The organism is Lactobacillus sp. UMNPBX16 (assembly GCF_002553775.1).
In the GTDB taxonomy this organism is placed as follows: Bacteria; Bacillota; Bacilli; order Lactobacillales; family Lactobacillaceae; genus Lactobacillus; species Lactobacillus crispatus.
The window spans coordinates 1-53967 of record NZ_PCYU01000012.1 but is presented as its reverse complement, the minus strand read 5'-3'; the positions used below and the strand labels follow the sequence as shown (position 1 = coordinate 53967).

General features: G+C 37.7%; 46 protein-coding genes, 2 tRNA genes, 2 pseudogenes and 2 riboswitches. Of the genes and pseudogenes, 38 read left to right on the top strand and 12 right to left on the bottom strand.

The genetic code is table 11. The features are described 5' to 3' along the window. Positions 1-403: 403 nt before the first annotated feature. The 11 genes from CP367_RS03330 to CP367_RS03280 all read left to right on the top strand — a co-directional run bounded on the left by CP367_RS03330 (position 404) and on the right by CP367_RS03280 (position 12050). Entirely contained in the window at positions 404-760 is a 357-nt protein-coding gene (locus CP367_RS03330; protein ID WP_013085742.1) for a hypothetical protein, read from the top strand. A gap of 117 nt (positions 761-877) precedes the next feature. After that, positions 878-950 (top strand) — tRNA-Thr (locus CP367_RS03325). 34 nt (positions 951-984) lie between these two features. After that, entirely contained in the window at positions 985-2298 is a 1314-nt protein-coding gene (locus tag CP367_RS03320) for a C1 family peptidase (protein WP_089145709.1), read from the top strand. Then, entirely contained in the window at positions 2298-2951 is a 654-nt protein-coding gene (locus CP367_RS03315; protein ID WP_013085744.1) for an HD domain-containing protein, read from the top strand. The genes CP367_RS03320 and CP367_RS03315 overlap by 1 nt, the downstream gene beginning before the upstream one ends. Positions 2952-3119: 168 nt before the next feature. Further along, complete coding sequence (locus tag CP367_RS03310) at positions 3120-4739, top strand: peptide ABC transporter substrate-binding protein (RefSeq protein ID WP_089145708.1); 1620 nt, start codon at positions 3120-3122, stop codon at positions 4737-4739. Between the two features lie 190 nt (positions 4740-4929). Continuing rightward, a complete protein-coding gene (locus tag CP367_RS03305; protein ID WP_089145707.1) occupies positions 4930-6558 on the top strand; it encodes a peptide ABC transporter substrate-binding protein in 1629 nt (542 codons plus the stop codon). Positions 6559-6730: 172 nt separating this feature from the next. Beyond that, positions 6731-7873, top strand: coding sequence for an IMP dehydrogenase (locus CP367_RS03300; protein ID WP_005725391.1), 1143 nt, complete (start codon positions 6731-6733; stop codon positions 7871-7873). Between the two features lie 168 nt (positions 7874-8041). Further along, positions 8042-8971, top strand: coding sequence for an oligopeptide ABC transporter permease (gene opp3b, locus CP367_RS03295; protein ID WP_005718454.1), 930 nt, complete (start codon positions 8042-8044; stop codon positions 8969-8971). Positions 8972-8979: 8 nt separating this feature from the next. Beyond that, positions 8980-10011 (top strand): ABC transporter permease, encoded by a 1032-nt coding sequence (locus tag CP367_RS03290; protein WP_005729325.1) that lies wholly within the window; start codon positions 8980-8982, stop codon positions 10009-10011. A 15-nt stretch (positions 10012-10026) separates the two neighbouring features. Beyond that, entirely contained in the window at positions 10027-11085 is a 1059-nt protein-coding gene (locus tag CP367_RS03285) for an ABC transporter ATP-binding protein (RefSeq protein WP_089145706.1), read from the top strand. Between the two features lie 20 nt (positions 11086-11105). Beyond that, positions 11106-12050, top strand: a complete 945-nt coding sequence (locus CP367_RS03280) for an ABC transporter ATP-binding protein (protein WP_005718459.1) — start codon at positions 11106-11108, stop codon at positions 12048-12050. A gap of 95 nt (positions 12051-12145) precedes the next feature. Here CP367_RS03280 and CP367_RS03275 read toward each other — a convergent pair whose 3' ends face one another. Continuing rightward, a complete protein-coding gene (locus tag CP367_RS03275; protein ID WP_005724073.1) occupies positions 12146-13462 on the bottom strand; it encodes a C1 family peptidase in 1317 nt (438 codons plus the stop codon). Between the two features lie 142 nt (positions 13463-13604). After that, positions 13605-14030, bottom strand: coding sequence for an Hsp20/alpha crystallin family protein (locus CP367_RS03270; RefSeq protein WP_089143458.1), 426 nt, complete (start codon positions 14028-14030; stop codon positions 13605-13607). A gap of 241 nt (positions 14031-14271) precedes the next feature. Between CP367_RS03270 and greA the strand changes: the two genes are divergently transcribed. Beyond that, on the top strand, positions 14272-14733 hold the full coding sequence (greA, locus tag CP367_RS03265) for a transcription elongation factor GreA (protein WP_005724077.1): 462 nt from the start codon (positions 14272-14274) through the stop codon (positions 14731-14733). A 79-nt stretch (positions 14734-14812) separates the two neighbouring features. Beyond that, on the top strand, positions 14813-15475 hold the full coding sequence (locus tag CP367_RS03260) for a CPBP family intramembrane glutamic endopeptidase (RefSeq protein WP_005725384.1): 663 nt from the start codon (positions 14813-14815) through the stop codon (positions 15473-15475). A gap of 47 nt (positions 15476-15522) precedes the next feature. Here CP367_RS03260 and CP367_RS03255 read toward each other — a convergent pair. Next, positions 15523-15593 (bottom strand) — tRNA-Gly (locus CP367_RS03255). A 9-nt stretch (positions 15594-15602) separates the two neighbouring features. Then, complete coding sequence (locus CP367_RS03250; RefSeq protein WP_005718467.1) at positions 15603-16196, bottom strand: SOS response-associated peptidase; 594 nt, start codon at positions 16194-16196, stop codon at positions 15603-15605. Between the two features lie 117 nt (positions 16197-16313). On the opposite strand from CP367_RS03250, the gene trpS reads away from it, so the two are divergent. The 18 genes from trpS (at position 16314) to CP367_RS03160 (ending at position 37338) form a co-directional block, all read left to right on the top strand. Further along, the gene (gene trpS, locus CP367_RS03245; protein ID WP_005718468.1) at positions 16314-17336 is read left to right on the top strand and encodes a tryptophan--tRNA ligase; all 1023 of its coding nucleotides are present in this window, start codon (positions 16314-16316) and stop codon (positions 17334-17336) included. A gap of 15 nt (positions 17337-17351) precedes the next feature. Further along, positions 17352-17831 (top strand): deaminase, encoded by a 480-nt coding sequence (locus tag CP367_RS03240; protein ID WP_013085750.1) that lies wholly within the window; start codon positions 17352-17354, stop codon positions 17829-17831. Positions 17832-17844: 13 nt separating this feature from the next. Next, entirely contained in the window at positions 17845-18429 is a 585-nt protein-coding gene (locus tag CP367_RS03235) for a TPM domain-containing protein (RefSeq protein ID WP_023488465.1), read from the top strand. A 51-nt stretch (positions 18430-18480) separates the two neighbouring features. After that, positions 18481-18644: riboswitch (M-box (ykoK) riboswitch) on the top strand. 83 nt (positions 18645-18727) lie between these two features. Then, positions 18728-21394: a magnesium-translocating P-type ATPase gene (gene mgtA / locus CP367_RS03230; RefSeq protein ID WP_089145704.1), complete on the top strand. Its 2667-nt coding sequence runs from the start codon at positions 18728-18730 to the stop codon at positions 21392-21394. Positions 21395-21722: 328 nt separating this feature from the next. Continuing rightward, positions 21723-23312: an ABC transporter ATP-binding protein gene (locus CP367_RS03225; RefSeq protein ID WP_065989853.1), complete on the top strand. Its 1590-nt coding sequence runs from the start codon at positions 21723-21725 to the stop codon at positions 23310-23312. 18 nt (positions 23313-23330) lie between these two features. Next, positions 23331-23726, top strand: a complete 396-nt coding sequence (locus CP367_RS03220) for a hypothetical protein (RefSeq protein ID WP_065989851.1) — start codon at positions 23331-23333, stop codon at positions 23724-23726. Further along, complete coding sequence (locus tag CP367_RS03215; RefSeq protein WP_065989846.1) at positions 23714-25303, top strand: ABC transporter ATP-binding protein; 1590 nt, start codon at positions 23714-23716, stop codon at positions 25301-25303. The genes CP367_RS03220 and CP367_RS03215 overlap by 13 nt, the downstream gene beginning before the upstream one ends. 109 nt (positions 25304-25412) lie before the next feature. After that, on the top strand, positions 25413-27389 hold the full coding sequence (gene metG / locus CP367_RS03210) for a methionine--tRNA ligase (protein ID WP_089145703.1): 1977 nt from the start codon (positions 25413-25415) through the stop codon (positions 27387-27389). Continuing rightward, entirely contained in the window at positions 27389-28156 is a 768-nt protein-coding gene (locus CP367_RS03205) for a TatD family hydrolase (protein WP_089145702.1), read from the top strand. Before metG ends, CP367_RS03205 begins: the two co-directional genes overlap by 1 nt. Then, the gene (gene rnmV / locus CP367_RS03200) at positions 28143-28709 is read left to right on the top strand and encodes a ribonuclease M5 (RefSeq protein ID WP_005718476.1); all 567 of its coding nucleotides are present in this window, start codon (positions 28143-28145) and stop codon (positions 28707-28709) included. The genes CP367_RS03205 and rnmV overlap by 14 nt, the downstream gene beginning before the upstream one ends. Then, positions 28699-29583, top strand: a complete 885-nt coding sequence (gene rsmA, locus CP367_RS03195) for a 16S rRNA (adenine(1518)-N(6)/adenine(1519)-N(6))-dimethyltransferase RsmA (RefSeq protein WP_089145701.1) — start codon at positions 28699-28701, stop codon at positions 29581-29583. The genes rnmV and rsmA overlap by 11 nt, the downstream gene beginning before the upstream one ends. Positions 29584-29644: 61 nt before the next feature. Beyond that, positions 29645-29902: a Veg family protein gene (locus CP367_RS03190; RefSeq protein ID WP_013085757.1), complete on the top strand. Its 258-nt coding sequence runs from the start codon at positions 29645-29647 to the stop codon at positions 29900-29902. A gap of 108 nt (positions 29903-30010) precedes the next feature. Then, positions 30011-30841: a pur operon repressor gene (purR, locus tag CP367_RS03185; RefSeq protein WP_013085758.1), complete on the top strand. Its 831-nt coding sequence runs from the start codon at positions 30011-30013 to the stop codon at positions 30839-30841. A gap of 46 nt (positions 30842-30887) precedes the next feature. Further along, positions 30888-32273 carry a bifunctional UDP-N-acetylglucosamine diphosphorylase/glucosamine-1-phosphate N-acetyltransferase GlmU gene (gene glmU / locus CP367_RS03180; RefSeq protein WP_013085759.1) on the top strand — a complete coding sequence of 462 codons (1386 nt, stop codon included), beginning with the start codon at positions 30888-30890 and terminating at the stop codon, positions 32271-32273. A gap of 128 nt (positions 32274-32401) precedes the next feature. Beyond that, positions 32402-33154 (top strand): SLAP domain-containing protein, encoded by a 753-nt coding sequence (locus CP367_RS03175; protein ID WP_005718484.1) that lies wholly within the window; start codon positions 32402-32404, stop codon positions 33152-33154. Positions 33155-33284: 130 nt separating this feature from the next. Then, positions 33285-35054, top strand: coding sequence for an SLAP domain-containing protein (locus CP367_RS03170; protein WP_089145700.1), 1770 nt, complete (start codon positions 33285-33287; stop codon positions 35052-35054). Positions 35055-35281: 227 nt separating this feature from the next. Beyond that, positions 35282-36256: a ribose-phosphate diphosphokinase gene (locus CP367_RS03165; RefSeq protein ID WP_005724087.1), complete on the top strand. Its 975-nt coding sequence runs from the start codon at positions 35282-35284 to the stop codon at positions 36254-36256. 161 nt (positions 36257-36417) lie between these two features. Beyond that, positions 36418-37338 carry an ROK family protein gene (locus CP367_RS03160; RefSeq protein ID WP_089145699.1) on the top strand — a complete coding sequence of 307 codons (921 nt, stop codon included), beginning with the start codon at positions 36418-36420 and terminating at the stop codon, positions 37336-37338. A gap of 68 nt (positions 37339-37406) precedes the next feature. Here the strand turns inward: CP367_RS03160 and CP367_RS03155 are convergent, their stop codons facing one another. Further along, a complete protein-coding gene (locus CP367_RS03155; protein ID WP_089145427.1) occupies positions 37407-37679 on the bottom strand; it encodes a hypothetical protein in 273 nt (90 codons plus the stop codon). A 34-nt stretch (positions 37680-37713) separates the two neighbouring features. Then, the gene (locus tag CP367_RS03150) at positions 37714-39087 is read right to left on the bottom strand and encodes an HD domain-containing protein (protein WP_089145698.1); all 1374 of its coding nucleotides are present in this window, start codon (positions 39085-39087) and stop codon (positions 37714-37716) included. A 114-nt stretch (positions 39088-39201) separates the two neighbouring features. On the opposite strand from CP367_RS03150, the gene CP367_RS03145 reads away from it, so the two are divergent. The 5 genes from CP367_RS03145 to CP367_RS03125 all read left to right on the top strand — a co-directional run bounded on the left by CP367_RS03145 (position 39202) and on the right by CP367_RS03125 (position 43963). Further along, a complete protein-coding gene (locus CP367_RS03145; RefSeq protein ID WP_089145697.1) occupies positions 39202-39606 on the top strand; it encodes a DUF1934 domain-containing protein in 405 nt (134 codons plus the stop codon). Positions 39607-39652: 46 nt separating this feature from the next. Next, positions 39653-40207, top strand: a complete 555-nt coding sequence (rpoE, locus tag CP367_RS03140; RefSeq protein WP_089143451.1) for a DNA-directed RNA polymerase subunit delta — start codon at positions 39653-39655, stop codon at positions 40205-40207. A 116-nt stretch (positions 40208-40323) separates the two neighbouring features. After that, positions 40324-41943 carry a CTP synthase gene (locus tag CP367_RS03135; protein ID WP_065989821.1) on the top strand — a complete coding sequence of 540 codons (1620 nt, stop codon included), beginning with the start codon at positions 40324-40326 and terminating at the stop codon, positions 41941-41943. Between the two features lie 131 nt (positions 41944-42074). Next, positions 42075-43370, top strand: coding sequence for a UDP-N-acetylglucosamine 1-carboxyvinyltransferase (locus CP367_RS03130; protein ID WP_005725365.1), 1296 nt, complete (start codon positions 42075-42077; stop codon positions 43368-43370). Between the two features lie 68 nt (positions 43371-43438). Further along, positions 43439-43963: a GNAT family N-acetyltransferase gene (locus tag CP367_RS03125; protein WP_089145710.1), complete on the top strand. Its 525-nt coding sequence runs from the start codon at positions 43439-43441 to the stop codon at positions 43961-43963. Between the two features lie 54 nt (positions 43964-44017). On the opposite strand, the gene CP367_RS03120 is transcribed toward CP367_RS03125, so the two are convergent. The 6 genes and pseudogenes from CP367_RS03120 to CP367_RS10675 all read right to left on the bottom strand — a co-directional run. Beyond that, positions 44018-45442, bottom strand: a complete 1425-nt coding sequence (locus tag CP367_RS03120) for a C69 family dipeptidase (RefSeq protein ID WP_098043530.1) — start codon at positions 45440-45442, stop codon at positions 44018-44020. A gap of 86 nt (positions 45443-45528) precedes the next feature. Further along, positions 45529-46341 carry a helix-turn-helix domain-containing protein gene (locus CP367_RS03115; protein WP_098043529.1) on the bottom strand — a complete coding sequence of 271 codons (813 nt, stop codon included), beginning with the start codon at positions 46339-46341 and terminating at the stop codon, positions 45529-45531. Positions 46342-46490: 149 nt separating this feature from the next. Continuing rightward, positions 46491-47777, bottom strand: coding sequence for a nucleobase:cation symporter-2 family protein (locus CP367_RS03110; protein ID WP_089150298.1), 1287 nt, complete (start codon positions 47775-47777; stop codon positions 46491-46493). 5 nt (positions 47778-47782) lie between these two features. Beyond that, positions 47783-48361: a xanthine phosphoribosyltransferase gene (locus tag CP367_RS03105; protein ID WP_054832677.1), complete on the bottom strand. Its 579-nt coding sequence runs from the start codon at positions 48359-48361 to the stop codon at positions 47783-47785. 71 nt (positions 48362-48432) lie between these two features. Then, positions 48433-48530: riboswitch (purine riboswitch) on the bottom strand. 64 nt (positions 48531-48594) lie between these two features. Beyond that, positions 48595-48777: pseudogene (locus CP367_RS10940) on the bottom strand (XRE family transcriptional regulator); the annotation flags it as partial. A 96-nt stretch (positions 48778-48873) separates the two neighbouring features. Continuing rightward, positions 48874-48972, bottom strand: a pseudogene (locus CP367_RS10675) (XRE family transcriptional regulator); the annotation flags it as partial. A 219-nt stretch (positions 48973-49191) separates the two neighbouring features. On the opposite strand from CP367_RS10675, the gene guaA reads away from it, so the two are divergent. Both guaA and CP367_RS03090 read left to right on the top strand, forming a co-directional pair. Then, positions 49192-50745, top strand: a complete 1554-nt coding sequence (gene guaA / locus CP367_RS03095) for a glutamine-hydrolyzing GMP synthase (protein ID WP_199160534.1) — start codon at positions 49192-49194, stop codon at positions 50743-50745. Between the two features lie 912 nt (positions 50746-51657). Further along, a partial coding sequence (locus tag CP367_RS03090) for a YSIRK-type signal peptide-containing protein (RefSeq protein ID WP_143469217.1) occupies positions 51658-53967 on the top strand: 2310 nt, incomplete at its 3' end.

The following is a 53967-nucleotide window of genomic DNA, read 5'->3' as shown; positions in this document are numbered from 1 at the left end:
AAGATTTGACAGTTTCAAATAGAGGGATTTTTTCCTCTATTTTTTTAGCTAATAATCGGAGATATTTACTACCAACTAATATTTGTAAAAGATAATGATTTGTGTAAAATAATATTTTACTTCTTAAATTGTTATTTTATTTTCTAAAATCAATTGCTACAATCTATTTATTAAGTTATTCACAAATTCACATTATTACTATACGATTTACTGCTTCAAGTGCAATACCAACATAAAATAGCTGCGTATACCTTTTGCAAATGCTGATGCAAAGCACTTGATTAAAAAAACTGACTTTTAATAAAAATATGTGAAAAGCACCACTATCTACTTTACTTATAATCAAACAGTGTTATAGTAATAGTGTAAAGAGAAAGTAAGTAAATAGAAAGAGGTTATTAAAATGCTAGAATCTAAAAAAGCTATTAAGATTATTTCAAGTTTGGTAATCGGTTTGAGTTTAGGCTGTGTTCTTACTCCTATTGCTCAAGCTACTTCATTTACTGCTCCTAAATTGGGTACTGCAACACAAGCTCCAACCAATCCTGCTATTAAAAAGGGTGATAAGATCTTTGTTGTTATTAAAGACACCAAAAATCAAAAAGTAGCTGTTTACAATAAAAATGCTGAAAAAACTAGCAAAAAAGTTGCAATGGGTTCTACTTATACTGTAAAAGACGTTAAGAAAGTTAATAAAAAGAAGATTGTCAGAATCAACAAGAGTCAATGGTTGAATATTAAAGACGTCGTTAAGAACTAAATAAAAGCAAATTTAATAACCGTTTTGAATACTTATTTTCTAAAAATACTTGGAGAGAATAAATAAGGACGAGGATGTTCAAATGAATGTCTTCGCCTTTTTTGATACAATATAGACGCCGCTTTAGCTCAATAGGTAGAGCACCGCCGTGGTAAGGAGGAGGTCCCCAGTTCAAACCTGGGAAGCGGCTTAGTTGTTGTTTTTGGCAAGAAAGGAAAAATTTTATGAAGCATGAACTTACAATGAATGAAATTGCTAAATTTCAAAAAGAATATGAGCAAAAACCACAAAATCGGGTTGCGGAATTGGCTGTTGTTAATAATGGTGTGGCTAAGGCTAGTTTGGATTCAGAAAAGGTTAGGAAATTGAACCGCACTTTTTCAATTGAAATCCCAACTGATAATGTTACTGATCAAAAGCAATCGGGTCGCTGCTGGCTATTTGCGGCCTTGAATACATTGCGTCATGGTTTTGCTAAGAAGTATAATGCTAAAAACTTTACTTTTTCACAAAATTATTTATTCTTCTGGGATCGAATTGAACGAGCAAATATTTTCTTTGATAATATTTTGAATACCGCAGATCGTCCACTTAGTGACAGAACAGTGCATACTTATATGCAGGGACCTGATACTGATGGTGGCCAATGGGCTATGGCTGTTTCTTTGATTAGGAAGTACGGCTTAGTGCCAACCTATGCTCAAGATGAAAGTTTCACTGCCAACAATACTGCTTTCTTCAATCGTATTTTGAATAATAAGTTGCGAGAAGATGGACTTGTGTTGCGTAAGTTAGCTCAAGCAGGTAAAAATGATGAAATTGAAGTTAAACGTCAAGAATTTTTGAGTGAGGTTTACCGTATGGCAGTAATTGCTTTCGGTCAACCAGTACAAAAATTTGACCTTGAGTTTAAGGATGATGAAGGTAAGTATCATTTTGATGGTGATCTTACTCCACTTGATTTCTTTCACGACTACTTTACTGATGACTTGGATGACTATATTGTTTTGTTCAATGCACCAGATCATGAATTTGATAAGCTGTATGCTTTGCCATTTGAAGACAATGTAGAGGGCGGAAGTCCAGTTCATTTCTTAAACACTAAAATTGAAAATCTTAAAGAAGCTGCGATTAAGCAACTTGAAGCAGGCGAAACTTTTTGGTTTGGTTGTGATGTAGGTAAAGATAGCGATCGTCAAAAGGGAATTTTAGCTCATAACCTCTATCAAACTGATACTATTTTTAATATTGAAACTAAGTTAAGCAAAAAAGAGAGACTGGAAACTGGTGCTTCGGGTTCAACTCATGCCATGACGATGGTTGGTGTGGATGTTGTTAATGGAAAGCCACGTCAATGGAAAATTGAAAACTCATGGGGAAGCAAGGTCGGTGAAAAAGGCTACTTTGTGATGGATGATAACTGGTTTGATGAATATCTCTTCAAAGTAGTTGTTAAAAAACAATATGTACCGGAAAAACTGGTTAAGATTTGGGAAGGCAAAGCAACGCCGGTAGAAGCATGGGACTCAATGGCATAATGGAAATTAAACAAGTTATCGATTTTACTCAAACACACTTAAAGAATGAAAAAACGGGTCATGATTTTTATCATGGCGAACGGGTAGCTAATTTGGCTAGTCAAATGTATTTAGCAGATCATGCTGATGCTCATGAAGATAGCCGGGTAGTTGCTATTATTAAAACAGCAGGTTATTTGCATGACACGATTGATGAAAAAATCTGTGCTGACCCACAAAAGGTGATTGATGAAATTGAAGAGTTATTGCCGCAAGTAGGGTTTAATGAACTAGAGGCATGGGATATTTTATTCACCATTCAACACATGTCATTTTCAGCTAATATTGAGCATCACTATCATTTGCCTTTATCTGGACAATATGTGCAAGATGCTGATCGTCTAGAAAGTTTGGGTGCGATTGGAATTGCCCGTGCCTTTACGTATGGTGGTAAACATGGCAATAAGATTTACGATCCAGAGATTAAGCCAGCCGTTTTAACTAGTCATGATCAATATCGTAACCATGTCGAAACCACAATCAACCACTTTTATGAGAAACTTTTTCATTTAGAAGATTTAATGAATACTCCTGCTGCTAAAAAAGAAGCGGAAAGACGAACTGCATACATGCGCGACTTTGTACGTGAATTTATGCAAGAATGGAATGTTTAGAATAATTTAATTTTGAATAAACCTTGATACATCAGCATTGAGGCTTATTTTTTAAATAAATTAAAAATAATATTAAAAAAAACTTGCAAAGCAAAAAATATTTAGCTATACTTATAAACAACTTAAAGAGTTCTATTATTTTTCTCATAAATGAGAGGAGCAATGTGTATGAAGTTTACCAAATTATTTGCTGCAGGAGCAACCGTTTTAATTGCCGGTTCAACGCTGGCAGCATGTGGTAGTAATTCTAATTCGTCAAGTTCATCAGCTAAGAAAACAATTAATTGGATGGATTCGGCTGAAATTCCAACGATGGACATTTCTAAGGCAACAGACGCTACCAGTTTTAACCAATTGGGTAACGTTGAAGAAGGTTTATACCGTTTAGGTAAGAATTCTAAAGTTGAGAATGCTTTGGCAACAGATACCAAGGTTTCAAAAGATGGTAAGACCTGGACTTTCACCTTGCGTGATTCTAAGTGGTCTAATGGTGATAAGTTAACGGCTAAAGACTTTGTTTACTCATGGCGCAGAACCGTTAATCCAAAGACGGCTTCACAATATGCTTACCTCTTCGAAGGAATTCATAATGCCACTCAGATTTCTGCAGGTAAGGCACCAGTTAATAGTTTGGGAGTAAAAGCCGAAGGCGATAATAAATTAGTTGTTACTTTGGACAAACGAATTCCATACTTTAAATTATTGATGGGATTTCCATTGTTCTTCCCACAAAACCAAAAGGTAGTTGAAGCTAATGGCTCTAAGTATGGTACTTCATCTAAGACTACAGCCTTCAACGGACCTTTTGTACAAAAGGGCTGGACTGGTTCTAACCTTTCTTGGAAGCTTGTGAAAAACAAGAATTACTGGGACAAGAAGAATGTTAAGCTTGATGCCATTAATTACAGCGTGCAAAAGACACCATCAACAGCTTACAACTTGTACCAGTCAAATAAGCTTGATGCTACTATTTTAGATTCACAACAAACTAAGAACTTAAAACATCAAAAGGGTTACACTTTGCGTGATACTGCAGCAACCTTCTATTTGCAATTTAACCAAAAGAAGAAGATTTTCCAAAATGCTGACTTGCGTAGAGCAATCTCAATGTCAATCAATAGAAAGGCACTGGGAAGTGCTTTAGGTGGTGCTAATACCCCAGCAACCAGTTTAACTTCAAAGGGTGTAGTTAACCACGATGGCAAGGACTGGTCAGAAGTTGTTGGTGATAAGAAGAACGCCGCATATAACCCAACTGAAGCTAAGAAACTTTACAAGAAGGCTTTGAAGGAATTAGGCGTTAAGAACGTTTCATTTACAATCTTGTCTGATGATACTGATTCAGGTCAAAAGACGACTGAAACACTTCAAAGTCAATTAGAAGAAAACTTGAAGGGCATGAAGGTTTCAGTAGCTAACGTACCATTCAAGACTCGTTTGAACCGTTCAACTAGTGGTAACTTCGATGTTGTTGTTTCAGGTTGGTCAGCTGACTTTGCCGATCCAATTTCATTCGTTGACTTGTTTACTAGCAAGAATGCACAAAATAACGGTAAGTGGAGTAACTCCCAATACGACAAGTTGATCGCTGATTCTAAGACTACAGCAGATACAACTAAGCGTTGGGATGACCTTGAAAAAGCAGAAAAGATCTTGCTTAGCGATGAAGGAATCGCCCCACTTTACTACAAGACTGAAGCTTGGTTAGTTCGTCCAGACATTAAGGGCATTGTCTACAATGGCGCTGGCTTAAACTACAACTTCAAGAATACTTATGTAGCAAATTAATTAAAAAATCAGGAGGACATAGTAATGATTATTATTTCAGCAATTATTATTTTACAAACAAGACATAAAAATAATCTCTCTTCACTTGTAATTGCGTAATAATAGTCTAGCTATGATTTGATGAATAGATAGAAGGAGCAACCATGTGAAGGTTGCTCCTTTTTTGTAATAAAAAAGAATGAGGATCAAAATGAAAAAGTGGAAAAAGTATTTTAGTGCAAGTTTATTAACCGTCGTATCAGCTGCAACTTTGGCAGCCTGTTCAAATAAAAGTTCGTCATCTGGTACCAAGCAAACCTTGAATTGGATGACTAAATCAGAATTACAAACTTTAGATTTGTCCAAGGTGACTGATGCAACTAGTTTAGATCAAATTAATAATTCGATGGAAGGACTCTATCGTTTAGGTAAAAATTCTAAGGTGGAAAATGCTTTAGCAACCAAGACTGAAGTTTCAAAAGATGGTAAAGTGTGGCATTTTACTTTGAGAAAGAATGCCAAATGGTCTAACGGTGATCCAGTTACTGCTAAAGATTTCGTCTATTCATGGCGTAGGACTGTTGATCCAAATACTGCCTCACAATATGCTTATCTTTTCTCAGGAGTAAAGAATGCAGATGATGTTGTGGCAGGAAAGAAGAAGGTTGAAACACTCGGTGTTAAAGCAGATGATAACCAACATTTAACCGTTACTTTGGATAAAAGAATTCCATACTTTAAGTTATTGATGGGCTTCGGAGTTTTCTTCCCACAAAATGAACATGCTGTTGAAAAATATGGCAAAAACTATGGTACCTCATCTAAAACAATGGTTTATAACGGACCATTTGTCTCAAAAGGCTGGACCGGTTCAAACTTGTCTTGGAAGCTAGTTAAGAATAAGGACTACTGGGACAAGAGCAAGGTAAAACTAAGCAAGATTAATTACAGCGTGCAAAAGACACCATCAACCGACTACAACTTGTATCAATCTGGAAAATTAGATGTAGCATTATTGGCACCACAAGCTACAAAACAATTGAAGAACCAGAGTGGTTATACAATTAGACCAGCTTCTTCAACACAATATTTACAATTAAACGAAAAGAACAAGCTTTTCCAAAATACTGACTTCCGCCGTGCACTTTCATTATCAGTTAATCGTAAAGCATTAGCTTCAGCTGTAGGTGGTGCTAACAAGCCAGTCACTACCTTTTCGCCAAATAGTATGACTGAAGTAAATGGCAAAGATTATACTGAATTAGTCAAAACTGCTGAAACTGATAAGTTAATGACATATAACCCTACTTTAGCTAAAAGTTATTGGAAGAAAGCACAAAAGGCTTTAGGACAGAGCAAAGTTAACTTCACTTTGCTAACCTATGACGATGATGATGCCAAAAAAGCAGGTGAATACTTGCAAAGTACTATTGAGTCAAACTTGAAAGGCGTTAATGTCAGAGTAAATAGTTTACCTAAAAAGACTGCCTTAGTTCGTAGCCAAAATGGCAACTTTGATGCTTTATTGATGGGTTGGCAAGCTGACTTTACTGATCCAATCTCATTCCTTGACTTGAACACCTCAAATGCTTCATACAACTGGGGTAAGTGGGCTAATAAGGAATATGATAAGTATGTAGCAGCTTCTAAAACTACTGGAAACGAAAATACTCGTTTTGAAGATTTAGCTAAGGCTGAACGTGTATTGTTAACTGAGCAAGGCGTAGTACCACTTTACCAGCCAGCAGAAGCTTGGATGGTTCGTCCAACTGTCAAGGGCGTTGTATATAATGGTGCTGGAGCTAACTATAACTTCAAATATGCTTATGTTGAAAAGTAGACTAAAATCCTAAATATCTAAATAATAGAACTTATAACAATAAACAACTCCTCTATGTAATCAAAAAGTAGACCGAAAAAATCGGTCTGCTTTTTGATTTTCGCTTGAAAAAAGCAAGTTAGGCTAGTAAAGTAAAACTAATAATTTTTTGAATGAGAAAAGGAGAGCTTAAATGTCAAATTGGGATACAAAATTCGCTAAAAAAGGTTTAACGTTTGATGATGTTTTATTAATTCCAGCAGAAAGTCATGTTTTGCCAAACGAAGTTGATTTGAGTACGACTTTGGCGGATAACATTAAATTAAATATTCCATTGATCAGTGCAGGGATGGATACTGTAACTGAAGGTGCAATGGCAATTGCAATGGCTCTCCAAGGTGGGCTAGGCGTTGTGCACAAGAATATGTCAATTCAAGCGCAAGCTGGTGAAGTAGCCAACGTAAAGAGCGTAGTTGTGCCAACTAGTGCTGCAAAGGCCGCAACTGATGATCAAAATCATCTGCTCTGTGCTGCAGCAGTTGGTGTAACCAGTGATACTTTTGAAAGAGCAGAAGCATTGCTTGAAGCTGGTGCTGATGCGATCGTTATCGATACTGCTCATGGTCACTCAGCTGGGGTATTGCGCAAGATCAAAGAAATCCGCGATCATTTTCCAGAAGCAACTTTGATTGCTGGTAATGTTGCGACTGGGGATGCAACTAGAGCACTGTTTGATGCTGGTGTTGATGTCGTCAAAGTTGGTATTGGCCCTGGATCAATTTGTACTACTAGAGTTGTTGCTGGTGTTGGTGTGCCACAAATCACGGCTATTTATGATGCTGCTACAGCTGCACGTGAATATCACAAGCCAATCATTGCAGATGGTGGAATTAAATATTCAGGTGATGTTGTTAAAGCTTTAGCAGCGGGTGGCAATGCTGTCATGCTTGGCTCAATGCTATCAGGTACTACTGAAGCACCTGGCGAAATTTTTGAAGATAATGGCAAGAAGTATAAGCGCTATCGCGGAATGGGGTCTGTTGGTGCGATGGCCCAAGCACACGGTTCAAGTGACCGTTACTTCCAAGGTGGCGTAAACGAAGCTAATAAACTAGTTCCAGAGGGTGTTGAAGCCCGAGTAGAATACAAGGGCGATGTTTCTGATGTAGTCTTTCAAATTGATGGCGGATTACGTTCAGGTATGGGATATTGTGGTGCTGCAAATATTCCGGAATTAATTGATAAAGCTCAATTTGTTCAAATTACTAATGCAGGTTTACGTGAGTCACATCCACATGATGTTCAAATGACCAAAGCTGCTCCAAACTATAAGTAAAGCAAAATAGATATAATAAAAGTTAAAAATAAGAGAGAAAGCAAAATCTCTCTCTTATTTTTTTAATTTTTTGGAAATTTTCACTAGATATATTTATTTCTTTTGGTATAATTAAAACAACATTAAAAAGTAAATGAAAGCATAAAATAAAATGAGGGAGCAATTAATATGGCTAGATACCTATTAAAACGTATATTTTATATGATCCTCACTTTGCTTATCGTGGCTACGGTAACTTTTTTCTTAATGAAATTGATGCCGGGTTCACCTTATGCTAATGAAGCAAAGATGACGCTAACTCAGCGGCAAATTATGGATCAACAGTATGGTTTAAATAAACCTATCTGGCAACAATATTTGATTTATATTGCGGGGATGCTTCATGGTGATTTTGGGACATCCTTCCAATATAGTAACCAACCGGTAGCTTCATTAATTGGGGCGCGTTTGGGTGCGTCAGTACAATTAGGTTTACAAGCATTAATTTTGGGAGTTGTCCTTGGCGTAATCGCTGGGGCAATTGCTGCTATGAGACAGGGTACTTGGGTTGACTCAACTGCTACTGTAATTTCTATTTTGGGTAAATCAGTTCCTAACTTTGTTTTAGCAGTTTTGCTTCAATACTACATCGGTTTAAAGCTAGGTTGGTTCCCAATTGCTGGTTGGGGGCAATTTTCTCAAACGATTATGCCAACGATTGCTTTGGCAGTTGGACCATTTGCGGAAACAGCTCGGTTTATCCGAACCAGTATGGTTGATACCTTAAGTAGTGACTATATTGAGTTAGGTAAGGCCAAGGGATTGAGCAGAATGGAAGTTATTAGAAAACACGCAATGCGTAATTCAATGATTCCATTAGTAACTCTGATTGGTCCTTATGCTGTAGCCTTGATGACTGGTTCAATGGTTATTGAAAATATCTTTAACGTTCCTGGGATTGGTGAACAATTTGTTAAGTCGATTTTGACTAACGACTATCCAACAATCATGGGAATTACGATGGTTTACTGTATTGGATTAGTAGTAATTCTGTTGATTACTGATATTGTTTATGGATTAATTGATCCAAGAATTAGATTAGATGAAAGCGAGGCCTAGAAGACAATATGACTGAAGAAAAATTAAACCTTCCTGCAGATGCCTTTGAACCCTTACCAAAAGATGAAGCACAGGATAACGAAAACATTGCAGGTCCATCTTTATCGTTTGCACAAAATGTTTGGCTTCGCTTCAAGCAGAGAAAAGCAGCTATTATTTCTGCAATTATTGTTATTTTGATGATTGTAGTAGCTTTTGGTTCAACCCCATTCATCAATAAATCTACTTTAGTTAAATCGCACCCACAATATGCCAATTTGCCTGCTAAAGTGCCAGGAATGAGCGCAATTAACGGGTTGAACGGTAAGATTAAGCAAAATGGCAAGTGGGTTGATGCTTATGCTCAAAATGGTGTGCCTAAAGATAAGTACTTCATCGCAGGTACCGATTATTTAGGCAGATCTTTGGGGCAGAGAATTATCTATGGTACAAAGATTTCATTGATCGTCGCTTTAGTTGCAGCTTTCTTTGATTTAACTATCGGAGTCGCGTACGGAATAGTGTCCGGCTGGAAAGGCGGGGGAGTCGATAACGTGATGCAGCGGATTATTGAAATTATCTCTTCCGTGCCTAATTTAATCATTGTAGTTTTGATGTTGGTGGTATTAAAACCAGGTATTAAGTCAATTATCTTGGCAATTGCTATTTCAAGTTGGACGACAATGGCACGGCAAGTTAGAGCAGAAACTCTGAGTTTGAAAAATGAAGAATATGTTTTGGCAGCTAGATCATTAGGTGAATCACCTTGGAAAATTGCTTGGAAACACTTAGTGCCAAACCTTTCAAGCATCATCATTATTCAAACAATGTACACTATTCCAACTGCCATCTTCTTCGAAGCCTTCTTAAGTTTCATCGGAATCGGTATTTCAGCCCCAGAAACTTCACTAGGTGTACTTTTGAACGAAGGACAAAAGAATTTTCAATTCTTGCCATATCAGATGTGGTATCCAGCAATCGTATTGTGTGTGTTGATGATTGCCTTTAACTTATTAGGTGATGGTTTGCGTGATGCCTTCGATCCACGGGGACAAAGATAGAAAGGATTAACCTAAATGCCAGAAGAAAGAGTTTTAGATGTTAAAAATTTAAAAATTGATTTCCACACTTATGCTGGTGAGGTTAAAGCTATTCGTAACGTTTCCTTTCACCTAAATAAGGGAGAGACGCTCGCAATTGTAGGAGAATCAGGTTCAGGTAAGTCGGTTACTACCAGAAGTATTATCGGTCTGTTAGCACGAAATGCTCAGATTGAAGACGGCGAGATTGATTTTCACGGTAAAAATCTGCTTGACTTATCAGAAAAAGAAATGCAGAAAATTCGTGGTAACGAAATTTCGATGATTTTCCAGGATCCAATGACTTCGCTTGACCCAACTATGAAGATTGGGCAGCAAATTGCGGAGCCATTAATCAAACATAAGGGTGCCTCTAAGAAAGAAGCTTGGGCTAAAGCCTTGGAAATGATGAAGGCCGTGGGAATCCCAAATGCAGAAGAACGAATTAATCAATATCCTCACCAGTTTTCAGGTGGGATGAGACAAAGAATCGTGATTGCGATTGCTTTAATTTGTGAGCCAGAGATTTTGCTGGCTGATGAACCAACTACAGCTCTAGACGTGACTGTCCAAGCTGAAATCTTGGACTTGATGAAAGACTTGCAAAAGCGGGTTAAGACCTCAATTATTTTCATTACGCACGACTTGGGCGTGGTGGCCGGTATGGCAGATAGAGTAGCTGTAATGTACGCTGGTGAATTCTTAGAATTCGGTGGTGTTGATGAAATTTTTTATGATCCACAGCATCCATATACTTGGGGCTTAATCAATTCAATGCCTACTTTAAACAGTGATACTTTGGAGTCGATTCCAGGTACGCCTCCTAACTTGCTTGATCCGCCCAAGGGTGATCCTTTTGCACCAAGAAATAAGTATGCCATGAAGATTGATGTGGAAAGAAAGCCACCATTTTTCAAGGTAACTGATACTCACTATGCTGCAACCTGGCTTTTAGCACCAGGTGCACCTAAAGTGGAACCACCAGCTGAAATTACACGTCGCTGGAAAAAATATAACTTGATGAAACAAGAAGATAAACTGCCAGAGGTTAACTAGTCGCGGTAAAGGAGATTTTTATGCCAGAAAAAAAGAAAATTTTGGAAGTAAAACATCTAAAACAATACTTTAAAAATGGTCGTAATGTCACCAAGGCTGTTGACGATGTAAGCTTTAATATCTATGAAGGTGAAACTTTCGGCTTGGTAGGTGAATCTGGTTCTGGTAAGACAACTACTGGGCGCTCAATTTTGCAATTGTATAAGCCAACTAGTGGCGAAGTGATTTTTGAAGGCAAAAATGTAGCAGATTTAAAAAGTCGTGCAGACAAACTAGCTTTTACACGGGATGCACAAATGATCTTTCAAGATCCTTATGCTTCACTTAATCCTAGAATGACTGTTGAGGACATTATTGCTGAAGGATTAGATATTCACCATTTGGTTAAAAATAAAGATGAACGAACTGAGAGAGTAGAGGAATTATTGGAAACTGTTGGCTTAAATGCAAGTCATGCTAGCCGTTTTCCACATGAATTCTCAGGTGGTCAGCGTCAAAGAATCGGGATTGCTCGCGCCTTAGCCGTAGAGCCAAAATTTATTGTTGCAGACGAACCTATTTCAGCTCTAGACGTATCAATTCAAGCTCAAGTAGTTAACTTGATGATTGAATTACAGAAAAAGCGTGGTTTAACTTACTTGTTCATTGCCCACGATTTATCAATGGTTAAGTTTATTTCTGACCGAATTGGTGTAATGCACTACGGTAAACTACTGGAAGTAGGTCCAGCCGATGACGTCTATGATCGACCACTTCATGATTACACGAAGAGTTTGATTTCTGCAGTGCCAATTCCTGATCCAGAAGTTGAGCGGAGCCGGACAAGGATTCCTTATGACGCTCAAAAAGAAGAAATGGACGGAAAACAACGCTCAATGCATGAAATTCGTCCAGGACACTTCGTACGCTGCTCTGACGATGAAGTCAAGCATTACGAAGAAGTAGCGGCAAGCTACGAAAATTAGATACCAAATCTAATGCAACTCTCTCTATATTAATATTATATTTATGCTAAAAAGGCGATCCGATATGGATCGCCTTTTTATATGATCATTGCTCGTTAAGCTAATGAATCCCATGCTGGTAGGTCAGTGATTGGACCTTCAGCGAGCTTCTTTTGGTTTTCAGTTAAGTACTTCTTGTGGACTACAACTTCGTAAACATAGTCCTTAAACCATTCATTATTCATGACGTAGAAGCCTTTAACACCAGATTTATCGCCCCATGAGTTCTCAACTTTCCATTGACGAACTTCGCCGTTGTCTTCATCAACACCAACTAAAGTCATGGCATGTGACACTTGACCGACGCCGGTCTTTAATCTGTCTGCTTTAGACATTTTAAGGTCAACGCCGAATAAGTCATCTAACTTGTATAAATTAGTGTCAAGGTAACCAGTCTTACGGTCCATTTGACGTAAAACATCGTTACCAAACCAAACAGCTTCGCCGTCTTTTAATTGAGCGATAGCAGCGCTGGACAAGTATTCCATTGGTACATTCAAAAGCTTAATTCTCAGTGAACCTTCAATGTTGTCTTCAGCTGGTAGACCATAAAGCTTGTTATAGTCATGGTCTGGAGCATTGGTTAAAACAACATAATCATCAAAATCGACATCGCCCATGTACTTATGCAAGAATTCAAGTGGAGTAAGGTTCTTTTCTAAATGATATTTCTTATCATCATCACGATATTCAAGATCGAAAGTCTTAGGTGGTTCACCTACTGCGATAGCAGTCATTTGGTAAACTTCGCTTAAAAATTTTTCGCGAACCTTTTTAATTTCATCATCTTTGCCGTATTGCTTCAAGTGGCGCAATACTAAAGCATCCTTCTTTAACTTATCGCCTAAAGCAGTCGCAAAACCAGTAGTATCATTGGTGTTAAAAGTTTCTGGCATTGCATATGAAGGAACAACACCATATTTTTCAACTAAAGCGGCAGCCATTTGGAATTGTCCACCATCACTACCAGCAAAGTCTAAGTCAGCCTTAACTTGACGTGAATCAAGTGGCATATCAGCACTGTCTAAGATTCTGTTGTAGAACATGTTGGCACGTTCAATCTTGTCCCAGAAAAAGTTGTAAGCTTGTGAGAAAGTGAAATCTTTAGCCTTGTATTTTTTACCAAAAGCATGACGTAAAACGTTCAAAGTTGCGAACAACCAGCAACGACCTGAATGCTTTTGATTAGTAACGTTGTTGGTGTCAAGTTCGGTTGAGAATACTCTGGTTAATTGTCCTTGAACACGGTCGTTATAAGATGCTTCAAGCACACCACTGCGTTGAGCTGCACGAGCAACGACTTTATTTTCAGGTTTTTTATTAAATTCGGCAGAGAACTTTTCTAGTTCTTGCACAGTTAATTCATGAGCCATAAAAAATCTCCTTTTTAATTTTATAATTTTTTTCTAAACTAACTCTATTTTAAAGCAAAATACAAGCGGGTTCAATTAGAACTCGCTTGTAGAGAATTATTAATCCGTTAACTTATTAGACCTCTTGCATAAACCTAATAAATTAATCAATTTTTATAGAATTGCCATCATCGCCGGCAGTTTCCTTTGGCAAAGTGATGGTCAATACACCATTATCATACTTTGCATGAATCTCACTTGCAACTACATTTGGCAATCTGTAGCTTCTAGAAATACTGCCCTCACTTCTTTCCTTATGAATGATATTTCTATTTTTATCGCTAGTGTCCTTAAATGATTTTCTTGTGCCGCTGACATTTAACGTACCGTCATTATAGTTAACGTTGATATCCTGCTTATCCATGCCAGGCATGTCAATCTTAACTAGATAGTCCTTATCAGTTTCTGCAACATCAGATTGCATAATGTTTTCAATTTCATTATCGTCAAAGAAGTTTCTTGGAAAACCAAACCAATCATTCATTGCATCCATCATGTCGTTGCGCCGATTCATCATATCGTTTGCCATAAATAAAACTTCCTTTCATTTTTGTATTTGCTTAATTAGAATATAAGGAAAAGATCAACTCATTTCTTGATCTCTTTTCTCCTTACACTGTTTATTGTAGTCGCTTTTTATAGAAATGACACAAATTAGCACTCAAAAATGCATAGTGCTAATTTTAGACTGATAACGCTGCTACAATAACATTCTGAGATTGTAGATAATTATTACGTATAGAAAAATAAAGAAAGTTTGTGAAATAGAAATGGTATATTTTCAGAAAATGACTCCAGAAGGCTATCAACAAATTGAGGATGAAATTGCTCGATTAAAAAAAGATCGGCCACGTAGAATTAAAATTTTGCAGGCTGCACGAGCTTTAGGTGATCTTTCGGAAAATACTGAATATACTGAAGCAAAACGTGATCTAGGTCACTTACAAAGTCGTCTGCGTTACCTAGGCAAACAATTAAAGTATGCCGAAATTGTTAAAGCTGAAGATGATGGTAAGGTTGATCTAGGAAAGACCGTTGTGCTTAAGTTTGATGACGATGATGAAACAGAAGAATACAAAGTAGTTGGGCGAATGGAAGCGGATCTTGCTGCTGGCAAGGTTTCTTTTGATTCTCCATTGGGTCAAGCAATCATGAAAAAGGAGGCTGGTACAACAGCAACGGTGGCTGCACCAGCAGGTGAATATCAAGTAACGATTGTGGAAGTTAAATAAGTTGAGAACTATAATAAACTGTCTTTTTCTGGTATAATATGGGTTTTGTAGGATACAATTCAGAGTAGGAGTGAAGAATTTGAATACGCCACAATCAAGAGAGGGTAATGTGATCCGCTATGCCGTTTATTTAGCTGGCTATGTCGCTGTGTTTGCAGTAGTAAAGCTAGTTACTAGAAAATCTCCGGTTCATATTTGGGATTTGATTTTATTCGGCTTAGTTGCAGCCATGATTCTGTTGTTTTATGTTTATCGTTTCAATCGAGAGCAACGCTTTTTTGCCCGTGATTTTAAACTTCCATGGTTGGGCAGTTTGTCAACTGTTGTTCTATTAACATTAGTGATTACAGTTACACAGATTTCGATTTCATACTTACAATCATATGGCAGGATTAGTCATTATGATTTCCAATTGATATATGCCAAAAGTGAATCAGTTAACATGTTTTGGTTTTTAATCGTTGTCCAAGGAATTGTATTACCAATCCTACAAGAATTTTTGGCGACTGGCTTTTTGTTCAATTATGCTTTTCGGCGAAATACTAAGCAAGTTGCAATTATGGGGATCATTGTTTCAGGTCTGATTTATAGCTTACTGAACTTTCAAAATTCAGTAGTACTCTTTATTATTGATGCAATTTATGGCATGGTGTTTGCTTGGAGCTATATGTACACACAAACATTATTGATGCCAATTTACTTAGCTGTAGTTAGTGGCGTACTTACAGTGATTATGATTTAAAAACAAAAGGATGAGAAAAATTCTCATCCTTATTTTTGTATAAAAAAAGCGGATAGCGTGAATCGAACCCGCATCTACAGCTTGGGAAGCTGTCGTTCTACCATTTAACTATACCCGCAATATGTTTTTATTTTAGCATTTTTTCTATTTGAAGATCAACACTTTTACGATCAATTAAGCTGGTAAAATTTTGAAAAAGCCAGCGGCGTAGTTCGTTGGGCATAACAACTAGAGGCATTCTATTATGGATTGGCGCCATATCTTTGTTAGGCGCGGTAGTAACCATTGAAAAATAATCCTGATCATAAATACCTGCAATTAAGGTAAGTGGTTGATTAGTGCGGAAGGCGTAGCGATCATGGTATTTACGACCGTTTTCAGCAATATGGGTAGTTTTAGCGTATTCAAAGAATTTTTCGGTTAAGATTAAGCAACGTTGCTTGGCAAAGGATTTGTCCCACATTGAAGGCGCTGAATCATAAAATCGCTCAATTCTAGCGTTAAATAATGGCTTTTTTGGATCAACGGGACTTGGATAGCCCCATTTTTTGTTGCTTAATTGCAATTGACCATTTTGATAAAGCAAAACAGGTGCTACTTGGTTAGGAAAAATATCTTGTGCTTGAATGTCAAAATTTGGTGTAACTAAGGGCAGGTCAAGATCGCTTTTGAGATATTGTTGAATTTGTTTTAAATTAGGTAAACGAAACTGGTTGCACATACGCATTTCCTTTCTTTAGGGCTAGTTTAATCATAGCCTATTTTTTGTTAAAATTAGGTAATTAAACAATTAATATTAATAAAAAAATAAACTTAAAAATTAGAAAAGAGCAAAAAGATGGCGAAAGAAATTTTATTAACTGGTGACCGTCCTACTGGTAAGCTGCACATTGGTCACTATATCGGTTCATTAAAGAATAGAGTAAAATTACAAAATTCAGGTAAATATGATCCATATATTATGATTGCGGATACACAGGCTTTGACCGACAATGCTCGTAATCCGGAAAAAATTCGCAATAGTTTGATCCAAGTAGCTTTAGATTACTTAGCTGTTGGTATTGATCCAGCTAAATCAACTATTTATGTTCAATCACAAATTCCTGCTCTATTTGAATTGACTGCTTACTACATGGATTTAGTAACTGTGGCTCGGCTTGAAAGAAATCCAACTGTTAAGACAGAAATTAAGCAAAAAGATTTCAAAGACTCTATTCCAATTGGCTTTTTAAACTATCCAGTTTCTCAAGCTGCTGATATCACCGCTTTTAAAGCAACCGTTATTCCTGTTGGAGATGACCAGGAACCAATGTTGGAACAAACACGTGAAATCGTTAGGACTTTTAACCGTGTTTATAATTGTGATGTTTTGGTTGAACCTAAAGGTTATTTCCCACCTAAAGGTCAAGGACGTTTGCCAGGACTTGATGGTAATGCGAAGATGTCAAAGTCACTTGGCAATGCGATTTATCTTGCTGATGATGCAAAGACAGTTCAAAAGAAAGTTATGTCAATGTACACGGACCCTAACCATATTCACGTTGAAGACCCTGGTAAGGTTGAAGGTAACACTGTCTTTACATATCTTGATGTCTTCGATCCAGATAAGGACAAGGTGGCAGAACTTAAGGCAGAATACCAAAAGGGTGGCTTAGGTGACGTTAAGATTAAGCGTTACTTAAACAAGGTCCTTGAAGCAGAGCTTGCACCAATTCGTGAACGTCGCGAAAAGTTTGCTCAAGATGAAGATGCGGTTTATGAAATGCTTCTGGAAGGTTCAAAAAAGGCTAATAAAGTGGCTAATGCAACACTTGAACAAGTCCGTGACGCAATTGGTTTGAACTATTTCAAGAATAGATAAGGCTGAGGTAAAGTTATGCACGATCGAATTCCTTGGAAACAATATTTTATGATGCAGGCGCTAGTAATTGCGCAACGCTCTACTTGTAATCGCGCATTAGTTGGTAGCGTCTTAGTAAAAAATAATCGGATTATTGGCACTGGTTATAATGGTTCCGTTTCAGGACAACCGCATTGTGACGATGTGGGTCATCAAATGGTTGATGGTCACTGCGTTAGAACTATTCATTCAGAAATGAATGCGATCATTCAGTGTGCTAAGTTTGGTGTTTCTACAGAAAATACTGAGATTTATGTGACACATTTTCCTTGCTATAATTGCTGCAAATCCTTGTTGCAGGCAGGCGTGAAAAAAATTAACTATTATTTTGACTATCGCGATAATCCATTGGCGATGCAACTACTTCATGATAGCGAGGTGCCTTATGAACAGATTAAGATTAATCGCAAATACGTGGAAAGCTTGGCCCATAAACTTGAAGAAGACGAGAATTAATTTAATTTGGTTAATGGGACTAGTAACTGTATTTTTAATAACGACAGGATTTGTCCAGCCAAATATTGAAGATCATGCTCATATTTTAGATAAAGAAACTCGCACTTTGGTTACGGAAAAAAATAATCGCTATTTTCAGACTAAAGAACAACCGCAAATTGTCGTTATAACGGTTAAAAGGCTGAATAAGTTAACACCTAAGATGCTAGATCATTCTAAGCGAACGGTCTTTATTGTGGTAGGACAGAAAGGTAAAAAGCGTAATGTGCAAATTTATTCAACTAAAGATTTGCATAGTGCCTTCACCGAGGTCGCTCGGGGCAATATCTTGCGTGCTGAAGTAGATAAATTGCGTAGTCAAAATAATGCAACTTTTAACAAGGGAATTCGCTTCGTCTTTCGGGCATGTGCGACTAGAGTTGATCAACAATATCAATATGCACTTGATAAATATGATTTGACGCAAGCAGAACAAAATAAAGTCGCGCGTCCACATAGTGTAGCTTTACCAATCGCACTGGCACTGGCATTTTTAATTACGGGAATTACTTATTTCTTGCGTAGATTTAGTCATCGTGATCCAATTTCTAAGAAATAGTCGGCTTGACTTATTTGCATTTTGTCCTTACACTTTTTGTAGACATAATTAGCGAAAAACTGTTAGGTGAGACTCCTACGTGAACACACGCTATCGCCCAGAAACATCCAGAGATGCCAACGGGTTAAATAGGTGTCGTCGACTTAAGGCGAGATCCAGATAGCTAGCATGTGCTTACGTCACGTAGTGTTAAAACTGAACGACGAGTATGACAGAGCCTTGTTTGGCAAAAGTCACCTGCAGAAATTACAGGTGGCTTTTTTGTTTTGCTTGTCCCAATTAAAGAAGGGAGCAAATGATGTTAAAAGCAGCTAGCAAGAAGCGATCGAATATTGATATTCAGAGTATTCAACGTATTGCACGTGAATCGCGTAGCGAAACACTAGCCAGATTGCAGGCGAGTGCGGAAGGGCTTTCTACTAATAAGGCCGAAGAAAATAGAAGAGAATACGGTAAGAATGAGATTATTACTAATACCAATGCTTCTAAATGGCGTTTGCTTTGGGAATCGGTTGCGACACCATTTACGGTAGTGTTATTAGTATTAACTTTGCTAACGCTTTTTACCAGTTATATTTTGATACCACAAGGCAATAGTGACTCAATCACAATTATTGTGATGGTTATTATGTTAATTGTGTCAGTGCTGGTTAATTTTATTCAAAAGATTAAGATTGCTAGAGTAACAGATCAGTTGCTCAATCGGGTATCGGTTACTACGAATATTCGGCGTGATGGACACAATGTCGAGCTACCCACAGATGAAGTAGTGATTGGGGATGTAATTAATTTATCGGCCGGCGACATGATTCCAGCGGATATGAAATTGCTAACTAGCAAGGACCTCTTTTGTTCATCAAGTTACTTAGATGGTGACCCTGAACCAGCTGAAAAAGTAGCGAATGTAATAATTAAGCCGAGCATGAGCAATGATTATTTAAACTATCCTAACATCTTGTATGAAGGGACGACGATTGTGTCTGGCTCTGGAACCGGAATTGTTTTTGCTATCGGTAATCACACCGTTTTTGGTAAAGAAGTCCAAGCCATTTCACGTAAAAAAGTAAAAACTACATTGTTTGATCGTGAAATGAAACAACTAGCTAAGATCTTGATTGTCGCTACTGCAATTATCATCCCACTACTGTTTGTCATTAATGGCTTGACTAAAGGCGATTGGGGAGAAAGCTTAATTTTTGCTTTAGCTGCGGCTGTTGGCCTGACACCAGAGGTGCTGCCGATTATTGTTAACTCTAATTTGACTAAAGGCGCACTGGAAATGTCAAAAAGTGGTGCTGTAGTTAAGCAGATGAATGCAATTCAGAATTTAGGTTCTACCGATGTTTTTTGTATTGATAAAACAGGCACCTTAACGCAAAACCAAGTTGTGTTAGAGCGCCACTACGATTTAGATATGCAAGAAACGCCACAGATTCTGAAATTTTCATATCTGAATGCTTACTATCAAACTGGGGTCAAAGATTTAATTGACAAGGCAGTAATTGATGCCGCTGGTGATGAATTAGACGTAAATGAAATTCAACGTGACTACAACAAAATTGATGAAATTCCATTCGACTACACTAGAAAAAGAATGAGCGTTGTGGTCGTTGATAATGATGAACACCATGGACAGCACTTATTAGTAACTAAAGGCGCAGCAGAAGGGATGCTGGCTATTTCTAATAAGGTTGAACTCAACGGCAAAGTTGAAGATTTAACTTCTGAATGGAAAGAAAGAATTTTAAATCAGATCAATGAATTAAATGATGATGGCTTGCGAGTCCTGCTTGTCGGCTATAAGCTTAATCCTGCTCCAGTAGGTGAGTTTTCTGCCAAAGATGAGCATGATTTGACGATCATTGGCTATCTAGCATACTTGGATCCGCCTAAAGAGACTACCAAGGAAGCCTTAGAGGATTTAAAGAACGATAATGTCGACGTGAAAATTTTTACTGGTGATAACGAAGCAGTTACACGTGCGATCGCATTGCAGGTGGGTTTAAACGTCGATACGGTTTATGATGGAAAACAGATCGATGAAGCCAGTCCTGAAGAATTAAAAGAAATCGTGGAAAAATGTGATATTTTTGTTCATTTGACTCCAGAACTGCGGGTAAAGATTATTAACGCATTGAAGACCAACGGTCATACTGTCGGTTATATGGGCGATGGCAATAAAGACGCTTTAGCGATGAAAGTGGCGGATGTGACGGTAACTTCGAATAGCTCGGTTGATATCACTAAAGAATCTGCTGATATTATATTTGAACAAAAAGATTTGCAGCTGCTTGAAGAAATGATCATGGTCGGCAGAAAAGTCTTTTCTAATACGATGAAGTATATTAAAACATTCTTGGTTACCAATATGGGCAGTATTATCGCAATGGCTGTTTCTTCCTTACTGTTGCCGTTTTTGCCACTTTTACCATTGCAGGTTCTAATTTTAAATTTGCTTTTTAGTCTAAGTTGTTTAGTTATCCCCTTTGACAGTGTTTCAGAAAATTATGTCAAAAAACCGCAAAAGTGGTCAATCAGGATGTGGCCAAAATTTGTCTTAAACTTTGGTCCAATTCCGGCAATTGTTGACTTTATTGCGATGGCTTTAATGTTTTACGTAATTTGTCCTTACTTGGTTGGCTCTAATTACCACCACTGGGTCTTCATTTCTTTGTTCTATTCTGGAATTTTTGTGGAATCTCTGTGGACTAGGGTAATGATTATTCATACTTTAAGAGATGAGCGTTTTCCATTCTTTAAGCAACATGCAACCCCAATTGTCTTTTTAGTAACCTTTGGTTTGGCAATTTTAGGAACGATGTTGCCATCTTCGAGCATTGCTCCAAGTTTGGGCTTAATGCAGTTGCCATTTAGCTTTTGGGGTGTAGTCCTCTTGCTAGAAGTAATTTATGTTTTGTTGACAACTTTAGTAAAACATTTATATTTGAGAAAAGAAAAATTTTAAATTAAAAGGATCTAAGCTTGCTTTTCAGCTTAGATCCTTTTTGTATAATGATTTTAATGAAATACTATAAAATTATTTACAATTAGTAGTTACAGTACATCCATCAGTAGAAATAGTGTCATTGTTAGTAGGAACTTGTTTCCTAGCTAACTTTTGTAAATTAATTAATTCTTTCATGAGATTATACCTCCATAAAACATTAACCTCGTTTAATTAATAGGTTTGAATAAATAATAATATAAATAAAAATAAATGTAAATATGAAGTTTTATTTAAAATGATATGATATAATTATTGCAATAAAACTAAAATTGCGAGGAGGATGAACATGACATATGTAGATATGCTTAAAAGCAATAAGATGTTGTCGAGCTTAAATATAATATTAATGTCGGTAGTAGCAGTGTTTAGCTCGGCAAATAATTATATTACTATTCTATTGGTATCTGCATTACAACGAAAATCTAGTATAAGTTTTTTTTCGCTTGTGGGTTTCGAGGTCGTAATATGTATTATTTGCTATTCCTGTAGTAATTTTTCAGGGTACTTTATAGAAAAACAAATACAGGAATATTTATCTAATATTAGACTTAAGTTATTCAAAAGTACTTTTACTCAAAAAGATAGTGTAGATATTTCAGATTTACAAAATAATAGTATTAATAATTTGCAGCAGTTGGGGAAAGAATACTTTTTTTCTTTTTTTACTATACTTAGTGGAATGATTAATATTGTTATGATATTTTTTACTGTTTCAAGCATTAATATATGGCTTAGTCTTTTTATATTGATAACTGCGTCAACAACAGTTGCATCCTCTAAAATATTTAGTGATAAAATAGCGCAGGTTGTAAAAAATGAATCTTGTGCTAAAGGAGTACTGATAAAAGAAGTTGCAAACTGGATACCAACTTTAGCTTTGACAAGGGAATATAAAAAAGAAAAAGTGGTATATAAAAATATTCTTTATCAGAGTAGTAAGCTAGAGGACGCTAAAATAAGTAAATCTAAGATAACAGAAAGTAATAATTTTTTTATTGACAATATATCTAATATTGTCGAAACTATGTTATTAATTTTTGTTGCATATTTAATCTACAGAAATACTTTAAAAATAGGGGTATATGCTGCAGTAGGTAGCTTTTTGTATAGTACTTTAGGGTCCATAAAATCTATTAGCAGTAGCTTGAGTCAAATAAAGGGTTCTAGTTTTATTAGAAAAGAGATTAATCAGAAATTACAAGTTAATAAAGCACAAGAATATAAAAGTTTAAATGACTTCAATATTTTAAGATGTACGGATTTATCCGTACACTTTAAAAATGGAGAAACGATTAAATATCCTAATTTTAGTATAAAGAAAGGCGAAAAAGTACTTCTTGTAGGTGATTCAGGCGTAGGTAAAAGTACGTTGCTAAAGGTGATTCTAGGACTTGAGAAAAAGGCAACTGGTAATGTAGATTTCATTTCTTCAGCAGGTGAAAAATTCATTCCTAATTTAGATGAGATAGGATATATTAGTCAAACGTCTGTCCTTTTACCAGGATCAATTAGAGACAATATTACTATGTTTAGTCATGATAGAAATACAACTAATAAAACAAATGAGTATGTTAAAAAAATGTGCTTTTCTGTAGATATATCGTCATTTTCAGAAGGATTAGATACTCAAATTAAATCCAATGATGAAAATTGGTTATCTGGAGGGCAGAAACAAAAAATCATTTTAATACGAAATAGTATGTTTGATAGGCCTATCTTTTTGATAGATGAAGCAACAAGTGCTATTGATGAAGCTGCAAGGGTTCAGGTTATAAAGGAATTTTTAAATACAAGTGCAACAGTTTTATGGATAGAACATAACTTAAGTAAGAAAATTACAAATTTGTTTGATAGGCAGATTTATTTAAGAAAATAGGAGAGGAGTAAATTTCTTATGGTTGGGTTTGAAGTGCAAAAGCAAGGAAAATATGTCAATATACTTCCTGATAGAGTTAATAATAGTGATTTAGAAGTATTAACTAAGGAAATTAAAGAATGTGTAAGTTCAATAAAAGATATAAGCATGCCAAAATCAGGAGGTATGTATTATGGGCTAGCGGGCATTATTTACTCGCTGATTATGTATACTACTGTGTATAAAGATAAGAGTTTTAGCAGTGCTATCAGAACAATGCTGAATAATTTACAGTTTTATACTATCAATATTGATAATACTTTATTTTTGATTGATGGAACATTTCATAATGTGAACGTAAGTTTTCCTGATGGAAACTTAGGATTGATAAATGTTATTAAAATGGCAGAAGAGGCAAAGATATGTTTTCTATAAAAAACTTGCTTAAGTTAAATCCAATAAGATCAACTATCATTATAACTTCTTGTCTTATTTCATCGTTGTTAACAGTCTTTGTTCGTTATAATTTAACATGGCAAGCAGATCTTCTGAAAGAAAACAACATTCAAGGATTTTTATATCTGAGTTTGATTAGTCTGATAGCATATATATTAAGCTCAATACTAAGTAATTTTGGTAATTATTTTTTACTTACTAAAAGCGTTCAAGAATATTTGCATTCGATTAGAGGAGCAATGCTTAAGAGATATAGCAACAATATAGATTCGAGTAAAGTGCAAAATGATTTAATTAATAATCTGGAAACAGCGGGAAATCAATACTTATTTTTAGTAGCAGCTCTATTAGAATATATCTTTCTATTTATATTTTCTGTAGTAGCAATTTTATCACTTAATTGGATTATTGTATTGAGTACGTTGATCTTGGCCCTAATATTGTTAAAATTACCAGATATGTTTAAGAATGTTGTTGGAAAAACAAGCATTGCTAATTCAGAACAAACACAGAAATTTTTAGCAGATATTTCCAATTGGACAAGGGGTTTAGATGTGTTACACCGATTTAATTTACGTGATGTTTATTTGAGTAAATTAAATTCCGCTGGTACTAGTTATACTAAAGTCTACCTAAAAAACGTTAAAATTAATAAGAATGTCTCATTAATTGTTGTACTGAGTAATGTCATTGCCCAACTGCTAATTTCTGCCTTAACAGGGATGCTGATTTTGCATAATAAACTGAGTATTGGTGCTTTTTTCAGTATTGGGGGATTAATTGGCTATACGTTTAGTTATGTAGTAATAATCTCAAATGGACTTGTTCAGATGAAAAATGGCAAAGCCATAGTTGATCAGATTAATAGTCAATTAGAAGAACCACTCTTTCATGAAAAGGCAGAGAAAAATTATAAAGATGTAAAGTACTTGATTTCTAACTTGAGTAAAAATTTTTCTAGCATGACTAAGATAATATATCCGGATATTGAAATAAATCAGGGAGATAAAATCTTACTAACAGGACCTTCAGGAATAGGAAAAAGTACCCTATTTAAATTAATTTTGGGCGAATTAACTCCAACCAGTGGAAGTATAGTGGCTGTCGATAAGGATGGTCAGAAACATAAAATTATTCGTAACCAAATTGGGTATATTTCTCAAGAACCAGTACTGATGCCAGCTTCAATTATTGATAATATTACAATGTTTAATCCTAACATGAAGAAAAAGGCACTTAATATAATTGACAAAGTAAAGTTAAAAAAGGATATACTTAATTTTAAAGATGGAATAAATACCATAGTAACTACTGATAAAAGCAACATATCAGGTGGGCAAAAGCAAAAAATAGTTTTGGCTAGAACCCTATTATATAATAAACCACTGATTTTGGTAGATGAAGCAACAAGTGCAATTGATGCGCGTAATGCAAAAGAAATTTTAAGAACGGTGACAAAGGTTGACGCTACAGTTATTGTTATCGCACATAACTTGACTAATGATACGAGACGGCTTTTTGATAAAGAAATAAAATTAAGTGATCAAAACGTTTAAGAGAATAGCTACTTAAATTAAAAGGAATTCGTGGTTTTAGCCCAATTCCTTTTTTTGCATGTTAAAATAAAATAGATATTTTAGACGATTAAAGGAGTTTGATTAATCAATGGCTGATAAAGATACTTTTTATATTACAACCCCAATTTATTATCCATCTGGTCGTTTAACGATCGGAAATGCTTATACTACTATCGCAGCTGATACAATGGCTCGCTATAAGCGTAGTCAAGGCTATGATACTTTCTTTTTAACTGGTACTGATGAACATGGCTTGAAGATCGAACAAAAGGCTGAAGCACAAGGAATCAAGCCACAAGAGTTTGTTGATAAGATGGCTGCTTCTTACAAAAAATTATGGAAGAGCCTTAACATTTCTTATGACAAGTTTATTAGAACTACTGATGAACAACATGTTCAAGCTGTCCAAAAGATTTTTGAAAAGCTGTTAAAGAAAGGCGACATTTATTTAGGCGAATATACTGGCTGGTACTCAGTTGAAGATGAAGAATACTTTACTGAATCACAACTTGCTGAAGTTTACAAAGATGATGATGGTAATGTAATCGGCGGTAAGGCTCCAAGTGGTCATGAAGTACGTTTGGTTAAGGAACCATCCTACTTCTTCAAGATGAGCAAGTATGCTGACCGTTTGGTGGAATACTACAAGGAACATCCTGAATTTATTTTGCCTCATTCACGTGAAAAGGAGATGCTTAATAACTTTATTAAGCCAGGCTTGGAAGACTTGTCAGTTACTCGTACTACTGTTAACTGGGGCATTCCAGTTCCAAGCGATCCTAAGCACGTCGTTTATGTTTGGATCGATGCACTTTCAAACTATATTACCGCTTTGGGCTATGGCTCAGATGGTGATTCATTGTTTAAGAAATATTGGCCAGCAGATGTTCATTTGGTAGGTAAGGAAATCGTTCGTTTCCACACTATTTATTGGCCAATTATGTTAATGGCTCTTGATTTGCCACTTCCTAAGCACATTATCGGCCATGGTTGGGTATTAATGAAAAATGGCAAGATGTCTAAGTCAAAGGGAAATGCCGTTTATCCAGAATCATTGACTAGTCGTTATGGTGTTGATCCACTTCGCTATTACTTGATGCGTGCTCTTCCATTTGGCGATGACGGTATTTTTACACCAGAAGACTTTGTTGAAAGAATTAATTATGACTTGGCCAACGATTTGGGTAACTTACTTAACAGAACCGTGTCAATGATTAATCAATATCAAGCTGGTCATGTTGATGCAGTTCCTGTTGCTCAAGCTGAATTTGGCAAAGACTTGCAAGATACAGCTGCTAGTGTCATTAATGATTACAGAGAAAACATGAATTCACTTCACTTCTCTAAGGCATTAGACAATATTTGGAAGTTGGTTTCTCGTGCTAACAAGTATATTGATGAAACTACTCCATGGGCTTTGAACAAAGAAGGTAAAAAGGAAGAACTTAGCAAGGTCATGAGCAACTTGGCTGAAAGCTTGCGTTTAATTGCTATTATGATTGAACCAGTAATGACCGAAACTGCACCAATTATGTTCAAGCAACTTGGTTTAAATTGGGACAATGACGATGCTAAGCATTTAGCCTTTGGTGACTTTGAATGGGATGTTAAGGTAATTGAAAAGCCACAACCAATCTTCCCAAGACTTAAGATGGACGAAGAAGTTAAGTACATCAAGGATGAAATGGCTAAAGCTAAGCCAAAGAAGACCACTAGAAGTGAACAAAAGAAGGGTGACGAAATCACCATTGACGATTTTGACAAGGTTAAGATCCAAGTAGGCCAAATTTTGTCAGTTGAACCAGTTAAAGGCTCAAGCAAGTTGCTCATGTTCAAGCTGGACTTTGGTAATGGCAAGGAAACCCAAATTTTGAGTGGTATTCGCAAGTTTTATCCAGATGCAAGTGAGCTATTAGACAAAAAGGTTTTAGCTGTTACTAACTTAAAGCCACGTAAGATGCTGGGTCACCTTAGTGAAGGGATGCTCTTATCAAGTGAAAAGGATGGCAAAATTAAGTTAGCTCTTGTTGGTGATGAACATGCAGTTGGGGCTGAACTCGGCTAATGGAGATCATTGATAATCATACTCATTTGAATGACGAGCCGTTTCGCGGCAAGGAACAATATTATTTAGAACGAGCAAAAGCACTTGGTGTAACCAAGGTTATTTGCGCGGGACAAGATCCTGACTTTAATCAAAGAGCGGTTGACTTAGCACAAAGGTTTGATAATGTCTATGCGATGGTCGGTTACTGTCCCGATGTGGCTAAAGACTATGATCAACAGGCTGAAGATAAACTAATTGAACAATTGAAGCAGCCTAAGGTAGTTGCAATGGGCGAAATCGGGCTAGATTATTATTGGGATGAATCGCCGCGCGACGTACAGCGTAATGTTTTTGCGCGGCAAATTGAAGTAGCACATGACTTGAAGATGCCGGTTGATATCCATACTAGGGATGCATTTGGAGATTGTTATAACATCTTAAAAAATAGCAATCTGGAATATGGTGCTGTTTTGCATAGTTTTAACGGTGGTGTTGACTGGTTAAATAAGTTTTTGGATTTGAATGTTTACTTTTCATATTCAGGTGTTGTTTCTTTCACTAAGGCTACGGAAGTACACGAGAGTGCAAAAGCTGCGCCACTTGACCGAATTTTAGTTGAAACCGACGCGCCATATTTAACGCCTAAGCCATATCGTGGTCATCAAAATGAAACTGGCTACGTACGTTATGTGGCAGAAGCAATTGCTAAGTTGAAGGATATTCCACTAGAGAAAGTGGCGGATGCTACTTATAAGAACACAGTGAGAGTTTATGGGCTTAAATAAAAAGAATTTTGATGCGGTAATCGTTGTTGAGGGGAAAGACGATACCATCCGTTTAAAACAATTTTTCCCAGGAATCGAGACAATTGAGACTAATGGATCAGCCGTTTCAGATGAAGTATTGAAGCAAATCCAAAAATTAAGTGAGAGTCGGCAAATTATTGTCTTTACTGATCCTGACTTTAATGGCGAAAGAATCCGGCGCATTGTAACTAAAGCTGTTCCTGATGCAAAGCAAGCTTTTATTACCCGTAAGGAAGGCGAACCTCATAAAAAGGGGAGTCTAGGTGTAGAACATGCTTCAAAAGAAGCACTTGAGCATGCACTAAGTGATTTGCATGAGGTTGAACCGCAAAAAAGTGATTTAACTCCAGCAATTTATCGGCAATTAGGTTTAGCTGGTGGTAGCGGCTCACGAAAATTACGTGAACAAGTAGGCATTAAATTACGAGTTGGCTATGGCAATTCCAAGCAGTTTTATAATCGCTTGCATACTTTTGGCGTTTCATTAGCTGAATTAAAGGCAGCTGTCAAGGAGGTAGAAAATGACAAATAATATTCCAATTGGCTCTCCAGTTAGAACACAAGCAATTGTTAACCGTTACTTTGTCAAAGCTAAAAAGAACTTAGGGCAAAATTTCTTAGTTGATCAGACTGCTATTTTAGGTATTGTTGAAGCTGCTGGGATAAAAAAAGATGATCAAGTCATTGAAATTGGACCAGGTATTGGCTCTTTGACTGAGCAACTACTGTTGGCAGGCGCTAAAGTTTTTGCTTATGAAGTTGATGATAGCTTACCTACGATTTTACAGAATGAACTGCCTAAGAAAATTGATGATCAGCCTTTGGCTAGTCGCTTTAAGATTTTGCTTAAGGATGTAATAAAGGCTAATTTTAAAGAAGATATTGGTGACTTTTTTGACTTCACTAAACCGATCAAAGTTGTAGCCAATTTACCATACTACATTACGACACCGATTATTTTTGCTTTAGCTGAATCTGACTTGCACTTTACTTCGCTGACCTTGATGATGCAAAAAGAAGTGGCAGAGCGATTAGAAGCTCAACCAGGTAGCAAGGATTATGGCCCATTAACGATTTCTGTTCAAACAGAAATGAAAGTTAAGCTTGCTTTACAAGTGGGGCGTAATTCCTTTATGCCACGACCTAAAGTTGATTCTAGTGTAGTTGTTTTGACTCCGCTAAAAGAAAAGCCTGCTATTGAAGATCGCAAGCACTTTATTTGGGTTGTGAAAATGTGCTTTTCACAAAGAAGAAAGACACTGAACAATAACTTAAAGTCATTATTGCCAGATAAAACCAAACGAGATGAATTGATTACAGAATTAGGTGTAGAACCACGAATTCGGCCTGAAGACCTAACAATTGAACAATTCATTAAGATTGCTAAATTTATTCCTGCAAAGTAATGCCTAATATTGAATTTATTATATATTTGTGATATAATTTACGTAAAGGAGCTGTTGTTTAGTGCCAACATCAATTATCACAATTAAACATAAGTTGGATTCTCACTTAGGTGATGCTTTAACAGTAGTAGCTCAAGCGGGTCGTAAGAAAGTTACTAAGAGACGGGGGATTCTAAGAGAGACTTTCCCTGCAGTGTTTGTGGTTGATTTAGACCAACATCAAAATAATTTTAAACATGTTTCTTACAGTTATACCGATTTACTAACTAAGAATATTGCATTAGAGTTTGATGATGAAGCTGAAGAGGCTGAAGCTTAAACACAATTTTTGAAATTGTCACTAGCATTTATTTAAAATGTTAGTGCTTTTTTTTGCCCTTTAGAGTATATTAATTAAGTATAAAACAAACATTAGAAAGGAAATTTCATGAAACGTTCAGAAAGATTGGTGGACATGACCAAATATTTAATGGAGCGTCCCCATACTTTAATTGCACTACCATTCTTTGCTAAGCGTTACGGCGCTGCTAAGTCATCTATTTCAGAAGATTTAGCTATTTTGAAGCACACTCTTGCCAGCAATCAAGATGGTATTTTGGAGACTGTAGCCGGTGCAGCTGGTGGCGTGCGCTATATTCCATTTTTAGGTAAAAAACACGCGGAAGTATATTTGTCAGATTTATCAACTAGGATTGAGGATCCAAGTAGAATTTTAGCCGGTGGTTTTGTGTATCTGTCAGATATTTTAGGCAATACGCAAGATTTACGTAAAATTGGTGAATTAGTAGCTACTCATTATGCTTATGAAGAAATCGATGCTGTCATGACAGTTGAAACAAAAGGGATTGCTTTAGCCCAAGCAGTTGCTCGTTTTTTAGATGTACCATTTGTTACAGCTAGAAAGCGATCAAAGGTAACAGAAGGTGCTACTGTTTCTGTTAACTATATTTCTTCATCGTTGTCTCGAGTATCGAAGATGGAATTACCGACTCGTGCTCTTAAAAAAGAAGCTAAAGTTTTAATTGTCGATGATTTTATGAAGGGTGGCGGTACCCTAACCGGAATGGAAGAATTAGTTAAGGAATTCGATGGTACTATTGCCGGCGTTTGTGTACTCTGTGAAGCCGATTTTGACAAAGAAAAGCTGATTAAGAACTATCTTTCATTAATAAAAATTAGTGAAATTGATACTGCCCAAAAGCTGATTGTAGCAGAACCTGGTAACTTCTTAACTGAAACTGATTTTGACCGTTTCTAAAATGGTATACTAGAATCAAGTTTTGATTATTAAGAGGTTAATATTAATGGAAAAATATGTAGTCGTTCTTGCCGCAGGTAAGGGCACACGAATGAAGTCAAAGTTGTACAAGGTTTTACACAAAGTTTGTGGTAAAACCATGGTTGAGCATGTTGTTGATGCAGCTCAAGGCGTTAATCCTGCAGAAATCGTTACAATCGTTGGTACAGGTGCTGGCGATGTAGAAAAAGTACTGGCAGACAAGTCTAAGTTTGCTTTCCAAGAAAAGCAATTAGGTACTGGTGACGCCGTAATGACTGCGCGTGAAGAATTGGGTGACAAAGATGGTGCTACTTTAGTAGTTACTGGTGATACACCACTTTTCACAACTGATACATTTAATGAACTATTCAAGTATCATGCAGAAAAAGGCAATGCTGCAACTGTATTGACCGCGAAAGCTCCAAATCCATTTGGCTATGGTCGAATTATTCGTGATGATCAAGGCAATGTTTTACGAATTGTAGAACAAAAAGATGGTAAACCAGAAGAATTAAAAGTAAAAGAAATCAATACTGGTGTATTTTGCTTTGACAATAAAAAATTATTTGAAGCATTGAAGCACGTTAATAATGACAATGCTCAAGGTGAATATTACTTAACTGATGTTTTAGAAATCTTGCGCAATAGTGGTGAACGCGTTGGTGCTTACAAGATGCCTGACTTTAGTGAAAGCCTTGGCGTTAATGACCGTATTGCATTAGCTCAAGCTACTAAGACTATGCAAAGAAGAATTAATGAACAGCATATGCGTGATGGTGTTTCATTTATCGACCCTGATACTGCTTATATTGATGCAGATGTTAAGATTGGCAACGACACTGTAATTGAAGGTAATGTTGTGATTAAAGGAAACACCGAAATCGGTAGTGATTGCTACATTACTAGTGGTTCAAGAATCGTTGATTCTAAGATTGGTAATAATGTCACTGTTACTTCTTCAACTGTTGAAGAAGCTGAAATGGACGATAATACTGATATCGGTCCTAATTCACACCTTCGTCCTAAGGCAATTATTCGCAAAGGTGCACATATTGGTAACTTTGTGGAAATTAAGAAGGCTGAGATTGGTGAAAATACTAAAGTAGGTCACTTGACTTATGTTGGAGACGCTACCTTAGGTAAAGACATTAACATTGGCTGTGGTACGATCTTCTCTAATTACGATGGTGTAAAGAAGTTCCATACTAATGTTGGTGATCATGCCTTTATTGGCGCTGGCTCAACATTGATTGCTCCAATTAATGTTGCAGATCACGCCTTTATTGCAGCTGATACCACTGTTACTAAGGACGTTAATAAATATGACATGGCAATTGGCCGTGGCCGTCAAGTTAATAAGCCAGATTATTGGCATAAGCTTCCTCTTTCTCAAGATAAAGAATGGGATTAAGAATAAGGCACTAGTGTATCAAGCTAGTGCTTTTTTGTTAAGAATTGCTAAATACTTATTGCAAAATAATAATTGAGACCTACAATAAGGTGTACTAATAATAATTTTTACATGAGGTAGGTAATACTATGAAATTAAGTCATAAGTTAGTTATGGTTTCAGCAGCTGTTTTGATGGGTGTTAGCCCAGTATTAGGCATGGCAGAAAATACTGTATCTGTTCAAGCTGCTACTAAGAGTACTAATGGCGTACATAATACTTACGGTAAAAACAGCAAAGTTAAAGTAACTAAGACTATGAAGTTTGTCGACCGTAATGGTAAGAAAACTTCTAAGACTGCTCCTAAGGGTGGTAGCTACACTATTTGGAACGTCAAGAATATCGACGGTCAAGTTTACTACAGTATTCAAACTGATTTGAAGTACTGGATTCCTGCAACTGCAACTGAAGGTACAGTAACTTATAAGTCAGGCAATACTACTTATACTTTAAAGAGTGATGGCAAGAAGGTAACAACTTCTACTTCAACTAAGAAGGCTGTTAAGAAGACTAATTCAAATAAAAACACTAAAAAAGTAGTTAAAGAATCAACTAAGAAAACTGCCACTAAGACTACTAAAAAAAGCAACTCAGAAAAGACTACTAAGAAAACTTCATCAAAGAAGACGCCAGTGGCTAAGGCAGTTAAGATAACTACTAAGAATAAGGCTTACGTTTACGACAAGAATGGTAAGCGTGTAAAAAACTATTTAGGCACTAGTTACATTGGTAAAAAGATCACTGTTAAAGGTTTAGGTACTAAGACCATTAATGGTGTTAAGTATTATGCTTTGCAACCAAATCATTATTACATTAAAGCTTCAGATGTAACTGTTAAGTAATAATTGATAGGAAAAAGACACTTTTTCGTTATGAAAAGATGTCTTTTTCGTTTCTAAATTGGCAAAAAAATATTTTAGATCTACAATATATAAATGAACTTTAAGTTTAGTAAGAATGAGGTATTTATCGATGAAATTAAGTCATAAATTAGTTATGGTCTCAGCAGCTGCATTGATGAGTGTTGCTCCACTTTTGGGTACTGCAGAAAACGTCAACACTGTTCAAGCTGCTCCTAAGAAGACTACTTCAAAGAAGGCAGCAAGCAACAAGATCACTTTGGTACGTAATGCTTATGTGTACGATAAGAATGGTAAGCGTCTTGATAAGTACATGGGCAGTGCAAAATACACTACTATTGCTAAAGGCGTAACTGTTACTTCAACTGGCACTAAGACTATCAATGGTGTAAAGTACTACGATCTTGGCGGTGGTGCTTATATCAAGGCTGTTAACGTAGATGGTAAAGCTGCGTCATCAACTTCATCACTGTCAAAGGGTACTAAGGCTAAGTTTGTTTCTAACTCATACATTTATGACAAGAACGGTAAACGTATCAGCAAGTACCAAGGCAAATCTAAGTTTGTTAAGGGTGATTCAGTCACTACTTACGGTATTCAAACCATTAACGGTAAGAAGTATTACCAACTTGACAAGAAGGGTACTGCTTTTGTACGAACTGTTAACATTGATGGTAAAACCACTTCAAACCAAGAATCATCTGTTTCAAATGATGCAGAATCAACTAAAAAATATGACTACTCATTAAAGAAGAATGCTTATATTTATGATAATAATGGTAAGCGCATCAACAAGTACCAAGGCAAGTCTAAGCTTTTAAAGGGTGCCGCAATTGATGTTTATGGCATTGAAACCATTAAGGGTAAGGATTACTACCAACTTGACAAGAAAGGCACTGCTTTTGTTAAGGCAAGTAATGTAACTAGAACCGTTAAGGCAACTTCAATTACCATGAAGAAGAATGCTTACATCTACAATGGTAACGGTGACACCAAGAAGAAGACAGTTAAGAAGGGTAAGACTGTTAAAGCTACTGAAGCAAGATACATTGGTACTAAGCTTTACTACAAGATTAGTGATAATCAATTCGTTAAGGCTGCTAATGTAGGTAAAATTTCAGGCCCAGAACTAGAACCAGTTAACGAACCAGATGGTGCTGCTACTGTTGATACTGGTGATGATACTGTAGATCCAAACGTAACCAAGGTAACTACGATTAATGTTGCTCCACTTTACAACATTAAGGGACAACCCGATAACGTTAGAGCATTTGGCGAAGGTCAAAGTCAACAAGTTTCAGAATTGAGATATATTGCAACTTCTGCAACTGCTACTCCAGAATTATTCTATAAATTATCAAGCGGTAGAGGCTATTTAAAGGATACAGACGTTGCTGTAAGTGGTAAGACATTAACTCCTGTTAACACTCCAGAACAAGCTAGAGAAGACGTTACTGTTGCCACAGCAGCTAACAAGGCTAAGTTGCTCCAAGACATTAATGAAGCAACTAGCGTTAAGAGTTCAGAAGCTTACAAGCTCGCTTCAAGTGATGTAAAGGCTGCATATGACAAGGCAATCAGTGATGGTACAACTGTTAACAACGATGCTACAGCTACTATTGCTCAAGTTAACGAAGCAGATGCTGCTATTGTTAGTGCAAAGGCTAAACTTGATGGCAAGAGAGTTGCTGTTGCTAACATGACCAATTTAACTTCAGATGAAATAGCAGCTATTATTAAGGTTGTAGCTAATGCTAATAATGTAGCAGAAAGTTCTGTTCAATTAACTACTAACGGTAGTTTATCAATTAGTGTTAACGGAGCTGCACAAATTTTGAACTTAGGCGATTATGTAACACAAGCTGCAGTTGCAAACAACTAAAAATATATAAAATAAGACGTAGTATCTAAAATGACACTACGTCTTATTTTTTAGGATATTTTCGTTGTACTAGAAAGTACAAATATATTCTAACTTTTTTAGCGATTAATAGTTAGTGCTTTTTTATGGTTGCGGCAAAATTCTTGCTATAATTAAGGAGAATGTGGTTCTTTTTAGAGCAACTTTTGCTAAAATAGAGCTGGTTAAATATTTTTACGGAGGAAATTATGTCCTATAAAGACGATATGATGATCTTCGCCCTTAACTCAAATGTACCATTAGCACAAAAGATTGCGGATCGTGTGGGTGTTCCACTTTCCAAGTCTAGTGTTGAACGTTTCAGTGATGGCGAAATTCAAATTAATATTGATGAAACTGTGCGTGGTAAAGATGTCTACCTTGTACAATCAACCAGTAAGCCAGTTAATGACAATTTAATGGAATTGTTGATTATGATTGACGCTGTACGTCGTGCAAGTGCTCGTACAATTAACATTGTGATGCCTTACTACGGTTATGCTCGTCAAGATCGTAAGACTCGTGCTCGTGAACCAATTACTGCTAAATTGGTTGCAGACATGCTTCAAGCTGCAGGTGCTGATCGCATTCTTTCACTTGACTTACATGCACCACAAATTCAAGGTTTCTTTGATATTCCAGTTGATAACTTAATGGGTGCTCCACTTTTGGCAGACTACTTCTTGCGTAACGGCTTAGAGAAGGACGCCGTTGTAGTTTCACCAGACCACGGTGGTGTTACTCGTGCTAGAAAGCTTGCTGAATTCTTAGGTTGCCCAATTGCCATCGTTGATAAGCGTCGTCCAAAGGCTAATGTTGCTGAAGTTATGAACATTATCGGTAACGTTAAGGGTAAGCGTGCTATCATCATTGATGACATGATTGATACTGCTGGTACTATTACTTTAGCTGCTCAAGCCTTAATTGATGCAGGTGCTACTGAAGTTTATGCTAGTGCAACTCATGCTGTTCTATCTGGTCCAGCTATTAAGAGATTGAACGATTCACCAATCAAGAATTTGGTTTTGACTGATTCAATCAATCAACCAGCAGAGAAGAAGCTTGACAAGATGCTTTTGGTATCAGTTGGTCCATTGATGGGCGATGCTATTAAGTGTATCCAAAACCATGAAGCACTTAGCCCATTGTTCAACACTAGATACGAAGCTGACAAGAACAAGTAAGATAAAATTTGATAATAAAAAATGGCTAGCCGAGAGGTTAGTCATTTTATTTTTTTTGGAAAAAATCATCACCATTTATAATAAATAAGAGTGTATTAAAATACACATGAGAAACATCTATAATTAGAGATAGATGTTTTTCATTTAAAGAGGATAAAATTATGACACAATATTTATCATTCGATATTGGCGGGACTAACTTGAAATATGCATTAATTGATCAAGAAGGGCATATTCTTGAAAAAGACCGGGTAAAGACTAATACTGAAAACCTAGATGCATTCATGCAGACGATGTATGAAGTCGCCGACAAGTATCAAGGAAAGTTCGCTGGTATTGCAGTCTGTGCTCCTGGTAAGATTGATACCAAGAATAAAATTATCTATTTTGGTGGAGCCTTGCCATTCTTAGATGGCTTGAATTTAGAAGAGACTTTAGGTAAAAAATATGATGTACCAATTGGCGTAGAAAATGATGGTAAAGCAGCTGCTTTGTCAGAGCAATGGCTAGGCGAATTGCATGACGTCAATACTGGGATCGCAATTACCTTAGGCACTGCTGTTGGCGGCGGTGTCATAGTTGATAATCGTATTTTACATGGCTGGACTTTTCAAGCTGGCGAATTGAGTTGGATGATTACGAATTCAAGTATTGGTACTAGGAATATGGCTGCTTATGCTGGCTTTAGTTGTTCTGCGGTTAATATGATCAAAAAAGTTAACCTGGCTTTGGGGAATATCGATCTTGATAACGGCTTGACCGCGTTTGAGGCAATTAACAATGGTGATTTAAGAGCACTAGCCGTTTTTAAACGCTATTGCCGCAATGTAGCAATCATGATCCTCAATATTCAGGCAGTAATCAATGGCTCTAAAGTAATTATTGGTGGCGGGATTAGTGCACAGCCAATTTTGATTGAAGAAATTAACAATCAATTTGATAAAATTTTGCAGAATAATCCAATGTTGAATAATCAAGTGATTAAGCCGGTGATTGTGGCTGCTAAGCATGGCAATGATTCTAACTTATATGGTGCACTTTATGCCTTATTGTTGCAGTTAAAGGAAAAAGAAAATAATTAGTTTTTTTAGACGAAAAAAATAGGGATGCTAATTTACTGCATCCCTATTTGTGTGAAATGATTAATTAACTAGTCTTTGCTGGAAATAGCTTTGGCAATTGCCACGCTGGCACTAGCAACACAGGCAACCATTGCGGTTTTACAGCTAATCTTAACTACATCTTTGACTAAATCCTTATTTTCATGGATAAAGTCAAAGGACATCTTAGTATAATCCATGCAGTAACCATGGACTGTGTTCATTAAATCTTTTACTTGAGTATAACCACTCTTAGCAGTTTTTTCTTCAAGTTCTGGATTAATTTGAGTTCTTACATCTGTATTTAAATCATGTCTGTTCATCATAAATACCTCGATTCTAGGATTTACCTTAATTTTACTTCTTTTGCTCACGTTTTGGTCTTCTCAAATATCTTAAGGCACCATTCTTAATATATTTTTGAAATTGCTCATAAAGTGGATCGAAAATTTGCGGCTGATCTTCATCGTGACTGAGCATAGTTTTAGGGAAGAAGAAGCGTTCATCTCCTTGGAAAGTACCATTTAATGCGCGAACCAATGGGCTGAGTTGGGATAACTCAATCATGCTGCTGTCGTCTTGCATAATTTCAATTTGACTATTAGCATTTTTCCCCGTTGGCTTATAAGCATCATATGGTTCATCGAATGCGGAATTGGTAGCGGTATAGTAGTCAGGATTAAAGCCAGCTTGCTTGATTAGGCTCTTGAGCTTAGGTAAAAGATTTTTGGTTTCTTCATCGATTCGGACACTAGCTAGCGGTTTTCTGTACAAGTAACGCTTGGCTAGGTCAGATAAGATTGGATCTTGTGCCTGGGTCCACATAGAAAAATTAGTTTCCATTACTCCATCATCAAGCTTTAAATAATCGTCTAAAGTCCAATTGCCTTCAAGGAATTTAGCCAAGCTAGGTGTAACTTGCAGATTTCCCTTTTTATAAACAGCTTGAGCGCGCTCTAAAAGGTGATGCAAGATGACTTCCATTGAGCGTCCTACGCGGTGGAAGTAGACCTGTTGGTACATCTGATAGCGTGACACGATATAGTCTTCAACGGCATGCATCCCATTGTTGGTAAAACAAATACCATTTTGATAAGGACGGATTACCCGTAAAATTCTTGATAAATCGAACCTACCATAGTTAACTCCGGTGAAATAAGCATCCCGCTGCAAATAATCCATCCGGTCAGCGTCAGCTTGACTTGAGATCATTTTAACCACTTGCGGATTAGGATAAGTCTTAGCGATTACGCTGGCGACTAATTCAGGAAAGTTAGGTGCAACTTGTTTTAATGCATGGTTAATTTCTGTATTAGGGTCAGTAATGATCTTTTGTCCAATTTTTTCATGATTGGTGCCAAAAAGGTGCTCGAATGTGTGCGAATAGGGTCCGTGACCGATGTCATGAAGCAATCCGGCACATTCTACCAGTAATCGATTATCATCGTTCCAAAGACCGTCTCCTGGCGTAATTGAGGGATATTTTTTGCTAAAGATATCGCAAATTCTTCTCGTTAATTCATAAACGCCTAAGTTGTGCTCAAATCTAGTGTGAGTTGCACCTGGAAAAACATAGCTAACCGGACCTAACTGTTTAATGCGACGCATGCGTTGAAATTCTTTAGACTTCAGTATGTCCAAAACAACTTTATCTTCAATATGAATATAGCCGTGAACCGGATCACGGAGAACAACCTCTTGTTTTAATTTTTCGCTTTGAAATCTTGCCATAAAAATCCACCAAGTTTAATTTATTAATTTTTTGAACTATATATAATAAAATAGATTATATCTAACTAAAATTATATCAGAGATATAGTAATAATGTTTAAAGGGGGCGCTTGTTTGACAGCAATTACGATTGATTTGACTAGTAAAATTACTCAAGACGATGAGACAGAGACTTTTACGCGACATGCGCAAGGGCAATTGACTGAAGAAGGCGACGTTACACGGATCTCTTATGCCGAGGAAGGCAATATTCCGGTAAAGATGCTCCTAAAAGAAAATGAATTGTTGATTCGCCGCGGCGTTGACAGCAATAATTATTCTTTAATGAAATTTATTCCGGGTGAAAAAGGCAACTGCCGCTATGTAGTTGAAGGGCGCCGCATGGACATGACCAGCGTGACTAACTTGCTTGAATATCAGAGTCAAGATGATGGTTCACGTAAACTTCGGCTTGAATATGACCTCTTTAATGGACTATACTTAATAGGTAACTATGCAGTCACGTTGATTTTTACTTAAACGCCTAGTAGAATAGTAAAGATTGTAAAAGAGAGGACGTACAGCTGTGGGATTAGACAAATTTAAAGACAAAAACCGCGATGAATTATCAATGATCGAAGTTGCACGAGCAATTTTGGAAGATAATGGTAAGAGAATGGCATTTGCCGATATCGTTAATGCCGTACAAAAATACTTGAATAAGAGTGACGAAGAAATTCGTGAGCGTTTACCACAATTTTATACTAATATGAACACTGATGGTGAATTTATCTCAATGGGTGAAAATGTTTGGGCACTTCGTTCATGGTTCCCATATGAATCAGTTGATGAAGAAGTTAACCACCCTGAGGATGAAGAAGAAGACGATTCACGTAAGCACCATAAGAAGGTTAATGCCTTCTTAGCTAGTGCAACTGGTGATGATGACATTATCGACTACGATAACGATGATCCAGAAGATGACGACTTAGACGCCACAGACGATGATACTGATGACGATTATGGCGACGAAGATTCTGATTATGATGAAGACAACGACGATACTGATGATGTATTGCCAGATGGCATTGAAGGTCAATTGTCACAATTAAATGATGATGATGACGACGAAGATAATTAATTTGCTTGACTTAAGAAGAAAAAGCAGATAATATTTTTGTTGGGCACCCTATGTGCGTTTAGCTCCCCGTTAGTGGGAGCTTTTTTGTTTAAAGGATAAGTTAAAAGGAGCAGAACATGACAAAATACATCTTCGTAACTGGCGGTGTCGTATCTTCACTTGGTAAAGGGATTACTGCATCAAGTTTAGGTCGACTTCTTAAGAATCGTGGCTTGAAGGTCACTATGCAAAAGTTTGACCCATATATTAATATTGACCCAGGTACAATGAATCCATACCAACACGGTGAAGTTTATGTTACCGACGATGGTACAGAAGCTGACCTTGACTTAGGTCACTATGAAAGAATCGTAGATGTTAGAACTAGCAAGTATTCTAACGTAACTACTGGTAAGATTTACCAAGAAGTTTTGGAAAAAGAACGTCGTGGTGACTACCATGGTGCTACTGTACAAGTAATTCCTCATATTACTGACATGATCAAAAAGAAGATCATGCGTGCAGCTTTGACTACTGATTCAGATGTAATTATTTCTGAAATTGGTGGTACTGTTGGGGATATCGAATCAACTCCATTCATGGAAGCTATTCGTCAAATGCGCCGTGAAGTTGGTCCAGAAAATGTAATGTACATTCACTGTACTTTGGTTCCACTTCTTCACGCTGCTCATGAAATGAAGACTAAGCCAACACAACACTCAGTTGCTGAGCTTCGTAGTATTGGTATTCAACCAAATATGCTGGTACTTCGTGCTGAGCAACCAATCGACCAAGAACATAAGGATAAGATTTCTACTTTTACAGACGTGCCTGTTGATCGAATCATTGAATCAATTGATGCTCCTTCATTATTCGATGTGCCTTTGAACTTCCAAAAGCAAGGCATGGATCAAAAAGTCTGTGATTTCTTACACTTAGAGAGTCCAAAGCCAGAAGCTGACATGGAAGCTTGGAAGAAGCTTGATGAACGTGCTAAGACTTTGAAGCATCACACTAAGATTACCTTGGTTGGTAAGTATGTAGAGCTTGAAGACGCTTATATTTCAGTTACTGATGCTTTGCAACATGCTGGTTATCTTTACAACACTAAGATTGATGTTGATAAGGTACAAGCTGAAGACGTAACTGAAGATAATATTGCAGAAATCATGAAGGATTCAGATGGTTTGATTGTCCCTGGTGGTTTTGGTACTCGTGGTCTTGAAGGAATGATTACCGCAATTAAGTATGCACGTGAACATGACATTCCATTCTTAGGTATTTGTTTGGGGATGCAGATGGCTAGTGTTGAATTTGCACGTGACGTGTTAAATCTTGAAGACGCTAACTCTGCTGAAGCAGAACCAAACTGTAAGAACAATATCATTGATATTATGGCTGACAAGCGTGATGAAGAAAATATTGGTGGTACTTTGCGGTTAGGTATTTACCCAGCTACTCTTAAGAAGGGAACTAAGACTCGTGCGGCTTACGATGATCAAGATGTTATCCAAGAACGTCACCGTCACCGTTTCGAATTTAACAACAAGTACCGTCAAGCATTTGAAGATGCAGGCATGGTCTTCTCAGGTGTATCACCAGATAACCGCTTAGTTGAAATTATTGAATTACCAAAGAAGAAATTCTTTGTTGCAGCTCAATATCACCCAGAATTTTTGAGTCGTCCACAACGTCCAGAAGGCTTATTTAAGTCATTTATTGGTGCAGCTAGTGGTCTTCCAGCACAAGAATTTTAAAGTAATTAAAGTTTGATTATACAAAATCTTAAGAAAACAAGAACTGAGAGACCTCAGCTCTTGTTTTTTTTGTAAATATCCTTTAACATTATTATGATTAATTGAAAGTAGAAAAGGATTTGTTTTCGCCAATGAAGCAGATGATAATTCATGGTGGAAAGCCCCTGCAGGGTGATGTTTGGATCGGTGGAGCTAAGAACTCAACAGTTGCTCTTATTCCGGCATCAATTTTATCAAGAACACCAGTGACCTTGGAAGGCGTCCCAAGAATAGCTGATGTGGTTAACTTGATGGACTTGTTAAGTGAGATGGATGTACATTGTGATTTCGGTGAAACCACTTTAAGAATAGATCCAACTGATATCAAAATGAGTCCGTTGCCAGCTGGTAAGATTAAGAGTTTGCGCGCTTCATATTACTTTATGGGTGCGCTACTTGGTCGCTTTGGCAAGGCAGTAGTGGGCTTCCCTGGTGGTGACGATATTGGGCCACGTCCGATTGACCAACATATTAAGGGCTTTGAAGCCTTAGGCGCTAGCGTAAAAAATGAAAATGATCAAATTATAATTACTGCACCAGAAGATGGTTTGCATGGAGCAAAAATTCATTTAAAGATGCCATCAGTTGGGGCAACGATGAATATTATTATGGCTAGTGTGACAGCACAGGGCCAGACTATAATCGAAAATGCCGCAAAGGAACCGGAAATTATTGATTTAGCTACCTTCTTGAACAATATGGGGGCAGTTATTCGTGGTGCTGGTACTGACTCTATTCGAATTGAAGGGGTGGAGCAGCTTAAAGCACAGATTCCTCATACGATTATTCCAGACAGAATTGAAGCAGGGACTTATGTTGCTTTAGCTGCCTGTATTGGTAATGGCATTCGCATTCATAATATTATCGAAGAACACCTTGATTCATACCTGGCTAAAGTTGAAGAAATGGGTGTAGTAATCGATTCAGATGAAGATTCTTTGTATGTTTACCCAGCGGGCGACCTAAAAATGGTCCAGGTGAAGACAGATGTTTATCCTGGTTTTGCGACAGATTTACAGCAACCAATTACACCGCTTTTATTAACTGCTAAAAGCGGTGAAGGTGTAGTAATCGATAATATTTATCCTAAACGGATTGGTCATATTGCTCAGTTGCAAAAGATGGGAGCCAATATTAAAGTTGAAGATAATATTATTTTGGCCCATCCAACTAAGCAGTTTCATGGTGCGGAAGTAACTGCAGGTGAGATTCGGGCAGGTGCCTGTCTGATGATTGCAGGCCTGATGGCTGATGGTACAACAACGATCGACAAGGCTGGTAATATCTTGCGTGGTTATGATCGGGTCCAAGAAAAGCTGCGTCAACTTGGAGCTGATGTAACTATCAAGGATGATCCTGCTGTACCGGGTATTTTAGATAATATTTAGTAAATAAAAACCACATGGAAAATCTCCGTGTGGTTTTTGTAATGATATGTCGATTTGTAGGTGAACAAATGAGTTTAATTTTTACAAGACGTGCACAAAATTCAGATGTGGATAAAATTGTGCAAATTTTAAATGATGCGATTTCTTTTTTAAAGGAAAGTGGCTCATCGCAGTGGCAAAGTGGCTACCCTAATCGAGCAACTGTAGAAGATGATATTAAAAATGGGTGTGCTTGGGTATTAACTGTGGATAATGAAGTTGCAGGTTATGCGGCAGTGGTAATTGGCCGTGAGCCAACTTATGCGGATATTGAAGGCAAGTGGGAAAATAATGTGGACACCTATGCGACAATTCACCGTATTGCAGTTTCTAGTAAGTTTAGAGGAATGCATTTGAGTCAATTTTTCTTGAGCAATATTATTTCTCTAACTTATGCACAAGGAATTCACAATTTTAGAATTGATACAAGCCGGAAAAATAAAATTGTCCAGCACATTGCAGTTAGTCATAATTTTATTGAACGAGGGATTATTCAAGTAACTGAAGATCCGGTTGATTCAAGTAGAATAGCTTACGAGTTGAATTTAAGGTAATGAAAAACCACATGGGATGTGAATTCCATGTGGATTATTTTTTTGCTTTATTTATTAATCAAGCAAGTCGTATTTCAAAGTCATTAAACCATGACCTTCGTCAACCATTTGACCAAGCAGTTCAACAGTGTTGTTATAAACTGTATCAGACATCTTTTGGTTAGCAGCAATTAATTTGTCTTGTAAATCCTTACCTGAAAGGTTCTTTGCTTCTTTGTCAGTATCATGTTGGATCTTGTGACATTGTGCTAAACTCTTTTGTTCAAAGGCATCTTCAAGTTCACCGTAAACGCGGTAATTAGTATCGCCTAATTGAGCAGTCAACTTGTTAAGCCAGAAGATCTTGTTCAAATTAAACTTAGGTGTTGTTTGCCAAGCTTCTGGAGTAGTAGTGACGTTAGTGTAGAATGGCACCATTGAGTTGAAAGTATTTGGTCCAAAGGCTAACCACTGTACGCCAGCGATTTCTGCTGGAACGTCATTTCTAATTTGCAAAATGTGAGTTTCGAAGTTTCTGTTAATACCGATTGGACGGAAGGTCTTCTTTTGTTCAGCGGTACCTTGATCGCCATATGCATCGTATGGAGTGTCTTGGTAGTGTGAACTTTCGGCCCATTTAATATCTTCGATTGAGATCAAACGATTAGCATGGCAGATAAAAGGTTGATCTTGATCTGCTGGAGTGCCACCAAAGTCTGGATCGAAATAGTTGTGAATATACCAAGCACGAGGATTATTGTAGTGAGCATCCTTAATAGTTGAAGAACCAAAGATGTGGCGCATGTTGTAGCCTTCACGGTCTGGATTCAAGTGATATTCTTCGATTAAATCCTTTAGGTCTGCTGAACAAGCAAAATTATCAGAATCGTTGAAGTCGAAAGTATCAATATTCAAACGGTTTGGTGCAATAACATATGCATCATCTGGGATACGGCGTGCAATCCAATGATGACCACCGATAGTTTCAAGGTACCAAATATTGTCCTTGTCAGAAAAGGCCATGCCGTTCATTTCGTAAGTACCGTATTTTTCAACTAAATAGCCGACACGTTTAACACCGTCAAAAGCTGAGTGCAAGTATGGTAAAGTCAAAGTGACGAAATCTTCTTCACCAAGACCACCTTCACTTGGGTCAAGCAATGGGTCTACGCCTTGAATACGTGAATTAGTAGTAATAGTTTCAGTAGCGGTCATTGCAACGTTATCAGCGTTGATACCAGCAGCACCCCAGATACCATTTTTACCTGAAACATCAGGTGCTGAAGTATAGCGTAATGGTGTTTCTGCTAAATCAGCGTCGTCAATCTTTTGTTTAGAAATTACACTAGTGTAGTGCTTAGGTTGGTCAGCTGGATTAACAGCTTTAAAGCCTTCAGGGATGATGACGCGACCACCGTCTTCACTACGAGCGATCATCGTAGAGCCATCAATAGTTGCTTTTTTACCAACTAAAATAGTAGTACATTCTGTTTGTTTCATTGGATCAGTCCTTTACTTTTATTATGTTTAAATTATTTCCTAATAATATTGTATGCAAAAATAATCCGATAAGCCAAAGAATATAATTAATTTCCCCGAAAGGCATTTGGACTAACACCGCTATAGCGTTTAAATGCCTTGGAGAAGGTAAATTCATCGCCGTAGCCGACTTTTTTGGCAATTTGCTTTAGATTGTGTGTGGTATTAGTTAATTCTTTCTTAGCGGCTTCCATGCGCAATTGCATGAGGTACTTTTGTGGCGATAATTTAGTGTTTTTTCTGAACAAAGCGTATAAAAAGCTGCGTGATACGCCTAATCTATGACAGAGTTCGACAATATTGCAGGTAGGATCGGTATAATTTTGCTTGAGATAGTTAATGGCAATTTGATACTGATCATTTTTCGGTGTTTTGCGGACTGGTGGATGGTTAGGAAAGTCTTTTATTAGATGATAAAAAAGTTGATAAGTTAAAGCTGAAATTTTTAAATTGTTTAATAAGGTCTTTTTCTTCGCCAAACATTGATAAAGGTCATCTAGGGTTTGATAAAAGGCAGTTTTTTGAATTTGACGCAAGAAATTTTTATTAGGTAAATTTGATGCCTTGATGCTTTCATTAACGCCGTTGCCAGCTAGGCCAATCCAGAAGTATTCCCAGGGTTCATTGTGGTCAGCTTGAAAGGAACAAGTTTGACTGCGTGGAACGTAAAAAAGATCGCCAGCTTTTAATTTAACTGCGTGGTGTCTACTAGAAGTAAAGGTACCAGTTCCGCTAATAATGTAATAAAAAATATCGTTTTTACGAAGATTGTCACCTTGAAAGAATTCATCGGGCTGACATTTTTGTCGACCATAAAACATGATGTAGCTTTCAAGGTTTTGAATGTTTAAGTTAGGCATGGATTCCCTCACTTTAAAAAAATTACGTTACTTCTATTATAAAAGAGTTTTTGCTTAAAAGGTGAAGAATGAAAAACGACCACATTAAGCGGTCGTTCGTGAATATTTATAGAAAATTATGATATGGAATTATGAAATGAAAAGGTATTTTACTTATTGGCACCACTTCTTCCGTTGAATAATAGGTTAAGCAGAGTTGCACAGATGCTGGCTACGACGATACCGTTGCCTAAGAACAATTGAATGGTTTGGGGGAGAGTTTGGAAGATTTGAGGATAGACAGTCACGCCCAATCCCATCCCGATTGAAATGGCGACAATTAGAATATTGCGGTTGTTCTCAAAATTAACTTTAGTTAACATTTTGATTCCTTGAACGGCAATCATTGTGAACATGACCAACATGGCTCCGCCTAAAACTGAGTCAGGAATGATGGTAACTAGAGCACCGATTTTAGGAAGTAAGCCCATGGCCATTAATAAACCAGCAGCCCAGTAAATCGGACGCTTAGTCTTAATGCCGGATAATTGAAGCAAGCCGACATTTTGAGAAAAAGTAGTGTAAGGGAAGGTGTTGAAAAGCCCACCGAAGATTTGTGCTAATCCTTCTGCACGATAACCTTTTTTGAGATCTTCTTCGGTAATATCTTGATGAAGTAGGTCGCCAATGGCAAAGAAGACGCCAGTGGATTCGACCAAGGAAACTAAGGCAATGATGATCATGGTCAAACAAGATGACCATTCGAATTCTGGCACCCCGAAGTAGAAAAATTGAGGCAAATGGAACCAAGAGGCTTCGGCAACTGGCTTTAATGAAACAAGCCCCATGCAGCTAGCGATTAGAGTACCAACAATTAATCCAATTAAAACGGAAATGGAACGTAAGAATCCTTTAGTCCAGACTTCGATGGCAATGATGATGAGGATGGTAATAAAGGCAGCGATTAAATTTTTCGCATCACCGAAGTCTTTGGCTTGTGCGTTTCCGCCGCCCATATTTTGGAAAGCGACCGGAATTAAAGTTAGCCCAATTACTGTAATTAAGGTCCCAGTAACTACTGGCGGGAAGAGTTTTTTGATTTTTGAAAACCAGCCAGCAATTAGAAAGACAAAGATTCCAGCAACGATAATGGCACCATACATCGTGTTAATTGAAAACTTCTGCCCGATCATTTCTAAGGGAGCTACCGCTTGAATTGCACAGCCCAAAACGACTGGCAAGCCAATTCCGAAGTATTTGTTGCGGAATAGTTGAATTAAAGTGGCTAAACCACACATGAAGATATCAATCGAAACTAGGTAAGTCATCTGTGTGCTATTGAAGTGTAGTGCCGTACCAATTAAAAGGGGAACGGCAACTGCACCGGAGTACATTGCCAGCAAATGTTGCAAACCTAGGACAGCAGCTTTTTTGTGACTAACTTCTTTTTGTGCCATTTTAATTATTCTTCTCCCTCGAAGTGTACTTGATCATTTTCAAAGCTATCGATTTTAGCTAGAGCTTCAAAACGTAGACCTTCTTTTTCTACCCATTCGCTACCACCCTGGAAAGTTTTGGCAACAACGGCACCAACGCCAACAATGTTACAGCCGGCTTGCTTGGCGATGTTAACCATGCCTTTGACTGCTTCACCGTGGGCAACGAAGTCATCGATGATTAAGATATGTTCGCCTGGGTGCAAAAATTTTTCTTCAACGCAGATCTTATTGTTGACCTTCTTGGTGTAAGAAAAGACGTCAGCCCAATAAACTGCATCATTCAAAGTAGATGGCTTTTTCTTTCGGGCAAAGATCATTGGCACGTGCAGTTGGTAGGCTGCCATGACACCAGGAGCAATCCCAGACGCTTCACAAGTTAAGACCTTATCGACTTTTTCATCTTTAAAAAGGCGGGCAAATTCTTCACCAACATGCATCATTAGTTGCGGATCAACTTGGTGATTCAAAAATGAATTAATTTTAAGCACATTTCCAGGTAAAACTTCACCATCTTGTTTAATTCGATCTACTAATTCCTTCAATATTATTCTCCTCAAGAAAGAAATAAGGACTTCTTCTACCTAAAACAGGTAAAAGAAGTCCTTAAGATTATTCTTAACTTTCATTCACCTATAGTCCGGTATTTACGGTACCGGGTAGAGACTGTCGACCTTATTTCGACGATATATAGATATTTGTGTTGGCTTAATCTTAACAGAATATATTGCCGAACACAAGTGGAAAATTAAGGATTAATGTTCGATTATAGTAAAAATTATTCAGCTGCGATATCGTTATGGCACAGACTGATGATCTTTTCGATAATGCCATATAAGATCCCCGCGATTGGCCAGATGATCCAGCTGCGTTCCCAATCATTGGTAATGAAGCTATATCCTAGATAAAGTAAGACTGCTATTAACCAATAGAGTGTGGCGTATTTGTTCATAATTTTGCGACCAAGTTTTTCTTAGGAGTGTAATCATCTGTTTGTAATAAAATGTTGTAGCTGTCCATAATGATATTACTTTTGACAAAGAAGAACACACCGATTGGATACAGCTTGCCGACTGACATTCATCTTTTCAGCTAGTGCTTCTTGAAAAAGATGATTTTTCTTGTGTAATGCCGCAATTTTTTGACCTAATCTCATGATTGATCGTCCTTTCGTTTTGAAATAATTTCATTTAACGAAAATTTGCGGTTGCAGACCACCACTTTTTAATTGCATTTAGCGCAACTAGTAGTTGCAACTGCTGGTTGCTCAAGATAAAAGCCGAACAATGAATAGCTATTTTTAACTTTTTGATTGACCTTTTTAATTTTTCCTAGTAGAGTTAGTTAAAAATGCGTAATTGAAAAGAGGGAGTAAATAGTGGCTAAGAATCTAGACGATTTTGACAAGATTATTGTTCTTGACTTCGGTAGTCAATATAACCAATTAATTACCCGCCGTATTCGTGACTTCGGCATCTATTCTGAACTTTTACCACACGATCTTTCCATGGAGAAGATTAAACAGATCAATCCTAAGGGAATCATTTTCTCAGGTGGTCCTAACAGTGTTTACGATAATGGTGCATTAAAGGTTGATCCTGCAATCTTTAAGTTGGGTATTCCAATTTTGGGTATTTGTTACGGGATGCAATTAATGTCTCATGACTTAGGCGGTAAAGTTGAACAAGCTGAAAACAAGGAATATGGCCGCGCCAACATTACGGTTGAAGATCCAGACAGTATTTTGTTCAATGGCTTGCCTTCAAAGCAATACGTTTGGATGAGCCACGGCGACTTGGTAACTCAAGCTCCAAAGGGCTTCGAAGTAACTGCCTCAAGCAAAAACTGTCCAATTGCGGCAATTGCTAACCCAGCTAAGAAATTTTATGGTATTCAATTCCACGCTGAAGTACGTAATTCAGAATATGGTTTAGACATCTTGAAGCACTTTGCTTTTGAGGTTTGTGGTGCTGAGGCTAACTGGACCATGAACGACTTCATCGACATGAAGGTTGATGATATTCGTAAGGAAGTTGGCGACAAGAAAGTCATCTTAGGTCTTTCGGGTGGTGTAGATTCTAGCGTTACTGCTACTCTTTTACACAAAGCAATCGGCGATCAATTAACTGCAATTTTTGTTGATCATGGAATGCTGCGTAAAGACGAAGGCAATCAAGTAATGCAAGCCTTGAACAAGGATCTTGGTGTTAACATCATTCGGGTTAATGCCCAAAAGAGATTCTTAGACAAGTTGAAAGGTGTAACTGATCCTGAAAAGAAGCGTAAGATTATCGGTAAGGAATTCATCGAGGTCTTTAACGAAGAAGCTAAGAAGTTAAAGGATGTAGATTTCTTAGCTCAAGGTACGCTTTATACTGATGTTATCGAGTCAGGTACCAACACTGCCCAAACGATTAAGTCCCATCACAACGTTGGTGGTCTTCCTAAGGACATGCATTTCAAGCTGATTGAACCACTGCGTAAGTTGTTCAAGGACGAAGTACGTGAACTTGGTGAAAAGCTGGGCATTCCACATGACTTAGTATGGCGTCAACCATTCCCAGGCCCTGGTCTTGGTATTCGTGTTCTTGGCGAAGTTACTGAAGACAAGCTTAAGATCGTGCGTGAATCTGATGCAATTTTGCGTGATGAAATCAAACGCGCAGGATTGCAAGAAAAGATTTGGCAATACTTCACAGTTCTTCCAGGCATTCGCTCCGTTGGAGTAATGGGCGATGGACGTACTTATGACTATACGATTGGTATTCGTGCCGTAACCTCAATTGATGGGATGACTGCAGATTTTGCCCAAATTCCATGGGATGTACTTGGTCACATTTCAGATAGAATCGTCAATGAAGTAGATAACGTTAACCGCGTAGTTTACGATGTGACGAGTAAGCCACCTTCAACGATTGAATGGGAATAATTTCGTACCTTAATAAGAAGAGGGAACCCCAATATGACAGCATTTGAAGAGGGTCAATATTAGTAAAAAACACGGGTTAAAAGTAAGTTGTCTACCGAAAATTGAATATTTTTGCTTACTTTTGTTGAAAAGTAAGTGACTGTTGTCCTACTTATCGTCAGTGATAGGTGGGGCATTTTTTGTTTCTGTTTGTTGACACAAAAGAAATGCTGAAATCCAAACGGAGCAGTCTGTTTGATCGTTGTTGTTACTTATGACGAAAATATAAGTAAATCAGATATGAAATCTCGAAATGACCTTGAATGAAATCTCAAGGTACTCATTCTCGAATGCAATATCTGATCGGTCGCTAGGGTAAAGGGAAGACTATCAGGCCGCCCTTTCAAGCAGTATATAATATAATTAACAAATTGGTATATATCAATTGATACTGAGCAGAAACTAACCCGACGATTCATAAATTTAGTCAGCCGTTGTCGGTCGCAACCGAAGGCTGAAAATTTATTTTGCCGGGACGGCAAACATGAGGGGGTCATTGCACGATGAAGCCGTTAAAGGATTCATCAACTTCAGTTACACCGTCAACAACTAGAACGGGATAAGGAAACCGAAATTAAGCGGAAAAGGCAATGAAGAACCATCTCTGTATCAAAGATTCAAGCTAAAAAGTCAGTACTTCATGAAGGAAACGACTTAGAGTTATAATTTAAACATTATTTCTAGTACCACAATATATGAAAAGAGAGCAGTGAGATTGCGTCTCACTACTCTCAATCGCGAAACGGTGTTATAATATTATCAGATTGAAGAAATATTATACTCAGCAATTAGGCTGATAACTTAACGGTAGCACTCTTGTTCTGGTGTACTGCAATACACTACTAGTTATTAAATTGGGGAGTAAGAATAACGATGAAGCAACTTAAATTTTTAGAAACTAAGCGGACACCGCGTTATAGTTTACGTAAGCTTAACGTTGGTGTGGCTTCCGTATTATTAGGAGTAACCATTTTTGGAATTAACTTTACAAATCATTCTGTAAAGGCAGCAACCAATATTGATCAAACTACTAAAGACAAGTTGAACCAAGCAGCTACTGATGCAGCAGATAAAGCAAAAGAAGCTATCAACAAAGCTACAACAAACAATGATGTAGCTACTGAACAAACTGATACTCAGAAAGCAACTAGTGCAACAGGAAAAGTTCAACAAAGTAGTGCAAATAACAATGCAACAGCTAATAATTCTACAGAAGATGCGACAACCTTACAATCTGCACCAAAGACGCAAGGTAGCGCTGGCTCGGGCGCGTATGGTTCGTCAGCGACTGGGGTAGTAAGTAGATCACAGGACAGCAACAGTCAGGCCGCCAGTGCGACCAGCTCTGCTGCGACCGACAGTCAAGCAGCCCCGGAGACCCAAGTGCCAGCGCCTGCGGCCAGTCAGAGATCAGAGTCGGCAAACTCGGGCAATGCGACCTCCTCACCGGTCAGCCAAGCGGGGACGGTATCGGCTAACCAGACTTCAAACACCAGTGCGGCTGGTGCACCGGCTTCAAGTGATCAAACCGTGACGGTGGATGAAACTACGCTTCCAGCGACCCAAGCGGCAATACTGTCGACCAATTTAGCTAGGTCAACAAAGTTCAAAGTGGGAACAAGACAACTCCATTCAGCAATACGGTTTTCCAAGTTAGCTAGGTTAACAAGTAGTGAGACTGACACGACGTTGCCACCAACGACGCAGACGTATACCCCAGTGGAACAACCGTTGCTATCCGATTACGGGCTCCACGTAGATGTGAAGGGAAACAGAGATGGTAACACTTGGGTCGATAAGACGGTGGCCACGGGAGTCTGGAATTATCCTCGTTATACGCTGGATACGATTTTTGGGAAAAAGGGGATCATTACCAAAAATTCCGACAAGTATTTCTTTGCGGCGTACGTTGATTATAGTGAACAATATCACCGGGTAATCCTGTTAGCGCGGGGCCAAGATCCAAGTGATAAAAATCTGTACAGCTACACGATTCACACTTTTAAGCAAAACACTTCCACGACGACGACTAAGCCCGGGGAAAGCATCAAAGAGCAATATACTGGGACCGGTGGCAGTACCCATGATTTAATTTTCCAAAACTATGGTGACTCCTTCTCAGTTAAGTTAGTTGGCCGCCTTAAAAACGGCTATGGGCTGTTGCCAGTCTTTGATGGAGGCTTATTGGACCCTACGTACGGCTCTAATACTTTAGATCAAAATGATAGGGCGGCCAAAACGGAGTCAATCAGTTTCTGGGCAAGTGCGATCCCACAGGAAACTTCGACCAAGGTTAGATACGTGGACCAAGCAACTGGAAAAGACATTGTTCAACCAATGGAAATTAAGGGCTTTGGTTATCAAGGCTTCAAAGTTAATGGTGAGGCTCCAACGGTTAAGGGGTATAAGTTGGTATCCAAACCTGAGTTCCTGCCCTCAACTAATAAAGCCTCAGCTTATGAAGACGGTACGATTTCGCCATATAAAGTTGGGCAAACTTATGATTTAGCTTTGTCGGATAGTGTCGTAATTAAGCAAACGGTGATTGATACCAATGGGACCGTGAGGGCGACTGCGTACTATAAGGGGCGTCCACTATCGACGTACTATAAGGGGCGTGCACTATCGACGAGTACCAGCAAGGTCTTGGGGCGTGAGAGCAACAACGATCAGATGAGTTTTGTTACCCCGGATAAATCGTATACTTACACCAACCGAATTGGTCAGGTCGCTGACAGCTATATTTACTACTATGCCAAGGACAGCGATCGCAACGGCAGCGAAATCGACATGCGGCTGCACTTCATTGATGTGACGGGCGTTAACAACAGTTCCTACGCACCGTCCGATGGGCCAGAACTTGATGCTGATAAAGTTCAGACCACTCATGGCAACATTGGGGAAAATTACAGCTTTGCCTACACGGTGCCAAAAGGTTATGACCAAGTTGGTACCAGTGACGTCACGGGGAAGTACTCAGTGACGCACCACGATGCTTATGTTTATGTAACGGCAAAAACGCCAACGGCGGTTAAGGACCCGGTCAAGACGAATGAAAACACGCCTTTGACGGATGGCCAAGCGAAGGACGCGATTGCCAACAACTCTGAGTTGCCAGATGGCACAACGTACACGTGGAGTAAGCAGCCAGACACAACGCAGCCCGGACCCTCAAACCAACCA

Bases quoted from the DNA above. Each gene is read 5' to 3' on its own strand.
- CP367_RS03330 (WP_013085742.1), top strand. From the start codon at position 404: ATGCTAGAATCTAAAAAAGCTATTAAGATTATTTCAAGTTTGGTAATC.
- CP367_RS03320 (WP_089145709.1), top strand. From the start codon at position 985: ATGAAGCATGAACTTACAATGAATGAAATTGCTAAATTTCAAAAAGAA.
- CP367_RS03315 (WP_013085744.1), top strand. From the start codon at position 2,298: ATGGAAATTAAACAAGTTATCGATTTTACTCAAACACACTTAAAGAAT.
- CP367_RS03310 (WP_089145708.1), top strand. From the start codon at position 3,120: ATGAAGTTTACCAAATTATTTGCTGCAGGAGCAACCGTTTTAATTGCC.
- CP367_RS03305 (WP_089145707.1), top strand. From the start codon at position 4,930: ATGAAAAAGTGGAAAAAGTATTTTAGTGCAAGTTTATTAACCGTCGTA.
- CP367_RS03300 (WP_005725391.1), top strand. From the start codon at position 6,731: ATGTCAAATTGGGATACAAAATTCGCTAAAAAAGGTTTAACGTTTGAT.
- opp3b (WP_005718454.1), top strand. From the start codon at position 8,042: ATGGCTAGATACCTATTAAAACGTATATTTTATATGATCCTCACTTTG.
- CP367_RS03290 (WP_005729325.1), top strand. From the start codon at position 8,980: ATGACTGAAGAAAAATTAAACCTTCCTGCAGATGCCTTTGAACCCTTA.
- CP367_RS03285 (WP_089145706.1), top strand. From the start codon at position 10,027: ATGCCAGAAGAAAGAGTTTTAGATGTTAAAAATTTAAAAATTGATTTC.
- CP367_RS03280 (WP_005718459.1), top strand. From the start codon at position 11,106: ATGCCAGAAAAAAAGAAAATTTTGGAAGTAAAACATCTAAAACAATAC.
- CP367_RS03275 (WP_005724073.1), bottom strand. From the start codon at position 13,462: ATGGCTCATGAATTAACTGTGCAAGAACTAGAAAAGTTCTCTGCCGAA.
- CP367_RS03270 (WP_089143458.1), bottom strand. From the start codon at position 14,030: ATGGCAAACGATATGATGAATCGGCGCAACGACATGATGGATGCAATG.
- greA (WP_005724077.1), top strand. From the start codon at position 14,272: ATGGTATATTTTCAGAAAATGACTCCAGAAGGCTATCAACAAATTGAG.
- CP367_RS03250 (WP_005718467.1), bottom strand. From the start codon at position 16,196: ATGTGCAACCAGTTTCGTTTACCTAATTTAAAACAAATTCAACAATAT.
- trpS (WP_005718468.1), top strand. From the start codon at position 16,314: ATGGCGAAAGAAATTTTATTAACTGGTGACCGTCCTACTGGTAAGCTG.
- CP367_RS03240 (WP_013085750.1), top strand. From the start codon at position 17,352: ATGCACGATCGAATTCCTTGGAAACAATATTTTATGATGCAGGCGCTA.
- CP367_RS03235 (WP_023488465.1), top strand. From the start codon at position 17,845: ATGGGACTAGTAACTGTATTTTTAATAACGACAGGATTTGTCCAGCCA.
- mgtA (WP_089145704.1), top strand. From the start codon at position 18,728: ATGTTAAAAGCAGCTAGCAAGAAGCGATCGAATATTGATATTCAGAGT.
- CP367_RS03225 (WP_065989853.1), top strand. From the start codon at position 21,723: ATGACATATGTAGATATGCTTAAAAGCAATAAGATGTTGTCGAGCTTA.
- CP367_RS03220 (WP_065989851.1), top strand. From the start codon at position 23,331: ATGGTTGGGTTTGAAGTGCAAAAGCAAGGAAAATATGTCAATATACTT.
- CP367_RS03215 (WP_065989846.1), top strand. From the start codon at position 23,714: ATGTTTTCTATAAAAAACTTGCTTAAGTTAAATCCAATAAGATCAACT.
- metG (WP_089145703.1), top strand. From the start codon at position 25,413: ATGGCTGATAAAGATACTTTTTATATTACAACCCCAATTTATTATCCA.
- CP367_RS03205 (WP_089145702.1), top strand. From the start codon at position 27,389: ATGGAGATCATTGATAATCATACTCATTTGAATGACGAGCCGTTTCGC.
- rnmV (WP_005718476.1), top strand. From the start codon at position 28,143: ATGGGCTTAAATAAAAAGAATTTTGATGCGGTAATCGTTGTTGAGGGG.
- rsmA (WP_089145701.1), top strand. From the start codon at position 28,699: ATGACAAATAATATTCCAATTGGCTCTCCAGTTAGAACACAAGCAATT.
- purR (WP_013085758.1), top strand. From the start codon at position 30,011: ATGAAACGTTCAGAAAGATTGGTGGACATGACCAAATATTTAATGGAG.
- glmU (WP_013085759.1), top strand. From the start codon at position 30,888: ATGGAAAAATATGTAGTCGTTCTTGCCGCAGGTAAGGGCACACGAATG.
- CP367_RS03175 (WP_005718484.1), top strand. From the start codon at position 32,402: ATGAAATTAAGTCATAAGTTAGTTATGGTTTCAGCAGCTGTTTTGATG.
- CP367_RS03170 (WP_089145700.1), top strand. From the start codon at position 33,285: ATGAAATTAAGTCATAAATTAGTTATGGTCTCAGCAGCTGCATTGATG.
- CP367_RS03165 (WP_005724087.1), top strand. From the start codon at position 35,282: ATGTCCTATAAAGACGATATGATGATCTTCGCCCTTAACTCAAATGTA.
- CP367_RS03160 (WP_089145699.1), top strand. From the start codon at position 36,418: ATGACACAATATTTATCATTCGATATTGGCGGGACTAACTTGAAATAT.
- CP367_RS03155 (WP_089145427.1), bottom strand. From the start codon at position 37,679: ATGAACAGACATGATTTAAATACAGATGTAAGAACTCAAATTAATCCA.
- CP367_RS03150 (WP_089145698.1), bottom strand. From the start codon at position 39,087: ATGGCAAGATTTCAAAGCGAAAAATTAAAACAAGAGGTTGTTCTCCGT.
- CP367_RS03135 (WP_065989821.1), top strand. From the start codon at position 40,324: ATGACAAAATACATCTTCGTAACTGGCGGTGTCGTATCTTCACTTGGT.
- CP367_RS03130 (WP_005725365.1), top strand. From the start codon at position 42,075: ATGAAGCAGATGATAATTCATGGTGGAAAGCCCCTGCAGGGTGATGTT.
- CP367_RS03125 (WP_089145710.1), top strand. From the start codon at position 43,439: ATGAGTTTAATTTTTACAAGACGTGCACAAAATTCAGATGTGGATAAA.
- CP367_RS03120 (WP_098043530.1), bottom strand. From the start codon at position 45,442: ATGAAACAAACAGAATGTACTACTATTTTAGTTGGTAAAAAAGCAACT.
- CP367_RS03115 (WP_098043529.1), bottom strand. From the start codon at position 46,341: ATGCCTAACTTAAACATTCAAAACCTTGAAAGCTACATCATGTTTTAT.
- CP367_RS03110 (WP_089150298.1), bottom strand. From the start codon at position 47,777: ATGGCACAAAAAGAAGTTAGTCACAAAAAAGCTGCTGTCCTAGGTTTG.